This window comes from Streptomyces sp. NPDC048751, from assembly GCF_043198595.1.
Classification (GTDB): domain Bacteria; phylum Actinomycetota; class Actinomycetes; order Streptomycetales; family Streptomycetaceae; genus Streptomyces.
The window spans coordinates 115343-172227 of sequence record NZ_JBICUX010000017.1 but is presented as its reverse complement, the minus strand read 5'-3'; the positions used below and the strand labels follow the sequence as shown (position 1 = coordinate 172227).

Below are 56885 nucleotides of genomic sequence, written 5' to 3'. Positions count from 1 at the left end.
CAGCCCGTTGGGTATCAGTCAGTGACAGCGGCGGAATCTTCGGACCCGGACGACTCATACCGAACCAACGACGAATCTCCGACTCAGGTCACTAGAGCGCCGCCGCCAGCTCGGTGCCCTGCTTGATCGCGCGCTTGGCGTCCAGTTCGGCGGCCACGTCGGCGCCGCCGATGAGGTGCACGCTGCGTCCGGCGGCGAGCAGTTCCTCGTACAGGCCCCGGCGCGGCTCCTGCCCGGTGCAGAGCACGATGGTGTCGACCTCCAGGACGGTGGACTCCTCACCGACGGTGATGTGCAGTCCCGCGTCGTCGATTCGGTCGTAGCGCACGCCCGGGACCATGGTCACCCCGCGGTGCTTGAGCTCGGTGCGGTGGATCCAGCCGGTGGTCTTGCCGAGGCCGGCGCCGACCTTGGTGGTCTTGCGCTGGAGCAGGTGGACGGTGCGCGGCGGGGCGGGCCGCTCTGGGGCGGCGAGGCCGCCGGGCGCACGGTAGTCGGTGTCGACGCCCCAGTGGCGGAAGTACGTCGCCGGGTCCTCGCTCGCCTTGTCGCCGACGTCGGTCAGGTACTCGGCGACGTCGAAGCCGATGCCGCCCGCGCCGAGGATGGCGACCCGGTCGCCGACGGGGGCGCCGTCGCGCAGGACGTCCAGGTAGCCGAGCACGCGGGGGTGGTCGACGCCGGGGATGTCGGGGGTGCGGGGGGTGACGCCGGTGGCGACGACGACCTCGTCGTAGCCGGAGAGGTCGGTGGCGGTGACGGGCGTGTCGAGTCGTACGGCCACGCCGTGGGCGTCGAGCTGGTGGCGGAAGTAGCGCAGGGTCTCGTCGAACTCCTGCTTGCCGGGGACCTTGCGGGCGACGTTGAGCTGGCCGCCGATCTCGCTCGCGGCGTCGAAGAGCGTGACGTCGTGGCCGCGTTCGGCCGCGCTCACGGAGCAGGCGAGGCCCGCGGGGCCCGCGCCGACGACCGCGACGCGCTTGCGCAGCCGGGTCGGGGAGAGGACCAGCTCCGTCTCGTGGCAGGCGCGCGGGTTGACCAGGCAGGAGGTGATCCGGCCGCTGAAGGTGTGGTCGAGGCAGGCCTGGTTGCAGCCGATGCAGGTGTTGATGGCGTCGGGGGTGCCGGCGGCGGCCTTGTTGACGAAGTCGGGGTCGGCGAGCATCGGGCGGGCCATCGACACCATGTCCGCACAGCCCTCGGCGAGCAACTCCTCGGCGACTTCGGGGGTGTTGATGCGGTTGGTCGTGACGAGCGGGACGGACACCGCGCCCATGAGCCGCTTGGTGACCCAGGTGTAGGCGCCGCGCGGCACGGAGGTCGCGATGGTGGGGATGCGGGCCTCGTGCCAGCCGATGCCGGTGTTGATGATCGTCGCCCCGGCGGCCTCGACGGCCTTCGCGAGGGTGACGACCTCCTCCAGCGAGGAGCCGCCGGGCACCAGGTCCAGCATGGACAGCCGGTAGATGACGATGAAGTCCTCGCCGACCGCCTCGCGCACCCGCCGGACGATCTCGACGGGGAAGCGCATGCGGTTCTCGTACGTTCCGCCCCAGCGGTCGGTGCGGTGGTTGGTCTGCGCGGCGATGAACTCGTTGATGAGGTAGCCCTCGGAGCCCATGATCTCCACGCCGTCGTAGCCGGCCTGCCGGGCGAGTCGGGCGGCGCGGGCATAGTCGTCGATGGTGCGCTCGACGTCGGCGTCGGTGAGCTCGCGGGGCACGAAGGGGCTGATGGGGGCCTGGATCGGGCTCGGGGCGACCAGGTCGCGGTGGTAGGCGTAGCGGCCGAAGTGGAGGATCTGCATCGCGATGCGGCCGCCCTCGCGGTGCACGGCGTCAGTGATCTGCCGGTGCTGCTCGGCCTCCGCGTCGGTGGTGAGCTTGGCGCCGCCCTCGCCCGGGCGCCCCTCGTCGTTGGGGGCGATGCCGCCGGTGACGATCAGTCCCACTCCCCCGCGGGCCCGGGCGGCGTAGAACTCCGCCATCCGCTCGAAGCCGCGTTCGGCCTCTTCCAGGCCTACGTGCATCGAGCCCATCAGGACGCGGTTGGGCAGCGTGGTGAAGCCCAGCTCGAGCGGGCTCAGCAGGTGGGGGTAGCGGCTCATGGGGCCCTCCGTGCGGTGTGCGTGCCCTCTTTTTGTAGAGGACCCGCACACGGTTGTGCAACTAGTTGCACTAAGTTTTTTGCAACTAGTTGCACAACGGCCGGTGGGGCCGGGTTGTCAGCGGCTCGCCAACCGGATGTGCAACTCCCTCTCCTGGTCGCCGGAGGCCGTGGTCAGGTCCTCCACCGAGAACAGGTCGTCCAGGGTGGTGCGGAACCGCTCAATGGCCCAGTAGCCGCCCTGTACGTCCGCGGTGACGGAGGCATGCAGGTGGGCGGGGCGGGCTCCCTCGTGCGCGTCGGACACGTCGAACGTGCCGAGCCACACCATGGGTCGCGTCTCGTGCAGTTGCTCCGGTACGTCCTCGGCGCACCGGTCGGACGAGAAGCACGCGCACAGGGTGTCGAACACGACCCGCGCGTCCTCCTTGGTGCAATCGCTGATCGCGACGGAGACGGATTCCTCGTGCGGACGGTCGCTGTCCATTTCGTGAACGCTCCTCTCATGGCGGGACTGCGGTACCGCGAGTTCCCCGCGAAACCGCACTCCACCCCGGGAAACTTGGGGAAACCCCGGGAAAGTGCCACCTTCCAGGAGAGCATCGTCGACGGCGCCGCACACGCCGGGCGGCGCCGCCCGCGCCTCAGCCCCGCGTGAAGCGGTACGTCTTGCTGTCCGTCAGGACGCAGAAGCCGGGCGAGACGACGATCACGCGCAGCGCCCCCGTGCGGCGGTCGTAGTCGATGCCCTCCGCCTCGAAGGTGCCCGAGCAGGAGCTGCGCAGGGGCAGCTGGCGCAGCGCGGTGACATGGCCGGCCACGTCCGACGTGCCGTTCGGCGCGGCCGACAGGTCGACCTGGAGCAGCGGCTTGGTGATGCCGAACAGGGTGCCCGCGGGGTCGTCGGAGGAGCACAGCAGCCGGGTCGCGTCGACGAAGTCGCAGCCCTGCACGTCCCGCACGGCGTGGTCGAGGCGGACGGTGGAGACCTGCGGCAGGTCCGCCGACGGCGAGGTGCCCGGATTCACGCCCGGGGTCGGGAAGACCAGCAGCCGGCTCATGGTGCCCCATTCGCCGGCCAGCATCCACTGTCCGTCCGGCGACACCGCGACCCACGAGTTGTTCAGCGCCTCTCCCGGGCCCAGCGTGTGGACGTACTCGGACCAGCCGCCGCCCGGTGCCTGCACCCGGAACATCTTGGTGGTCCCCGAGTCCCGCTGGTACGGCTCGACGTAGTGGCCGTCGTAGGAGGCGTCGGGGTCGCCGACGTGGTTCCAGCCGCGGGTGCTGACGCCGAGGGGGACGGTGCCGATGCCCGTGTACCGGTTGGCGCTGCCGGCGGGGACCTCGACCGACGTCAGGCCCTGGCTCTCGGTGAGCGGGTCGGCGCGGTCCGAACCGACCTCGGTCCAGGTGTCGGCCGCGGCGGCGGGCGGGGCGGCCGACAGCACGGCGGCGGTGGCGAGGGCGACCAGGCCGGTCAGGATCAGATGACAGCGGTGCCGCGCGGCGCGCAGGGGCATGAACCGACTCCTCGGTTGGGGGGGTGGGAGGTGATCGGCGGACAGTCTGGCGCCCCAAGATGGTCATGTACAGACCAAAGAAGAAAACGCGGGGTGTCGACGGGACGCCGGGCACCCTCTCGGGGGATGGTGGAGTCCGGGGGTGTTTTTGAAAGTCCCGCCCAGCACCCCCTGGCCCGTCGGCGTGGGAGATGAGGTTGAGCGCGGTGCAACGTGGGGAGTCGGCACGGGGAACTGGCGTGCCTCGCGGACGGCGGAGGCGATGCGTGCGATGAGTACAGCCGGGTCGCCGGTGTCCGAGGGCGGTGCACCGGATCGCGGGCCCGTGCGGCCGAGCGGGTTGCTCGACCTGCTGAACGTGGCCTCGGTGCTGCTGGACGCCCAGGGGCACATCGTGCTGTGGAGCCCGCAGGCCGAGGAGTTGTTCGGTTACCCGGCCGAGGAGGCGCTCGGCCGGTACGCGGCCGACGTCATGGTCCACGAGCAGCACCACGACCTCGCCGTCAAACTGTTCGCCGACGTCATGGCCACCGGCGAGGGCTGGGCGGGCGCCTTCCCCATCCGCCGCAAGGACGGCAGCACGCGCCTGGTGGAGTTCCGCAACCAGCGGCTCCTGGACGGACAGGGGCAGGTCTACGCGCTGGGGCTCGCGACCGACCGCTCGACCCTGCGGCGGCTGGAGCGTGACGTCGCGCTGTCGACGCGGATGATCGACCAGTCGCCGATCGGGCTCGCCGTCCTGGACACCGACCTGCGGTACGTCTCCGTCAACCCGGCCCTGGAGGACATCAACGGCCTCCCGGCCGACGAGCACGTGGGCCGCACACCCCGGGAGCTGCTGCCGCTGCTGGACGTGGACACCTTCGAGTCGGGGGCGGACGAGGTGCTGCGCACCGGTCGGCCGCTCGTCGACCTGTCCGTCGTCGGCCGCACCCCGGCCGATCCGGACGAGGACCACGCCTGGTCGCTCTCGCTCTACCGCCTGGAGGACACGGCGGGCACCGTGCTGGGGGTGGCCGCGTCCATCGTGGACGTCACCGACCAGCACCGGGCGGGCGTCGAGGCCGAGGCCGCACGGCGGCGCCTGGCGGTGATCGCCGACGCCTCCGCCCGCATCGGCACCACGCTGGACCTGGACCGCACCGCCCGCGAACTGGTCGACGTGGCCGTGCCCGAGCTCGCCGACATCGCCGCCGTGGACCTGCTCGACGCGGTCGTCGGCGGCCGGCGCAGCGGGCTCGGCCCCGCCGAACCGGCGGTGATCCGCGCGCTCGCCGTCCAGGCGGACCGCTCGCCGGACGGGCTCGAGGCGGCCGACCCGCCCGGGCAGGTGGCCCGCTACGGGCCCGACCGGCTGGTCACGCAGTGCGTGCGCACGGGACGGCCCGTCCTGGTGGAGCGGGTGACGGACGAGGACCTGGCGCGCATCGCCCGTTCACCGGAGGCGGCCGGGCTCCTGGCGCGCGCGGGCGTCCACTCGTACCTCGCCGTGCCGCTGATCGCGCGGGGCGAGGTGCTCGGCGCCCTCGACCTCAAACGGGCCGGGAATCCCCTGCCGTTCGGCCGGGACGACCTGCTGCTGGCCAAGGAACTGGCCGCCCGCGCGGCCGTGCAGATAGACAACGCCCGCTGGTACCAGAACGCCCGCGACACCGCCCTCACCCTGCAGCGCAGCCTGCTGCCGAGCCACCCCTCGGTGACGGGTGGCCTCGAGGTCGCCTCCCGCTACCAGCCCGCGGGGGCCACCACCGAGGTCGGCGGCGACTGGTTCGACGTGATCCCGCTGGAGGGCGGCAAGACCGCGCTCGTCGTCGGTGACGTGATGGGCAGCGGCATCAGTGCCGCCGCCACGATGGGCCGGCTGCGCACCGCCACCAACACGCTCGCCTCCCTCGACCTCGACCCCGCCGTCCTCCTCGAACACCTCGACCGGATCACCCAGAGCCTCGACCACTCCATCGCCACCTGCCTCTACGCCGTCCACGACCCCGGACTCCGGCGGTGCAGGATCGCCAACGCCGGGCACCTGCCGCCGGCCCGGATCCGGACGGGCCGTTCGCCGGAGCTGCTCGACCTGCCCACCGGAGTGCCGCTCGGCGTGGGCGGCGTGGCGTTCTCCACCACCACCGTCGACTTCGCGCCCGGCGACCAACTCGTGCTGTACACCGACGGTCTGGTCGAGACCCGCAGGCACTCCCTGGACGAGCGCCTGGACCAGTTGCTGACGCTGCTCGACGACCCCGCGCGGCCGTTGGAGGACGTCTGCGACCTGCTGCTGCGCACGCTGCACCATCCCGACAACCACGATGACGTGGCCCTGCTGATCGCTCGGGCGCGCACGTAGATTCACAGGTTTTCATTACCGGTTGTTTACCGAAGGCATTCCACAATCACAGCAGGGTGGGCACCTCGATCGAAGGAGTGAGCCGTGACGCAGGATCATGATCGGGAGATCACCGAGGGCGGCGCACCGGGCGAGTGGGAGGTCCTCGCGGGCCCCGGCGGACCGGAGCGGGAGCGCTCGTCCCCGCGTGAGCTGTGGCAGCGCCGGTCCGTCCGCGCGCGGACGGTGATCGCGGCCACGGCCGTCGCCGTCCTGGCGGTGGGCGGCACCGTCGCCTACGCCGCGAGCTCGGGCGGTGCGGACGGCGGAGCCGCACCGGCGGCCGCGTCCGCCTCGGCGTCGCACTCCCCCGAAACGCCCCGTGGCCACCCCGGTGGCCACCCCGGTGGCGGCCCTTGGGCAGCGCTCGGCGGCGACGCCGTGCACGGCGAGGCGACCGTGAAGGACCGCGACACCGGCGAGTGGGTCGTACGGATCTGGCAGCGGGGCACTCTCGAGAAGGTGGACGGCGACCAGGTCACCGTCAAGAGCGACGACGGCACCTCGTGGACGTGGAAGGTGAGCAAGGGCGTCACGGACCGGCGCGACGGCACGTCGGACTCGGTGAAGATGGGCGAGACCGCCCTCCTCGTCGGCGAGCGCGACGACGACGGCACCCGCACCGCCGTCCGCGTCCGCGCGGGCTCCGACGACAAGGGCCCGGGCGGCTGGCGTGGCAAGCGGGGGCACGGGCCGTGGGGCCACAGCGACCGCACCCCCTCCCCGCAGCCGTCGGACAGGTCGGACAGCGGCGCGACGACCTGATGACGCCTGTGACAGCTAGGGCCTGGTGCCGATCACGACGTGGGCGTACAGCTCCTCGGACATCGTCAGTTCGGTGGTCAGGCCGGCGCGGGTGAAGGCGTCGAGAGCTCCCGGCGCCTGACGCTCGCTCGTCTCGACCAGCAGCACTCCCCCGGGTGCCAGCCACCGCGGAGCCCCGGCGGCGACCCGGCGCAGCACGTCGAGCCCGTCGGCGCCGCCGTCGAGGGCGGTCAGCGGCTCGTGATCGCGGGCCTCCGAGGGAAGCAGGGCGACCTCGCCGCTCGGGACGTACGGCACGTTGGCGGCGAGAATGTCGATCCGTCCCCGCAGTCGGCCGGGAAGCGCCTCGAACAGGTCACCTGTGTGCACCCGGCCCCCCTGACCGGCGACGTTGCGCCGGGCGCAGCGCACAGCGGCCGGGTCGATGTCGGCGGCGTGCAGCTCGACCGGGCCGAGAGCGGCGGCGAGGGCCGCGCCGACCGCGCCGGAGCCGCAGCACAGGTCGACGACGACGCGGGCGTGGGGCGCGCGGGCGAGGGCCTGGTCGACGAGGAACTCGGTGCGACGGCGGGGCACGAAGACACCTGGTTCCACTTGGACACGCAGCCCGTGGAACTCGGCCCACCCGACGACGTGTTCAAGGGGCAGGCCCGCCGCCCGGCGCTCCACCATGGCGGTGAGCTCGTCCGGCGTACGGGCGGTGGTGAGGATCAACTCGGCCTCGTCCTCGGCGAAGACGCAGCCCGCGGCACGCAGCGCGGCCACGACGGAGTCACAGGACGGGGCGGGGGTAAGTGGAGGCATGGAAAGCCGAGAGCCTTTCGAGAGCCGAAGGGCGCTCTCGCGGTCGCCTACGGGCGGCGGTCCACGCCACCTCGAGGTGAGAGCACCCGACCTGACACAGCGGTAATGGGTCCCACCTCCTCGACTCCGCACGGCTGGGTCCGTCCACAGCCGGGCGCTCACCCTATCGTGGAGCGCCCCTCCGGACCCGCCAAGTTGTACTATGCAACCATGAGTGGACAGGAGGTCAGGTGACCGCAGCCGACGCCGTCGAGACCATCCAGCGCGAGATGACGAGCTTCGCCCGCCGAGCCCGGGCCACGGCGGGCCGTATGCACCCCGAGCTCTCCCTCGTCTCGTACACCCTGCTCGCCCACCTGGAGGAGAGCGACGGCACCCGCGCCACCGACCTGGCCGCCCACTACGGCCTCGACAAGTCCACCGTCAGCCGCCAGGTGACCGCCCTGGAACGCGCCGCCCTGATCGAACGCCGCGTCGACCCCGACGACCACCGCGTCCAGCTCCTCCACCTCACCGCCGCCGGCCGCCACATCCTCGCCCAGGTGACGGAGAGCCGCCGCACCGCCTTCCGCGAGCGGCTGGCGGACTGGCCGGAGGAGGATCTGGAGAGGTTCGCGGCGTATCTGGTGCGGTACAACGCCTGGTCTGAGCCGGAGGGCTGAACCGGCCGCCTGATCCGCGGCAGCCTCCGGTTCACTCCCACTTTCGCCATTTGCCGTTTTCGCAGGGGTCTGGCTGGCTACCATCATGGCGGGCCACAGGGGTGCACCCGTCGTGTGTCGCCACGGCCCTGCAACCGGGGGGTGGCCATGAAACGGTCGGTCGTGTTCGTGCACGGCACCGGCGTACGCCGGCAGTCGTACAACGCGACCTTCGCGACGGTGCAAGCCGAGTTCCGCTCGATCCGGCCCGACTGGGACGTACGAGGATGCCTCTGGGGACCGGCGGAGGGCGCGAGGTTCACCCACGGCGGGGCCTCGGTTCCCGGCTACGCCAAGTCCGGCGGGGGCAGCAAGGAGGACGCTGCGGACGCCGCCGTCGCCGAGTGGGAAGTGCTCTACAACGACCCGGGGTACGAGCTCCGGCTGCTCGGCCTGCGCCCCGCGCCGAAAACGGGCGCCATCCGCGGCATCCCGCCCTCCAAGCGGTTCCTCACCACGGTCCAGGAGTACCGGCCGTCGGAGGAACTGCTGGCCCGACTGGACCGGCACGGACTGCGCGCCGACTTCGCCACGGCACTGGCCGAGGTGGCGGCCTCACCGGAGGTGCGTGACGCGGCCACCACCGTCGACCAGAACGGGTACGAGCACCGGCACACGGCGGCGAGGGCCGTCGTGGCGGGCACGCTCGCCACCGCGCAGTCCCGCGGCGCCGACACCCTCGCCGGTCCTGCCCGTGACGCCCTGCTCGCCGCTCTCAGCACAGAGCTGTCGGGCGGCAGCCGAGCGCTGACGGGCAAGGTGGGAAAGGCGGTGAAGACGTCCGCGCTGCGGTCGGCCACCCGGTGGACCGTGGACCGGCGTGGCGCGTTGAGCGACGGCGCGCTGGCGATGGTGGGCGACATCCTCCGCTACCAGGCACGCGGCGACGGCATCCGGCAACTGATCCGGCGCACCATCGAGCACACTCCGGGCGACCGGATCACCCTGCTGGCCCACAGCCTGGGCGGGGTCGCCTGCGTGGACCTGCTGGCCATGGAGCCCCTCGACCGCGTCGACCAGCTGATCACCGTGGGCTCCCAGGCTCCGTTCCTCTACGAGTGCGGAGCACTGACCGCGTTCGAACATCCGGACCCGCTTCCGGCGCACTTCCCGGCCGGGTGGCTGAACATCCACGATCCCTGGGACCTCCTCTCCTACAGCGCGGCGGAGGTCTTCGCCAAGCGCGCCTTCGACGTGGAGGTGTCCAACAACGGACAGCCGTTCCCTTACTCCCACAGCGCGTACTGGTCCAACGCCGAGGTATGGGACGCCATCCACGCATGGCTGGACTGAACCGCGGCGATCCCGACGCGATCCACGCGGTCATCGTCGGACTGGAAAAGTATCCGAAGGCCATCGAGATGACCCTGGCCGGGGCGGCCGGCAACGCCGTGCGCTTCGCGCGCTGGCTGCGCGAAGGGGGCGTACCGAAGGAGAACATCACGCTGCTGCTCTCCGTACTGGACGAGAACGAGGCGGCCGTCGCGAGCGAGGCCAAGGACGCGGACCTGGCCTGGCGGCGCGTCGGGACGGCCGACGACATCCGCACGGTCTTCGTCGAGGAACTGGCGTCCGTTCCCGGTGAACTCCTCTACGTCTACTGGGGCGGCCACGGGATCATGGGGAGGAACGGCGCGGAGCGGCTGCTCTTCACGCCGGACGCGTGGGCCGCCGACCTGCGCTGCGTCGCTGTCGAGGACCTGCGTCTCCACCTCATCCGCGACGACCTGCCCGGCTTCACCCAGCAGGTCTTCTTCATCGACGCCTGCGCCGCGTTCGAGGAGCAGTACCAACTGGACCAGCCTCCCGTACCCGTCCCGTTCCCCCGGCACGGGCGCGGGGAGGTGGAACAGTTCGTGCTGTACGCGGCCCGCGACGGCCAGGAGGCCGAGCAGGACCTCACGGCAGGTACGGGGCTCTTCACCAGCACGGTCCTGGACTGGCTGGAGGACCGGGCACCGCACCTGCGCCCGGATCTCACGTTGCTCGAACAGCACGTGCGGACGTGGTTCGAGGACCGCTACGCGAACGGGAGCCCGTCGACGCAGACGCCGACGGCCTACCATTACCGCGCCCTCGACAACGGCGCGCAGTTCGACACGACCTTCGCCCGCGTGGACGCAGCGGCCCTCGGGCAGGTCCGCGACACGCTGTGCAGGCATCTCAAGGACGACACCACCTGTCTCGAGTACGTGGACCGGCTCGTCGACGCCTGTGGCCCGTTACCGCCCGCCGTCAGGGACCCCATGAGCTGGTTCGCACGGGCCCTGTTGCACAAGCCCCGGGCGATGGCCGGCTTCGTCGAGGCTCTGACCAATGACGGGGCGAAGGAAAAGGTCATACAGGCGTTCCTCACCCTCGCTCTGCGCCACGGATCTCCCGGTCTGCTGTCGCCACGGGAGTACGCGGATCTGCGGGCCCTGCTCGCGCAGTGGCCCGCCCCTCTGCCACCGGCCGTGGTCAACACGCTGACCCAGGCCTCGGCGTCACGTTGCGGCGTGCAGGTGACGGCGGACGGGGCGCCGGCGCTCAGCCTGCCGCAGCTCATGGACCACATCGAGCGACTGGAGGAATTCCCCGGCGGGCGCAGTCAGGTGACGAAGGGGTTCAAGGTCCCCGCGGTCGTGGCGTTCACTCAATACCTCGTCTCCCACACCGGCACGACGAGGGTGTCCTACGCCCGGCGGAAACTGCTGGAGCAATGGGGCGACCGGGTAGCCGCGCGACTGCGGGTGGAGGCGGCCGAACTGGCCCGGGTCAAGGCGGAGGCCGCCGAGTGGGACGAGGCCCTCCACGCATCCCGCGCCCCCGCGCGCGTCGTCGTGCAGGTCTACCCCGAGGGCACGGGCGACATCTTCACCTGCGTGGTCTGGATCGACGCCGGCACCGGAGAGCTCTCCCGGTACGCCCACCCGGACAACGGAGTGCCCCTCAGTTCCGCGCAGGCCGTGGGTCTCATCGGACGGGCGGCACGCTCGCTCACCGAGCACGACGGCACCGAGCCGGTGGTGGAGATCGTGCTGCAGCACGACGACATCCTGGAGATCCCCGTGCAGGCGTGGGACGGCGCCGGCGGTCCCGCGGACGGGCCCGTGTTGCTCGGTGTCGAACAACAGATCACGCTGCGCTGTGCGCCCATGGCGTCCGTCGACAAGGAGGACTACCGCCGGTTCTGGCTGAAGAAACGGTGGTCGCGTCGTCTCCTGCCTGACGTCGTCTACCTCGACGAATCGCACACCGTCGAGGACCCCCGGGCGATGCGCGCCTACGCCACGCTGCGCACCAGCTCCGACGCGGCCCGGGTGGTGGTGCGCACCGGCCGAAGAGCGGGCGCCCTCCTCGTGCGGACGGCTCTCGCCCTGGGCTACCCCGTCGTCATCTGGGACACCGAGGACTCACGCGCCCTCACCGGCGGCGAATTCGCCCAGCTCCAACCGGAGGGCGCGTTGCACGAGCTGCCCGAACGGGTGCGGTCGTACTGGGCGCAGTCCCACCACGACCGCGTACGTCATCCCCTGCGGCCCGCCCTGCTCCTCGAAGACCACGACCGGGCGCTGCCCCCCGTGCTGTCCCTGACCCGAGAGTCCGCCTCCGAAGAAGAAGCGAGTTGCTGATGACTGGCCCGACCGGCACGGCCGCCGAGAAGCCCGAGTGGAGGATCTTCCAGGGTGACGGCAGGAAACGCACCGCCGAGATCCCGCCCGCTCCGCCCTGGCGTTGCTTCGAGGGCGACGGGGTGGGCGAGGTCCGCGCCGAGGGAGCGGGAGAGCCTGATGAGTCCGGGTACGTGATCGGCGACGCCGAGGTCGACGTGATCAACGCGGCCCTGCATCTACGGCGGCCGCTCCTCGTCACCGGTCACCCCGGCGTCGGGAAGACCTCACTGGCTGAGGCCATCGCCCACGAACTCGACCTGGGCGACGTGCTGCGCTGGCCGATCAACAGCCGCTCCGCGCTGCAGGACGCGCTCTACCGCTACGACGCCATCGGCCGCCTCCAGGAGGGCAGTCTGGCGAACGCCGAGGCGAAGAAAGCGCCGGACATCGGCAACTATGTGCGCCTGGGCCCCCTGGGCACGGCTCTCGTCCCGTCCGTCCGGCCCCGGGTACTGCTCGTCGACGAACTCGACAAGGGGGACGTAGACCTGCCGAACGACCTGCTCACGGTGTTCGAGGAGGGCTGCTTCGAGATTCCCGAGCTGTCCCGACTGCCCGAATCGCAGCCGGAGGTCGAGGTGTTCACGGCGGACCGGGGCAGGCGGGCCACGGTACGCCGCGGGTTCGTCCGCTGCTCGCAGTTTCCGGTCGTGGTGATCACGAGCAACGGCGAGCGCGACTTCCCGCCGGCCTTCCGACGTCGCTGTCTCCCGCTCCACCTGGACGATCCCCGCAAGGACCGGCTCCGTAAGATCATCGCGACGCATCTGGACGCGGACATGGCGGCGGCCGCGGACGATCTGATCGACACGTTCCTGGAGCAGCGCGAGCTCAAGGAACTCTCCACGGACCAGCTGCTCAACGCCGTCTTCCTGCGCGCCGGCGGAGCCCGACTCGCCCCCGACGGCCTTCTGCGGACCGTACTGCACCAGCTGAATCCCGGGGGGTGAACCGTGTCCGGGGAGCTGCGGCGCATCCTGGAGGCAGCCGGGCTGGATCTCAGCGTCGGGGAACTGCTGGACGCCCTGTGGCTGGCCACGAGGATGCCTCGCGGGACGGACGCGCCACTGGCACGTCGTCTGCGGGACGGCGCGGATGCGGAGGCGGCGGAGGGGCCACGGCCGGTCGCCCCTTCGGCCGTGCCGCCCGAGCCCGCGACCGGCACTGGCGGCACCTCCTCGGAAACCCTCGACGATCCCGGCGTCCGCCCCCGGTCGGCGACCGCCACCACGAGCCCCCAGGCCCCTGCGCCGGTCACCGGCGCTCCGTCCGCCAAGGCACCGCCCGGTGGGCCCGTGCGGCTGCCCGGGGGCAAGGTCCTGGGCAGTGAACTCGCCCTGGGCCGGGCCCTGCGCCCGCTCAAGCGCCGCGTCGCCGGCACCACCCGCACCGTCCTCGACGAGGACGCCACGGCCGCCGCGCAGGCCGACACCGGGATCCCGAACGTGGTGCTGCGTCCCCTGCCGGAACCCTGGCTGCGGCTCGCCCTCGTCATCGACAGCGAGATCTCCATGGTGCTCTGGGAGCGCCACTGCCGTGAACTGCAAGCCGTGCTGGAACACAGCGGTGCCTTCCGGCAGATCGAGATCCACCAGCTCGGGTACGGGACCCGGACGGAACCCCGCCGCACGAACGGGCCCGGCGTGTTCCTCGTGAGGCCGTGGAGCGGCAGCAGGGCCAACTCCCTGCCCACGAGCGCGCTGAACGACCCCTCGGGACGCACCCTGATCATGGTGATCACGGACGGTGCGGCACCCGCCTGGCGGGACGGGCGGATGCGGGCCGCACTGGAACAGTGGGGCAAGGTCGGGCCCACCTCGGTGTTCCACGTCCTGCCGCGCCACCTCTGGCCCGGCACCGGTGCAGCCGCCGACACCTGGCACGTCACCATGCCGCGTCCCGGCTCCCGCAACGCCGACTGGCACGTCACCGATCCCGTCCTGCCGCCGGACATGTCGTCCTTCGACCGGGTCCCGGTGCCCGTGGTCGAGCTGACGCCGAGCGGGCTGCGCGCGTGGGCGACCGCGCTCACGACGGTGGGGCTGCCCGTCCCTCTGCGCCTGTGGGAGCCGCGTACCTCGGCCACTCCCGCGGCCACCGCATCGCCCGCCGACGCCCGCACGTTCACCAGAACGGCATCACCCACCGCCGTACGACTGGCCGCCCACCTCGCGGCCGTGGCGCCGGTGACCGTTCCGGTGATGCGGCTCGTCCAGTCCTGCCTGCCCGGGCGCACCAGCACCGCGGCCCTGGCGGAGATCTTCCTGGGCGGACTGCTCCGGCCCGTGGCGGCGCCGCCCAAGGGGCCGATGAAGTACCGCCTGTTCGACTTCACCACGGAGGCGAAGGACCAACTGCTCGACACGGTTCCGCTGAAGGAGCTGGTCGCTTCGAGTCAGCGGGTGGGAGAGCGTGTGGAGCAACTGGTGGGGAGGTCGCCGGACTTCCCGGCCTGGCTGCTCGGTCCTGGGGCGGTGGGAGGGGCCGAGGGGGTGCCCCAGCCGTTTGCCCGGCTGGGGACGGCGATGCGAACTCGGCTGGGGCTGGACGAGCTCGAGGAGTTCTGGGACGAGGAGGAGGACGAGAGCGAGGACGAGGACGAGCCGGATGTGGCGCGGGAGCGCAGGAAGCCTGTGCCGTCGAGTCCTGCGGTGGTCATTCTGACCGCGTTGGCTGTCGAGTACGACGCCGTTCGCGCTCACCTCACCGATCCGGAGGAGTTGGTCCACGCGGACGGAACGCGGGTCGAACGCGGTCGGATCGACGGAGCGCCCTGGACGGTCGCGATCGCGGAGCTGGACGGAGGGGCCGAAAGAGCGGCCGCTGTCGCCACACGGATCGCCTCCTGGCTCCGTCCGGAGGCGCTGATCTTCGTCGGCGTCGCGGGTAGTTTGCGCGGGAGCGTCGGTCTCGGTGACGTCGTGGTGGGCACCAAGGTGTACGACCTCCACGGCGGCAGGGAGACACCCGAGGGGTTCGTGGTGCGTCCACGGGCATGGCTCAGTTCCCACAGCCTGGTGGACGCGGCCCGTTCCGCCGTACGGGACGTGGCCGATGTACGAGTCCACTTCGAGCCGCTAGCCGCCAGTGACGTTCTCCTGGCTGATGCCAGGCAGGACGGTGTCCGGCGCCTCCGCGAGCTTTCCAACGACGCCGTGGCGATCGAGATGGAGGGTTCGGGCGCCGCCCGCGCGGGTCATCTGAACGGGGTGTTGGACGCCCTCGTGATCCGCGGCATCAGCGACCTCGCCTACACGGACAAGCGGGCGGACAACGCCTCGGCCGCGCTGTCGCGCGCGGCCGCACAGGCCGCATCCGTGGCGATGGCCGTCCTGCGGAAGCACCGGCCGCGTGACGAGGAACCCCTGCCGCGTGCCTTGACCAGCCTGCCCCTGCCGCCTCCGCCTTTGGTCGGCCGCGAAGCAGAGCTGGACCTGCTCCTGCACGCCCTCGAACCCACTGGCCACGACGCTCGGCAGCTCGTGTCCGTCACCGCGGTCTCCGGCCTCGGTGGGATCGGGAAGACCGCACTGGCCACGGCAGCGGCGCACGCGGCTCTCGACAGGGGGTGGTTTCCCGGCGGAGTGCTCTTCGTCGACCTGCGCGGCCACGACGAGACTCCCGTCCCGGCCGGCCAGGCTCTTCTGTCGCTGCTGCGGGCCCTCGGTATCCCTTCGGACCACCTGCCCCCCACGGTCGAAGAGCGGGCGGCACTGTACCGCTCGGTGCTGGCGGTGCGGGACCCCATGCTGATCCTGGCCGACAACGCGTCGTCCTCCGAGCAGATCCGCCCCCTCGTCCCCAACGACAACCGGCACCGCCTCCTGGTTACATCACGCTCTTTGCTGCCCCAACTCGGGGCTCGCTTGGTCCGTTTGGGTCAGCTCTCGCACGTTGCGGCGGTCGCGCTGCTCGACCGGGCGCTCAGGGTGGCCGACCCGTCCGACAGCCGAATCACCGACGACTACGCGGTGGCCGGGCAGCTCGCGGCCCTCTGTGGTCATCTGCCGTTGGCGCTGCAGATCGCGGTGGCGCGACTCGCGGCGGACCCGGGACGGCCGGTGGCGTCGTTCGTGGCGGCACTCGCCACCTCCCGCGATCGGCTGTCCTTCCTCGACGACGGCGACCGCAGCCTCCGCGCCGCGTTCGACGCCTCCTACCGGCGGCTGCCCCCCGATCAGGCCCGTCTGCTGCGCTTGCTCGCGCTCGCTCCGGCTCCCGAGGTGGGCCCCGAGGTCGCCGCGGCGCTGTTCGGCCGTGCCGACTCTCCGGATCGGGTCCTGGAATCCCTGGCACGCGTGCATCTCATCGAGCGGGTGGGCGGGGCGTGGCGTGTGCCCGCCCTCGTGCGCGAGTACGGGTCGAGCCTGGTGGCGGCCGACCCCGGTCTGACCGAGGAGGGTGAAGCGGCGCGAGAGCGGGTGCTGGAATCGTATTGCGGGTGTGCGGAGGCGGCCGACGACCGACTTCGATGGCGGCCGGGGCTTTCGGATCCGGGTCGGTTCGCCACGAGGGCCGAGGCTCTCGCATGGTTGGACGCGGAGAGGGCCGGTCTGGTGACGGCCGTGCAGTGGGCGCGGCAGCAGCGCTTCGCCGACGCGGCGATGCGGCTCGCCGGGTCCCTGACGGAGTACCTGTCGTGGCGGCGGCACTACGACGACTGGCTGGCCGTGGCCACGGCCGCCCGGGACGCGACCTACCGTGGTGGCGACCACTCCATGGAGGCCGCCGCACTGAACAACCTCGGCCGAGCCCTGCATGAGGCTGGGCACGTGGACGAGGCCATCGACGCCCTCACCCGAGCACGCGACCTCTACGGATCCATCGCCGATGCCCGCGGCGAAGCCGCCGCGCGGACCAACCTCGGCCACGCCCTGCGCAAGGCGGGACGTCATGACGAGGCGATCGCCGCCCTCACGGGGGTACGCGAGATCCACCGAGTCCTCGGAGAACCCCGCGGCGAGGCACTCGCGTGCAACGGTCTTGGCCTAGCCCTGAGTGCGTCAGGTCGTGCGGACGCGGCTGTCGACGCCCTGACCAGTGCCCGCGACCTCTTCGCGGCCGTCGGCGACCGCCACGCCCAGGGCGTCACCTTGATCCACCTCGGGCAGGCCCTGGACATGGCGCACCACACGACGGAAGCGATCGCCGCGTACAGCGCCGCCACGGACCTCCTCCGAGAGTCCGAGGACTGGTATCGGGCGGGCCGGAGTCTGCGCAGCCTGGCCCTCCTGCACGCGGCCTTGGAAGCCCCCTCCCAAGCCCGCACCGCGTGGCTCCGGGCCGCCGACGCCTACGACCGGGCCGGCGCCCCTGCCGAGGCCGCGGAGGCCCGCAGCCACGCCGAGCAGACCACCTGAGAGACGCCCGCTAAGACACCGCCACCACCCGCCCCTCCCCCAGCCGCTCCGGTGCCCGTGCCGCCAGGAACGCGGTCGTGCGGCGCAGGCGGAACCCGAGGGACTCGTACAGGCGGATGGCGCCGGTGTTCTGGGCGCCGGTGTGGAGGAAGGGGGTCTCGGCACGTTCACGGATCCCGTGGGCCACCGCCAGGATCAGGCGCGTGGCCAGGCCCTCCCCCCGGAAGGACGGATCCGTGCAGACCGCGCTGATCTCGGTCCAGCCCGGCGGGTGGAGGCGTTCGCCGGCCATGGCGATCAGGGTGCCGTCGCGCCGGATGCCCAGGTAGGTGCCGAGTTCGATGGTGCGGGGCAGGAAGGGGCCGGGCTGGGTGCGGGCGACCAGGTCGAGCATCTCGGGGACGTCGGCGGGGCCGAGCCGGATCGCCTCCGGGTCCGGCGCGGCGGCCAGGCCGTCGTCCACGAACTGCGCGCCTTCGATGCGGGAGGTGATCTCCCAGCCGTCGGGGACCTCCCCGCCGAAGCCCGGCAGCGGCACCTCGGCGCCGGGTCCGGCGAGTGCCGCGAGGTCCGCCCAGTCGTCCGCGTCCGGCTCGTCGGGCAGGGCGAGCCACGGAGAAACGTCGAGGGGGTAGCGCAGGACCCGGCCGCGCCGCTCGGCGAAGTGGGCGTGCGGGCCGGTGAGGGCGGCGAGGGCCGGGTTGTCGAGGATGTGCGGCTGGGCGGGCGCGGGCTTGCTCATGTCGCGGCCCCGCTCTCGACCTCGGTGTCCTGACCGTCGTACTCCGTGACAACGTGCGCCTGTGGCATCGTTCGCGTTCTCCTTCGCTGTCGCCGTCCGGCCGGTCGTAGGCTCCACCGGCTCGGCACCAGGAGCCAAGAACGCCAGTTCGGCGGCTATTCCCGGGGCGCGAGGGTGTTCATACGGCCTTCATGAGCGAGGGGCGGGCGGCGGTCCGGGCACTCCTGACATGCACGTACGGTGGAACGCATGCACGTCACCCGAGGCTTCACCGGCCGCCCCCGCGTCACCAACGCCGGGCTGCCGCCCGGTCAGTACGACACCGGCGACGACTGGCCGGTCCTGTCCGCCGAGGTCACGCCCGACCTCGCGCCCGCGGAGTGGACGTTCCGGGTGGACGGGCTGGTGGAGCGGCCGCGCACCTGGGACTGGGACGAGGCGCACGCGCTGCCCGCGTCGGAGTACGCAGGTGACATCCACTGTGTGACGGGCTGGTCGAAGTTCGGGGTGCGGTTCGGGGGCGTGTCCCTGGACGCCGTCTGGGAGGCCGTGCGGCCGCATCCGTCCGCGACGCACGCCGTGGCCTACTCGCACACCGGGTACACCGCCAACCTCCCCCTGGCGGACCTGACCGGCAGGCGGGCCTGGATCGCCTTCACGTACGAGGGGAAGCCGCTCGACCCCGAGCACGGCGGCCCGGCGCGGCTGCTGGTGCCGCACCTGTACTTCTGGAAGAGCGCCAAGTGGATCGCGGGCATCCGGATCCTCGACCACGACGAGCCGGGGTTCTGGGAGCAGAACGGCTACCACGCCCGCGGCAATCCCTGGGAGGAGCAGCGGTACTCCGGTGACTGAGACCACCATGCCCCCGGCCTTCACTCCCCCGACGCGGTTCGCGGTGCCCGGGCGGATCCCGGTGAGCGACCGGGCCGCCGCCGAGTGGCAGACGGCCACGCTCACCGAGGTCCGCCGCGAGACCCCGCGCGCTTCCACCTTCCGGTTCGCCGTGCCCGCCTGGGCCGGGCACCTGCCCGGACAGCACCTGATGCTGCGGCTGACCGCCGAGGACGGGTACGTGGCCCAGCGGCACTACTCGCTCGCGTCCGCGCCCGACGACTCCGGGCACATCGAGCTCACCCTGGACCACGTCGACGGCGGCGAGGTCTCCGGCTGGTTCCACACGGTGGCCCGGGTCGGGGACCGGGTCGAGGTGCGCGGCCCGCTGAGCGGGTTCTTCGCCTGGCCCGGCGACCGGGCCGCCCTGCTGATCGGCGCGGGCTCCGGCGTCGTACCGCTGATGGCGATGGTGCGGCACCACCGGGCGCGGGAGCTGTCCGTGCCGCTGCGGCTGCTGGTGTCCGCGCGCGGCCCCGAGGACCTGATCTACGCGGCCGAGTACGGCGCGGAGACCACGCCCGTGTTCACGCGGAACGCGCCGGAGGGGGTGCCGGTGGGGCGGCTCGCCGCCGCCCATGTGGCACCGTTGCTGGCCGAGGAGCCGCCCGGTGGCTGGGAGGCCTACGTGTGCGGCTCCAACGCCTTCGCCGAGCACGCCTCGCGGTTGCTGGTGGAGGCGGGCCAGCCCGTGGAGCGGATCAGGATCGAGCGGTTCGGCTGAGGAACTCCCCGGCGCATTATCAGGCGAAAAACCCGACTCTTCCTGTTTGTGCATGTTGGGTGAAGGATGTCATGTGAGCGGGGTACGACATCCATGTGGGCACTCGTACGCGTGACGGCGAGGAGGTCGACATGCGAACCCGGGTGCACGGCGCAGGCCGGCGTCCCAACCCTCTGCGACGCCGGTGCGACGTCGTGGAGAGGTGGACGGTGCTGATCGTGGCCGTCCTGCTGCTGGTGGGTGCGCCGCTGGCAGGTACGGTGGTCGGCTGGTGGGCTCATGACGAGGCACGGACGGTCGCCGCGCAGCAGCGCGCGGACCGGCACCGGGTGCGTGCCGAGGTCGTCGGCAGGACGCCGGACAGGCTGCCCTCGGTGGAGGGCGGCGGGGAGCAGTCGTACCGAGTGACGGTGCGCTGGACGGAGCCCGGGGAGCGGCCGCACACGACGAAGGCGACCGTGCCGGCGGGGACACGGACCGGTGACAGGGTCGACGTGTGGTTCGACGCCCGGGGCCGCAGTGTCGATCCGCCGCTGGGAGAGTCCGCGGTCTGGCAGCACACCCTGGCCATGGGCACCGTCGCCGCGGGCGGTGCCGCCGCCGTGATCCTGCTCGGGCACCTGGTCGTCCGCCGCGTCGCGATGCGGCACCGTCTGGACGAGTGGGAACGCGAGTGGGCCCGCACGGAGCCGGAGTGGACGCGCCGCCGCACCTGAGGCCCACCGAGATCCGACCACCCGTGACGGCCGCCAGGCCGTCTGGTCAGTGGTCCGACCACCCACGTACCGTGTGATCATCCGCACGCTCTCTTCACCACGCTCTTCACAAAGGCGGTTGTTGATGGCCCTGTTCGATCTCCCCCTCGACGAGCTCCGCGAGTACCGCAGCAAGTCCGCCGAACCGGCGGATTTCGACGCATTCTGGTCCAAGACGCTCCAGGAGGCCCGCGAGCACGATCTGGACGCCCGCTTCGAACCCGTCGACACGGGCCTGAGCACCGTGCGGGTCTTCGACGTGACGTTCGCCGGGTACGGCGGTCACCCGGTCAAGGGCTGGCTCAAGCTGCCCGCGGGGGCCGAGGAGCCGCTGCCGCTGGTCGTGGAGTTCATCGGGTACGGCGGCGGACGCGGCCTGCCGCACGAGAACCTGCTGTGGGCGTCGACCGGCCGGGCCCACTTCGTGATGGACACCCGGGGCCAGGGCAGCGGTTGGGGTGGCGGAGGCGCCACGGCGGATCCGGTGGGCGCCGGGGTGTCCTACCCGGGCTTCATGACCCGTGGCATCGAGGCGCCCGAGCAGTACTACTACCGCCGGGTCTTCACCGACGCGGTACGGGCGGTCGAGGCGGCCCGGTCGCACCCGCTGACGGATTCCGCGCGGACGGTGGCGATCGGCGGCAGCCAGGGCGGCGGCATCACCCTCGCGGTCGGCGGTCTGGTCCCGGACCTGGTCGCGATCGCGCCGGACGTGCCGTTCCTGTGCGACTTCCCGCGCTCGGCGACGATGACGGACCGTCACCCGTACCGTGAGATCGGCCTGTTCCTCAAGACGCACCGGGGCCGCAAGGAGGACGCCCTGCGCACCCTCTCCTACTTCGACGGCGTCCACTTCGCCGCGCGCGGCCGGGCGCCGGCTCTCTTCTCGGCGGCGCTTGAGGACCAGACCTGCCCGCCGTCGACCGTGTTCGCCGCGTTCAACGCCTGGGCGCACGACGACAAGGCCATCGAGGTGTACGAGTTCAACGACCACGAGGGCGGCGGCCCCTTCCACGAGGAGGCCAAGGTGCGCTGGCTGCGGTCGTACGCCTGACAGGTACCGGAGTGGCCGGTGACCTTCCCCGCCGTCCGACCAGTCGGTATGTTCGGGGGCGTCCGGGTCGCGCTGTCGCGGCCAGGCTCCCGGCGGACGACGGAGGGCACATGTCACAACCGCAGCCACAGGTCCACGGCCACTGCGACGCTCACTTCGCCTCGGTGCGCACGGCGTTCGAGGAGAACTTCCGCGAGCGGGGCGAGCTGGGCGCCGCCCTCGCGGTCACCATGGACGGCGTGACCGTCGTCGACCTGTGGGGTGGCTGGGCCGACTCCGCCCGCACCCGGCCGTGGGAGCACGACACGCTGGTCAATGTGTGGTCGACGTCGAAGGGCCCGGTGGCGCTGTGCGCACACCTCCTCGCCGACCGGGGCCTGCTCGACCTCGACGCGCCGGTGGCCGCGTACTGGCCGGAGTTCGCCGCGGCGGGCAAGGAGAAGGTCCTCGTACGGCATCTGCTGTCGCACCGCTCCGGCCTGTCCGGGCTGCGTGAGCAGCACTCGCTCGACCAGCTCTACGACTGGGAGCTGACGACCGCCCGGCTCGCGGCGACGGAGCCCTGGTGGGAGCCGGGGACGCGGTCCGGGTACCACGCGCTGACGTACGGCTTCCTGGTCGGGGAGGTCGTACGGCGGGTGTCGGGGCTGCTGCCGGGTGCCTTCCTGGAGCGGGAGGTGACCGGGCCGCTCGGGATCGACTTCACCGTCGGGCTGCCGGAGAAGGAGGCAGGGCGGGCCGCCGAGCTGGTGCATCCGCCGGCCACGTCGAGCAGTGAACAAGCCGCGGCCTTCAGTCAGTTGACGCCGACCGCGATCGCCGCGCTGGCCAATCCGGTGGTCGGCGCGAGTCAGGCCAACACGCCCGAGTGGCGGGCCGCGGAGATCCCCGCGGCGAACGGCCACGGCACCGCGCGCGCCGTCGCGGCACTGTACGGGATCTTCGCGGGCCGCGGGTCGTACGCCGGCCACCGGCTCCTCTCCCCGGAGGCGGCCGAACGGGTGCGCGAGGGGCAGGGCGGCTGCCGTGACCTGGTGCTGGGCGCCGGGTTCGGGCACGACACGGAGATCGGGCTCGGCCTGTGGCTGAGCGGGCCGAACGGCTCGTACGGGCCCAACCCACGGGCTTTCGGCCACGACGGTTTCGGTGGTTCCTGCGGTCTGGCCGACCCCGAGGCGGGGGTGTCGCTGGGGTATGTGATGAACCGGATGGGTCCTCGCATCGCCGACGACCCACGGAAGATGGCGCTGGTGGAGGCCCTTTACGGCGCGTTGTAGCGGGACCGGCGCGCCACGACCATCCGGACGCGTGGGCTTCCGTCGCCCCTCGTCCCGAACTCGGGCAGGGCGTGCAGGTCCACGCGGAACCCGGCGCGCTCCAACTCCCGCCGTACGTCGCCGAGTCGGAAGGCGCGGTAGTACATGACGAACGGCGGCCGCCAGAGCGCGTTGCGCACCCGCATCACCGCGTCGAAGCCGAGCAGCATCCAGAACGCCGGGGACGAGGGGCGGGGCGGGGCGAGGACCGGGAAGGCGAAGGTGCCACCGGGACGCAGCACGGAGTGGACCTGGTCGAAGAGGCCGGGGAGTTCGCGCGGGAGGAAGTGCCCGAACGCCCCGAAACTCACGACGAGGTCGAAGGCGGGCCGGAACGGCAGGGCACGGGCGTCCGCGCGCACCCACGCCACGCGCGTGCCCGCTGCCTCGGCGTGCCGCCTCGCGACGTCGAGCATCCCGGCGCTGAAATCGACCCCGGTCACACTGCCTCGGCACACCCGCGCCAGCACGTCCGTCCCGGCGCCCGTGCCGCAGCACAGGTCGAGTCCGTCGGCGTACGGTCCCGTCCGCTCCAGCGCCGAGGCGACGGCGGTGAGCACCGCGTCGGGCGTACGGAAGGGTGTGTGGTCGAACTTGGGGGCGAGCAGGTCGTAGCCGTGCTGCACGGACGACAGCGCCTGGACCGCGAGTTCGCGCAGGGTGGGGCCTTCGGGGCTGAACATCCGTGTCACCCCTGGGTCACGCGCTGCTCGAGGACGGTGCGTACGCGCTCGCACCAGCGCAGGTTCTCCTCCTCGAAGGAGATGCCGGCCAGGAGCGTCAGGTACGGCCCGACGCGGTCGGCCTCGCTCAGGTACTCCTCCTCGGTGCGGCCGTCGAGAAGACGTTCACGCACCCGGCGGTAGCGGTCGAGCTTGCCTTGGGCCCAGGTCATGCGTTCCTCGATGAGTGCGTGGGTCGTGCGCGGGTCCCCGCCGTCCATCGCCTGGACCTTGATCATGAGTTCGTCGCGGATGGCGGTGGGCCGGCGCGGCGGCGCCTCGGCGAAGCCCCGCAGGTCCTCCCGGCCGGTCTCGGTCAGAGTGAACATCCGCTTGTTGGGCCGCCGTTCCTGCTGCACGACCCGGGCCTCGATCAGCCCGTCCTGCGCGAGGCGCTCCAGTTCGCGGTAGAGCTGCTGGGGCGTCGCGGGCCAGAAGTTGGCCAGGGACACGTCGAAGAGCTTCGAGAGCTCGTATCCCGAGGCCTCGCCCTCCAGCAGGGCGGCGAGGACGGCGTACTTGAGGGACATGTGGACACCGTAACAGCGGGTGATTATTCTCTTTGACACCTACTCAATTAATTGACCACGAGGTGATCCGATGCGCGCGTTCCGTGAGGCGGTCGAGGCGGGCGATCTCGACGCCGTGGAGGCGCTGCTGGCCGAGGACGTCGTCTTCTCCAGCCCCGTCGTCTTCAAGCCGTACCCGGGCAAGGCGATCACCACGGCGATCCTGCGCGCGGTCTCGGAGGTCTTCGAGGACTTCCGGTACGACCGGGAGCTCACCGGCGCCGACGGCCTCGACCACGCGCTGGTGTTCACCGCGCGGGTCGGCGACCGCGAGCTGAGCGGCTGCGACTTCATCCATGTCGACGAGAACGGCCTGATCGACGAACTCACGGTCATGGTCCGCCCGTTGTCGGGCGCACAGGCCCTGGCGGCGGCCATGGGCGCCCGGTTCGAGGAGATCGCGAAGGACGCGGAGGCGCGGTCCGCCGTGAATTCGTGAGCGCGGGTTCACAACGGCTGGAGTACAGGGGCAGACGGCAGGGCGGGCACAGGCCCGCCCTCTCCGGCGAGCGCCGGGAATACGAAAGACCCGGGCGATGTTGACCGCATCAGAACGGCCCGTGTCGTAGAACAGCGTGTCGTACAACAGCGGCAGGTGTTACGCTGCTGCCAGCACTCGTGCACGCCCCGTCGTGGGCGCCGGTGCCGACTTTTCTCAGTCCGCTGAACCGCACACCGATTCCGGTCTGTCCGTTCAGCTCTCCACACACCTCGTGAGCAGTGCTTTTCCGCCGTACCCGAGGTGATGTTCTCCGCCGCCCGGAGCCTGTGCGACACGGCTCCCCTCGCGGCTTCTCCCCCTTCCCTCGCATGTCTCATGCCGCCCGTCCTGGAAAGGACCACCGTTCATGACCACCACACTCGAACCCCCTCCCGTACAGCAGCAGGCCCAGCCCCAGACCCAGCCGGTGACCGGTGTCCTCGACATCGACGGCAGCGGGAAGGGGCACCTGCGTGCCGCGCACTGCCTGCCCACGCCCGCCGACCCGCAGGTCTCCCCCGCGCTGATCCGCCGCCACGGCCTCCGCAAGGGCGACCTGGTCGACGGCGTGCGCGGCGGCCGGAACTCCGTGACCGAGGTCGAGCTCGTCAACGGTCGCGCGCCCGAAGAGCTGCGCGGCCGCCGACACTTCCGCGACCTCACACCGCTGCACCCCCGCGAGCGGATCCGCCTGGAACACCCCGCGTCCGGGCTGACCGGACGGGTCGCCGACCTGATCGCACCGGTCGGCAAGGGGCAGCGCGGGCTCATCGTGGCGCCGCCCAAGACCGGCAAGACCGTGCTGCTCCAGCAGCTCGCGGCGGCGATCGCCGGCAACCACCCCGAGTGCCGGCTGATGGTGGTGCTGCTCGACGAACGCCCCGAAGAGGTCACCGACATGCGGCGCTCCGTGCGCGGCGAGGTCTACGCCTCGACCTTCGACCGGGCGCCCAAGGAGCACATCGCGCTCGCCGAACTCGTCGTGGAGCGGGCCAAGCGGCTCGTCGAGGCCGGCGAGGACGTCGTCGTCCTCCTCGACTCGCTCACCCGGCTGTGCCGGGCCCACAACAACGCGGCCTCGTCCAGCGGCCGCACCCTCAGCGGCGGTGTCGACGCGGCCGCGCTGCACGGCCCCAAGCGGTTCTTCGGCGCCGCCCGTCTCGCCGAGGAGGGCGGCTCCCTCACCATCCTGGCCACCGCCCTCGTCGAGACCGGCTCCCGCGCCGACGACTACTACTTCGAGGAGCTCAAGAGCACCGGCAACATGGAGCTCCGCCTGGACCGCGAACTCGCCTCGCGCCGGGTGTTCCCGGCCGTCGACATCAACCCCTCCGGCACCCGCCGCGAGGAACTCCTCCTCCCCCCGGCCGAGTTGACCGCCGTCCGCGGACTGCGCCGGGCCCTGCAGACCCGTGACGGACACGCCAACGTGGAGACGCTGCTGGAGCGGATGCGGCAGACCCCGGACAACGCGACCTTCCTGCGCCGGATCCAGCCCACCCTGCCGGGAGCCTAGTGCCGGGCCGGTAGTGTCGTTGATCGTGAACCGACGACGACAGAAGAAACTGACGAAGCGTCTCGTCTTCGCCGCGATGCTCGGCAGGAGCGCGGAGGTCCGCGCGCTGCTGCGGGCCGGGGCCGATCCGCGGATGCCCGACGTCGAGGGCACCACCCCCCTCTACGCGGCCTCGGTGCACGGTGCCGCCGACATCGTCCGCCATCTGCTGGCGGCCGGCGCCCCGCCGGACGCCGAGAGCGGACACGGCTCGGAAGGCACTCCGCTGTGCGCGGCGGCCTGCTGGGGCCACACCGAGGCGGTGCGCGCGCTCCTCGATCACGGCGCCGACCCGAACCTCCGCGAGGACCACGGCACCGGTCTGACCCCGCTGGACTGGGCGGAGAAAGGGCCTTACCCCGAGACGACGGCGCTGCTGCTCGCGGCGGGGGCCCGTCCGCGCGAAGAAGCCACCTGACCCGTCCGCGCGCACGCACCGCCACATGCGGCATCCGGGTGCTCGCGCGCGGCGTTCGGCGCGGTCGGCGCGGTGCCGGAGAGGTCCGTTTCTACGTTGATCATATGACTATCGGATTCTCATCCCGGGTGGCCGCGTCGACCTGCGCGGTCTGCGCGGCGGGTGTCCTGGCCCTCACCCCCGTCGCGGCGGCCGCACCGAGCGGAACCGACCCCGGAGCGCCGGACCGGCCGAGGACCGCGGTCCCGCACCCCAGCCTGCTCCAGCGCCACGGCACACTGGTCCGGCCGCACCCGGGGGCGCCCAGGGTCCCGGAAATCTCCGCGCTGTCGTGGCTCGTGGCCGACGCCCACACCGGCGCCGTGCTCGCCGCGCACGACGCACACCGCAGGTTGCCGCCCGCCAGCACGCTGAAGACGCTCTTCGCCCTCACGGTGCTGCCGGTCCTCCCCGGCGGCGTCCGGCACCTGGTCAGCACGGAGGAGTTGGCGGGCGTCGGGCCCGGCAGCTCCCTCGTCGGTGTCGCCGAGGGACACGCCTACCGGGTCGACGACCTGTGGCACGGGGTGTTCCTGAACTCCGGCAACGACGCCGTGCACGTCCTGGCCGCGCTCAACGGCGGCTGGCGTGCGACGGCCGCCAGGATGCAGTCAAAGGCCCGCTCCCTGGGCGCCCGCGACACCCATGTCCTCTCCCCCGACGGCTACGACACCCCGGGCCAGGTGTCGTCGGCCTACGACCTCGCCGTGTTCGGACGGGCGGGCCTGCGCAACCCGGACTTCGCCCGGTACTGCGGCACGGTCCAGGCCGGTTTCCCGGACCGGCGCGGCGGGACGCACCCGATCCTCAACACCAACCGCCTGCTGACCGGGGCCGACGGAGTCGAGCGGTACCCGGGGCTGATCGGCATCAAGAACGGCTACACCAGCGAAGCGGGCAACACGCTCGTCGCTGCGGCACAGCGCGGCGGGCGCACGCTGGTGGTGACGGTGATGAACCCTCAGGCGGGTGGCGGGTTCGCCGTGTACGAGGAGGCGCGCGCGCTGCTCGACTGGGGGTTCGCGGCCTGGGGGCGGGTCGATCCGGTGGGGTCGTTGGACGCGCTGCGGGTCAAGCCGAGACAGGGACCCGTCACGCTGCCCGTCGCGGCGGCGGTCACTCCGGAGGGAGGACCCGGCTGGTCGGAGGCGGCGGCGATCGCAGGTGCCGCCGCTCTGGGCGCGGCCGCGGTGGCAGTGGCGTTGCGGCTCATGGGGGTGCGCACACTGGACAGCTGACCGATCGGCAGACCCAGCAGGAGGCCGAGGGTGATCCAGGTGTAGGCGCTGCCGCCGAGGAAGCCGTCGATGCCGGACGCGTCGTCGAACCACAGCCACACCACGCTGCTGCACATCACCGCGTACAGCGCGCCCGTGACCCGTGGGTGTCCGGCACGCAGGAGTACCGCGAAGCTCGGCAGCAGCCACACCAGGTGGTGCACCCAGGTGATGGGACTGACCAGGCAGGCCGTCAGCCCGGTGAGGGCGAAGGCGACCTGCCAGTCCCCCACCACCACCGCCCGACGCGCCCGCCACACCCACACGCCCAGCACCAACAGCACGGTCGCCGCCCAGACTTCGCGGCTCGGCTCACCGAGGCGGGCCAGGACGCCCTGCAACGACTGGTTCGAGACGTAGTCGAGGCGGCCCACCCGGTCGGTGTCCCACAGCGCCTGCGTCCAGTAGTAGCGGGACGCGTCCGAGGCCACCCAGGCCGCGAGCCCCGTCGCCGCGGCGGCGACGGCCGTCGCGACACCCGCGGCGCGCCATCTGCGCGCCACCAGCAGCAGGCCGATGAACAGCGCGGGCGTCAGCTTGATCGCGGCCGCCAGACCGATGCCGACGCCCGCCCAGCGGCCGCGTCCGGTGGCCAGCAGCCACCCGTCGACCAGGACCAAGGCGAGCAGCAGGACGTTGACCTGCCCGAAGCTGAAGGTGTCGCGGAGCGGTTCGAACAGGGCGAGGGCGCACAGGGCCAGGGCGCAGCCGTACCAGCCGTGCCGTCGCCACGCCCGTCCGGTCAGGAGGCGCACCACCAGGGCGAGCGCGGCCAGGTTGAGCAGCAGGGCGACCGCGATGGCCGTGTGCAGCCCGACCAGCGCCATCGGCAGCATCGCGACGGCCGCGAACGGCGGGTAGGTGAAGCCGTAAGTGGTGCCGGGCACCTGGTAGTCGTAGATCCGCCCGCCGTGGTGGATCCAGCTGTCGACCGTGCCGTAGTAGACGCGCAGGTCGAACCAGTCGCGCAGCAGGGGCACGGTCGCGGTGAAGACGGTGACCGCGGTGGCGAGGGCCAGCACGAGGAGGAGCCGGCCGCGGTCGGTACGGGGCCCTGTCACGCCGTAGGTCCTCGTCGTGCCGTACGTCCTGGTCATGCCGTGCGTCCTTCCAGGGCCGGGGCCTGTGCCGCCTGGTGGGCCTGCCACAGGACGACCACGGCGAGCACTCCGCCGGAGACGGCCAGCACCAGTTGGCCGGTGTCCGCCGGGCCGCCGCTCGGCAGGACGGCGAGGGCCAGCACTCCGGTCAGGGCGGCCGTGCGGTGCCGTGTCGAGGTGTTCGGGGCGGCGGCGGCGATGAGGAACAGGCCCCACAGCGCGTACCAGGGGCGGATCGCCGGTCCGAAGGCGGCCACCGCGGCCAGGCTCAGGCCCAGCGCGTACACGGGGCGCCCGCGGCCGCGCCACCATATGGCGAGGACGAGGGCCCCGGTGACCGCGAGCCCGAGGACGTGCCAGGCCGGGACGGCGAGCGGTGCCAGATCGCTGCCGAGCCGCTCAAGAAGTGCGCCGGTGGCCCGGCCCAGGAGGCTGGTGAGCGCCCAGTTGTGCGGGGAGACCGGGGTGTCCAGGGCGCCTATCCAGCCGTACCCCGTGCCCGCGAGCGCCGTGGCGGCCACCGTGGTCGCGGCGGACGCGGCCGCCGTCGACAGGACGGCCCGGGCCGGACGGTGACCGGCACGCATCCGCAGCATCACGACGGCGACGAGGCCGAGCGCGGCGGGCGCCTTGACCAGTGCGGCGAGCGTGACGAGGACGGCCCCGAGGATCGGCCACCTGCCGAGCGCGGCGACGAGCCCCGCGCCCAGCAGGCCGAGCATGATGGCGTCGTTGTGGGCGCCCGCCACCAGGTGCAGCAGGACCAGCGGGTTGAGCGCGCCCAGCCACAGCGCGGCGGCCGGGTCGGCGCCGCTGTGCCGGGCGAGCCGGGGCAGGGCGGCCGCCATCAGGGCCACGCCGAGCAGGGCCACCAGGCGCATGCCGAGGAGTCCGGCGGGGAGTTCGCCGTGGGTGAGACCGGTCAGCGCGGAGGCGAGGGCGAGGAACACCGGGCCGTAGGGGGCCGCGGTGTGCTGCCACAGTGGGGCGACCTCTTCGGCGAGGGGGCCGCCGAGCATGGCGGGCCCGTGCGCGTAGACGTCGATGTGCGCGTCCACCATGGCGCCCTGGGCGAGGTAGCTGTAGACGTCCCTGCTGAACAGGGGCGGCGCGATCAGCAGCGGGGTCGCCCAGACGGCGAGGACCAGCAGCAGGGCTCGGGGGGCCGGCGGGTCGGCGCTGCGCACCAGGCGGCCGAGCAGCAGCCAGGCCGCTATGAGCAGGACGACGCCGAAGTACACGCCGACCAGGCCGAGGGCGGCATGGGGCGAGGACGGGGCCAGCAGTTCCCGGGCGGGTAGGGCACCGGCCGTCTCACCGCCCAGCGCGAGGAAGGCGGTACCGGCCAGGCCCAGCACCTGGCAGCGGCGGAGATCGACGGGAAAAGCCATGGCCAACACTCGGTCAGCGTGGCAACGCGGGGTGGCCGGAAGGCGACGCTCCCCTCTCGGGACGGCGGCGCCTGTGTAACCGGCGAGTGATGGGCATGACCGAGCCGGGCCTGTTCGTCGGGTGGTACGCCGTACGACCTCGGTGCTCAGAACACCGACAGCCCGGTCAGGGTCGTGAAGCGGTCCAGCGCCGCCACCCCCGCCACCGAGTTGCCCCGCTCGTCCAGCCCCGGGCTCCACACGCACAGCGTGCACCGGCCGGGTACGACGGCGATGATGCCACCGCCGACACCGCTCTTGCCGGGCAGCCCGACGCGGTAGGCGAACTCGCCCGCCGCGTCGTACGTCCCGCACGTCAGCATGACCGCGTTGATCTGCTTGGCCTGGCTGCGGCTGAGCAGCCGGGTGCCGTCGGCGCGGATGCCGTGCCGGGCCAGGAAGGTGGTGGCCAGGGCGAGGTCGGCGCAGGAGGCGGTGATCGAGCACTGGCGGAAGTACTGGTCGAGCAGTTCGGGCACCGGATTGCCGATGTTGCCGTAGGACGCCATGAAATGCGCCAGGGCCGCGTTGCGGTCGCCGTGCCCGGCCTCGGAGGCGGCGACTTCCTTGTCGAAGGACAGCTCGGCGTTGCCGCTCTCGGCTCGCAGGAACCGCAGCAGTTCGCCGGCCGCGTCGCCGGTACGGCTGTGGAGGCGGTCGGTGACGACCAGCGCGCCCGCGTTGATGAACGGGTTGCGCGGGATGCCGTTCTCGTACTCCAGCTGCACCAGGGAGTTGAAGGGATTGCCGGAGGGCTCCCGTCCCACGTGTTCCCAGAGTTCGGCGCCCTCGCGGGCCAGGTCGAGGGCGAGGGTGAAGACCTTGGTGATCGACTGCGTGGAGAACGGCTCCCGCCAGTCCCCCACGCCGTACACCGTGCCGTCCGGCTCGGCGACGGCCATGCCGAAGCTGCGCGGGTCGCGGGAGGCGAGCGCCGGGATGTAGTCGGCGGGCCTGCCGCGCCCAGGGGTGCCTTCGATCTCCGAGAGGATGCGGTCGAGGACCGGCTGGAACTGCGAGGACATGATCGGCATCATGCCGCACGCCCGACCGAGGGCGGTCCCCGGGTGCCGGGCGCTCCGCCCTCGTCGTGCCGTCCAATCAGGCATGTCTTGCGCGGATCTCCGCGTGCTGGCCCGTCGGTCGCGGACCCGCGCGTCAGGGTGAAGGTCCGCGGTCCCCGTGAGGCGGGGTCCGTTCGGTCTTCGAGCAGACAGGAGCGATGTTGCGCCAGCGGAACGAACGCACCGGAGCCACCGACTCGGTGCGGCGAGACGACAGGAGCAGGGCCGCGACGGTCGCCGGTCTGTCGCGGCGGACCGCGGTGGGCATGTGCGCCACGGCGGTGCTGCTGGCCGGATGCAGCATGCCCACCCCGCACGTCCCCGTGCGGGAGAACGCGCAGGGCGGATGGAACTTCTACCTCAGTCCGCGGGGTGACGACAGCGATGACGGCCGGACCCCGCAGACCGCCTGGCGCACCCTCCGGCGCGCCGACGCCGTGCGGTTCAAGCCGGGCGACCGACTGCGGCTCCAGGGCGGCGCGCAGTTCAAGGGGACGTTGAGCATCGGCCAGGGAGACGCCGGCGACCCCCGCAAGCCCGTGGTGATCGAGTCCTACGGCAAGGGCCGCGCCATTATCCTGGCCGGCGGGACGCGCGCGATCGAGGTGCACAACACGAGCGGCGTCGCCCTGCGTGACCTGGTCGTCGTGGGCGACGCGGCGGCCTACCGGAGGCACGAGGGCATCGCCTTCATCAGCGATCTGCCCGGTGACCGGAAGCTGCCGTACCTGCGGGTCTCGGGCGTCGAGGTGAAGGGCTTCCGCAACGGCATCCGGCTGCACGGCGGCGCGCAGGCGTCGGGCTTCCGGGACGTGGTGATCAGCGACAGCGCGCTGCACACCAACCAGGACGCGGGGCTCGTGGCCGACGGCCCCGCCTTCGACGCGGACGCGCCCGCCTACGCGCACGAGGACGTGACCGTGTCGAGGGTGACGGCGTACCAGAACATCGGCGACCCGAAGGCGTCCCACCGCAACACCGGCAGCGGCATCGTCCTGGGCAGCGTCCGGCGCGGCCTGGTCGAGCGGTCCGTGGCCCACGACAACGGGGAGTTCTCCTCGCCGGGCGCGTTGGAGGGTCCCGAGGGCATCTGGACGTACGACTCGACGCGGATGACGTTCCAGAAGAACGTCTCCTACGGCAACCACACCGGCTCCCAGGTGGACGGCGGCGGGTTCGGCCTGGACAACAACGTGTCCCACTCGGTGATGCAGTACAACCTGGCCTACGGCAACGACGGGGCCGGCTTCCTGGCCTACTCCGGGGTCGCGAACGGGGCCCACACGGACAACACGATCCGGTACAACATCAGCCACAACGACAGCCGCAGGCTCCAGGACTACGGCGGCATCGTCGCGTTCGGGGCGCGGGTGACGAACCTCGCGATCTACCACAACACGGTGCTGACCACGGCCGACGGTCCCGTCCGCGCGCCCGCCCTGCGGCTCCAGCAGAGCCTGGGCGACGTCACCGTACGCAACAACGTGTTCGTGACGGACGGCCCGCCCGTGGTGGAGTCCCAGGGCGCCTTCGTCCCCTCGGACGTGCTGTTGCAGGGCAACGACTACCACAGTTCGCAGGGCTGGAGCCTGCTGTGGGGGGATCGCGCGTTCACCGATCTGGACGCCTGGCGTCAGGCGACGGGGCAGGAGACGCTGGGCCCGCGCGCCACCGGCACCGACGTCGACCCCTGCCTCACCCGGGTCCCGCTGCCCACGGCCGGCCCGAACCTGTACGGCACCGGTCCGACGCGCGGCGCATTGGCCTCCCGGTGCGCCGGCACGCTGACCGGTGCCGCCGTGAACCTGCGGGACCTGGGCGTGAACCCGGGGCCCGTGGACTACTTCGGGGCGCCGCTGACCGGGTCCCCCGGTGTGGGGGCCGTGCAGGTGGGACCGACGGCCTGAGGGATCGTCACCCGCAGGGCGTCGCCCGGGCCGGGCTGCGGCACGTGCACGGGGCGGCCCAGGGCCCGGACGTACCAGCCCGCCGCCCTCCAGGCCGCCGGGTCCAGGGCGTTGCGCGCGTCCAGCAGGCGTGGCGCCCGGACCACCTCGGACAGCTTCGCCGGGTCGAGGTCGCGGTACTGGCGCCACTCGGTCAGGTGCAGCACCACGTCGGCGTCCCGGCACGCCTCCATGACGTCCGTGCAGTACGCCGGCCCGGGCAGCGCGGCCCGCGCGTTGTCGAGGCCCTCCGGGTCGTGGACGAAGGCGTCGGCGCCTTCGGCGACGATCTCCGCCGTGACGGCGAGCGCCGGTGAGTCGCGCACGTCGTCGCTGTCGGGCTTGAAGGTGGCACCCAGCACCGCGACCCGCCGCCCGGCGAACGAACCGCCCAGGAGGTGACGGGCGAGGTCGACGGTCCGCCGGCGCTGACGGTGGTTGATCTGGTCGATCTGGCGCAGGAAGGACACCGCCTCCCCGACCTGGAGTTCCTCGGCCCGGGCGAGGAAGGCGCGGATGTCCTTGGGCAGACAGCCGCCGCCGAACCCGAGGCCGGCGGAGAGGAACCGGCGCCCGATGCGCACGTCGTGGCCGAGGGCGTCGGCGAGGGTCACGACGTCGGCACCGGCGGCGTCGCAGACCTCCGCCATGGCGTTGATGAAGGAGATCTTCGTCGCCAGGAAGGAGTTGGCGGCGACCTTCACCAGTTCCGCGGTGGCGGAGTCGGTGCTGACGTAGGCGACACCGGCGCGCAGCATCGAGTCGTAGACGTTGCGCAGCAGCTGGTCGGCGCGGGGTGAGGTGACGCCCACGACGAGCCGGTCGGGGCGCAGGGTGTCGTGGACCGCGTAGCCCTCGCGCAGGAACTCAGGGTTCCAGGCGACCTCGGCGTCGACGCCGGGGCGCAGTTGCGCCGCGACTCTGCGGCTCAGTGCGCGGGTGGTGCCGACCGGCACGGTCGACTTGCCGACGATGAGGCTGTCGCGGGTGAGCAGCGGTGCCAGGCCGTCGACGACGGCCTCGACGTGACTCAGGTCGGCGGCGAGGGAGTCGGGGCGCTGTGGGGTGCCCACGCACAAGAAGTGCACGTCGGCGAAGTCGGCGGCCTCCTGCAGGGAGGTGGTGAAGCGCAGCCTGCCGTTGCGGATGTTCCTGGTGAGGATCTCCGGCAGGCCCGGTTCGAAGAAGGGCGCCCGGCCCGCCGCGAGCGCCTCGATCTTCCTGGTGTCCGTGTCGACACCGAGGACGTCGTGTCCGATGTCCGCCATGCACGCGGCGTGCACGGCTCCGAGGTAGCCCGTACCGATGACGGTCAACCGCATGAAGGTACTCCTGTCCTGGGGCCGGCGAGATCGACGGGATCAGCGGGCGTAGCCGTGGGGATTGAGTTCCTGGAACCGCCAGGCGTCCCGGCACATGGCGGCAAGGTCGCGTGTGGTGCTCCAGTTCCAGGCCGCGGCCACCGCGCCGGCGTCGGCGACGAGTTCGGCGACGTCGCCGGGTCTGCGGTCGACGACCTGGTAGGGGATGTCGCGGCCGCTCGCCTCGCCGAAGGCGGCGACCAGTTCGAGCACCGAGGTGCCGGTGCCCGTGCCGAGGTTGAACACCCGCATGCCGGTGCGGTCGTCCAGGTGCTCGACGGCCGCGCGGTGTCCTTCGGCGACGTCCATGACGTGGATGTAGTCCCGGACTCCGGTGCCGTCGGGCGTGGGGTAGTCGTCGCCGAAGACGCTGAGCCGCTCGCGTCGGCCGTGGGCGACCTGGGCGACGTAGGGCATGAGGTTGTTGGGGACGCCCTGCGGGTCCTCGCCGAGCAGGCCGCTGGGGTGGGCTCCGACGGGGTTGAAGTAGCGCAGGGCCAGGGCCTTCATGTCCGTCAGGTGGGCGCAGACGTCCTGCAGGATCCGCTCGCACATCAGCTTGGTGTACGCGTAGGGGTTGGTGGGCGCGACGGGGCTCAGCTCGGTCAGGGGCACGGTCTGCGCGTCGCCGTAGACGGAGCAGGACGAGGAGAAGACCAGCCGGTGGACGCCGTGTTCGCGCATGACGGAGAGCAGGGCGCAGGTGCCGCCGACGTTGGTGTCGTAGTACTCGATGGGCAGCGCCACCGACTCTCCGACCGCTTTGTGGGCCGCGAAGTGGATGACCGAGTCCACCTCGTGGGCGGCGAACACCTCGGCGAGGGCCCGCCGGTCGCGTACGTCGACCTGGTAGGCGGCGGCGAGGGGGCGTCCCGCGGTCTTGGCGATGCGGTCCAGGGCGTGGGGAGAGCTGTTGACGTGGTTGTCGACGACGACGACTTCGTAGCCGTGGGTGAGTAGTTCGACGCAGGTGTGGCTGCCGATGAAGCCGGCGCCACCGGTCACCAGGACCGTCTCGGGCATCGGGTACCTCGTCCTTGTCGTTGCAGGGTCAGGGGTCCGGCGGGCACGTGGCGTCAACCCATGAGGAACCCGCGCAGGTACGTGGGGAACAGCAGCAGCGCCCAGGTCAGCGGTACGAGGGCGACAAGGCCCGCGGTCAGCGGCAGGGCGGCGGTGCGCAGGGCCCGGTGCACTCCGACGCCCGCCGACCTCGCGGTCTCCCGGATGTGCAGCACGCCGACGGCGAGGGTCACCAGTGCGTAGGAGAGGGAGCCGAGGATGCACAGGAACACGTAGCCGATCGCGGGGCCGGTGAGTTCGCCGACCACGGCCGCGGCGGCGAGCACGACGGTGATCAGGAGGTAGGGCAGCATCAGGCGCAGCGGCAGGGGCTCCATGCCGTCGCGGACCTTGGGCGTCACCTTGAAGACGACCTTCTTCGGCCGTACCCGCTGCACCAGCGCGGCCGCGGCTCCCCAGGCCACGTACGGCCAGCGGGTCAGTCCGAACAGCCAGCCCTCCCAGCTCAGCAGCGGGGCGTCGACGGGCCGCAGCAGGCCGCGTCGGCGCAGCAGCAGAGTGAGCAGGACCAGGAAGAACGACATGGCCCAGAAGTGCAGCAGGAAGGCTGCGTAGTTGACGTTGATCCACGGGTGACCGGTGACCGCGGCGACCGGTGGCAGCACCAGGCCGGCGGTGGTGGTCAGCGCGAGCAGCGGATAGTAGGAGAGGGCGAACGCGAACCGGAGCCGCAGTCGGCCGGGCATGCGGCGCAGGTGCTTGGGGAGCATGCCCAGCAGCATGAACACCAGGCTGCGCGACCACTGGAACTCCTGCGTCACCATGGCGGCGAAGGTGAGGGGGCCGTCGCCGTGCGCCTCCGCGTCGATGGCGAACGCCCCGTGCCAGCCGGCCGAGTTCAGCAGGAACGTCGTCGAGAAGTCCTCGGCCAGTTCGGGGCCGAGACCGCCGATGTCCTGGAGGGCGCGGGTCCGCACAGCGTAGTGGGAGCCGATGCACAGCGGTGCCAGACCGTCGGAGTGGCCGAGCTGCATGGGCCCGTGGAAGGTGGCCTCGCGGTGCAGCCGTCCGCGTGCCGACCACGAGGTGTGGGCGTTGGCGTCGCACACGCTGGGGGCGGCGACGTAGCCGACGGCCGGATCCGCGAACGGCCGGACCACTTCCGACAGGTAGCGGGGGTGGGGCACGTGGTCGACGTCGAGCTGGGCGACGACGTCGTAGTCGCTGTAGCCCCAGTGGTCGTAGAAGTGCGCGAGGTTGCCCTCCTTGCACCGGGTGCGACGGGGCCAGGCGTCACGGTGGTACGAGGGGACACCGCGTCGGCAGGAGACGTTGACGGCGTTGGTCTCGCACCAGTACAGGATCTCCTCTGTCGGGTCCTCGTCGCACAGCCACACGTCGTAGGGGTGCGGGAAGTCCTGGCGCAGCATCGCGGTGAGGGTGGCGCGGGCGACGGCCCAGGGCTCGGACGGGGCCCGGGTCACCACGAAGGCGGTGCGCAGCCCGGGCACGTCGACGGCCGGGTTGAAGGTGCGCAGCCGCACCATCACGACGACGAAGTACAGGGGCAGCACCGACAGGTACAGCAGGAGTGCGCTGTTGACCGCGAAGCCAGCCCAGCCGACCCGGTGCTCGGGGCGCAGCCACCACTCCCAGAAGACGACCAGGGCGGCCCACCAGCACACCGCGAGCAGGGACACCTTCATCCGGTCGAGGCGTCCGAGGCGGGGGATCCAGGAGGCGGGGCGGGGCGTGAGGGCTCTGCGTGGCTTGCCGAAGACCGGTCCGTCGGCCGGCATGTCGACGACGTTGCCCGCCGAGAGGATCCACAGGTGGGTTCTCAGCAACGCGTCGTCGGTGCGCGGCGGTCGTCGGCCGGCGTCGAGGGCTGTGCCGCGCGCGGGACCGTGGTCCGTCCGGGTCACGACGCGGCGGGGGTCGCGCCGACCGGCCAGGGCTCGGCGGTGACGACGCCGTGCTGTTGTCCGCCCCGGATCGCGCTGAGCGCGGCGGTGACGTCGTCGGGGCGGGCGGCGAACCACTCCACGGTGCGGCGCAGCCCGTCCTCGATGTCGACCTCGGGGCTCCAGCCCAGGCGTTCCCAGGCCCGGGTGATCACCGGTCGGCGTCGGGTGGGGTCGTCGACGGGCAGCGAATGGAACTGGATCCCGGCCTGTGATCCCGTCAGGTCCAGGACCATTTCGGCGAGTTGCAGAACCGTCAGTTCCACGGGATTTCCCAGATTCACCGGCCCGGGTTCGTCGTGGTCGAGCATGGCGACGATTCCGCGCACCAGGTCGTCGACGTAGCAGAAGCTGCGGGTCTGCTTTCCGTCGCCGTAGACGGTCAGTGGTTCTCCGGCGAGTGCCTGGACGACGAAGCTGGAGACGACCCGGCCGTCGTGCGGGCGCATGCGCGGACCATAGGTGTTGAAGATCCGCATGATTCCGGTGTTCGTTCCGCGGTTCGTCCGGTAGGCCTGGGTCAGCGCCTCGGAGAACCTTTTCGCCTCGTCGTAGACCGAGCGCGGGCCGACGGGGTTCACATGGCCCCAGTACGTCTCGTCCTGCGGGTGCACTTCGGGGTCTCCGTACACCTCACTGGTGGAGGCGAGGACGAAGCGGGCGTCGTGGCGGGCCGCGAGGCGCAGCGCGTTCTCCGTGCCGCGACTGCCCACGGCGAGCGTCTGGAGTGGACGTGCGAGGTAGTCGGGGGGCGAGGCGGGGCTGGCCAGGTGGGCCACCGCGTCGACGGTGCCGGACACCGCGACCGACCGGCTGACGTCACCGCGGGCGAGTTCGAAGGCGGGATTTCCGAGAAAGCGGGCGATGTTGGCGGGATCGCCGGTCGAGAAGTCGTCGAGGCAGACGACTTCGTCACCGCGCCGCAGAAGTGCTTCGCACAGATGCGAGCCGAGAAAACCGCCGCCACCTGTCACGACCACACGCATGAATTCTCCTGGATTCACCGAAGGATTCCATCGCTCCGCCCGGCTCAGGGTGTAGGGGAAGATGTTCACCAGGACAGGAGACGGAGACGGTCCGTTGTCGAGGACCGCGAATTCAGCATATGAGCGTTGATATCACTTTCCGGAGAATGGCGAGGCGGGCTGCGCCGATCGGCCGGTATCTCCGGGGAATGCCGCCTCGCACGATCCCGCCGTCGCTGGGCTGTGACGGTCGCACCGGGTCGGTGACGCTTCATCCCTGGGTGTGACGGCACCCCGCGTGTCGGGTCCGGTGCGGGACACCGGACAGCCGCCGCACGCGGGGTGCCGTTCGTTCACACGCCCGCGTCAGAGCGGCTGGGGCGTGCCGCTGCCCGCGAGCACCTCGGGGCGCAGCAGGTCCGCGAGGCGCTCGGCCGGCAGCAGGCCCTTCTCCAGGACGAGTTCGGCGACGCCCCGGCCGGTGACGAGGGCCTCCTTGGCGATGTCGGTGGCGGCCGTGTACCCGATGTGCGGGTTGAGGGCCGTGACCAGGCCGATGGAGTTCTCCACGCTCGCGCGCAGCGCCTCGGTGTTGGCGGTGATCCCGTCGACGCAGCGCTCGGCGAGGGTGAGGCAGGCGGCGCGCAGGTGGGTGATGGACTCCGACAGGGAGTGCAGGATGATCGGCTCGAAGGCGTTGAGCTGGAGCTGTCCCGCCTCGGCGGCCATGGTGATGGCGACGTCGTTGCCGATCACCTCGAAGGCGACCTGGTTGACGACCTCGGGGATCACCGGGTTGACCTTGCCGGGCATGATGGACGAACCGGCCTGCACCGGCGGCAGGTTGATCTCCCCCAGGCCGGCACGCGGCCCGGAGGACAGCAGCCGCAGGTCGTTGCAGCTCTTCGACAGCTTGACCGCGATGCGCTTGAGCACGCCGGACATCTGCACGAACGCCCCGCAGTCCTGGGTCGCCTCGACCAGGTTCGCGGCGGTGACCAGCTGGAGCCCGGTGATCTCGGCGAGGTGACGACGTGCCGACTCGGCGTACCCGGCGGGGGCGTTCAGGCCGGTGCCGATCGCGGTGGCGCCCAGGTTGATCTCGTGGATCAGCTCGACGGCCTCGGCGAGGCGGCTGCGGTCCTCGTCCAGCATCACGGCGTACGCCGAGAACTCCTGACCGAGCGTCATCGGTACCGCGTCCTGGAGCTGGGTGCGGCCCATCTTGAGCACGTCGCGGAACTCGACGGCCTTGCGCGCGAAGGCGTCCTGGAGGACCGCCATCGCCTTGAGCAGGCCGCGCACCGCGAACACCGTCGCGATCTTGACAGCGGTCGGGTAGACGTCGTTGGTGGACTGGCCGAGGTTGACGTCCTCGTTGGGGTGCAGGTACTGGTACTCGCCCTTGGCGTGGCCCAGCAGTTCCAGCGCCCGGTTGGCGACGACCTCGTTGGCGTTCATGTTGGTCGAGGTGCCCGCGCCGCCCTGGACGACGTCGACCACGAACTGGTCGTGCAGCTTGCCGTCGCGTATCTCGCGGCAGGCCTCGACGATCGCGGCGGCCTTCTCCGGGGCCAGCAGACCGAGTTCCTCGTTGGCGAGGGCGGCGGCCTCCTTGACGGCGGCGAGGGCGTCGATCAGGTGCGGATAGGTGGAGATCGGGGTGCCGGTGATGGGGAAGTTCTCCGTGGCGCGCAGGGTGTGCACGCCCCAGTACGCGTCGGCGGGGACCTCGCGGTCGCCGAGCAGGTCGTGTTCGCTTCGGGTGGCGGCGGCGGTCATGGGTGAGCGGGTCCTCTTCTTTGAGGTGGTTGACCTGGGGTGAGGGGATCAGGCGTAGGTGGCGGAGGCGACCGGGTCGAGCGCGCGCACCGGCCGGACGCTGCCGACCGGTTCGCCGCCGCCGAGCAGGGGCTCCCCCGCGAACTCGCCGAGCAGGTCCGGGTCGACCCCGGCGCGGGCGAGCGCGGCGGCGGTGACGGGTATGCGCGCCCGGTTCGCCCCGTCGGCGATCTTCACGGCGACGGCCCTGCCGTCCGGGAGCGCGGCGACCTCCACGCCCTCGAAGCCGTCCTTGGCGAGCAGACCGGGTACCGCCCGCATCAGCGCGGCGACGTCGCGGCCGGTGCCGGAGGCCATCTCGGCGTGCTCGCGCATCGCGCCGGCGACCCGCGCCTCGGGGGTGCCGGCCGGGGCGGTGGTGATGCGGGCGGCGGCCCGGGCGAGACCGTGCAGGGAGACGGAGAACAGGGGCGCGCCGCAGCCGTCGACGGTGACGCGGGCGATGTGCTGTCCCGTCAGGTCCTCGACGATCTCCGCGATGGCCCGCTGGAGCGGGTGCGCGGGGTCGAGATAGCCCTCCAGGGACCAGCCGTTGAGCTTGCAGGTGTACAGCATCGCCGCGTGCTTCCCGGAGCAGTTCTGGGCGAGCCGTGAGGGCAGCCGGCCCTCACGGACCCAGGCGTCCCGCACGACCGGGTCGAACGGCAGGTCGGTGACGTTGCGCAGGTCGTCCTCGGTGACGTCGGCGAGTTCGAGGATGCGCCGGGTGCCGGCGAGGTGGCGTTCCTCGCCGGAGTGGCTGGCGGCGGCGAGTGACAGCAGTTCCCCGTCGAGCGGCAGCCCGGCCCGTACCATGGCGACGGCCTGGACCGGCTTGAGCGCCGAGCGTGGATAGCACGCGACCTCGACGTCGCCCAGTTGGAACTGGACCTCGCCGTCGGCGCCGAGGACGACGACGGAACCGTAGTGGATGCCCTCGATCACCCCGCCGCGTACGAGGTGGGCGACGGGAGCGTGGAGGGGTTCTCGGACGGCGGGTGCGTCGGCGAGGGAACTGCTGTACATCACTGCCTGTTCACTGTTGGTGGGCGTCGGCCGGCGCCGGGGTCAGGCGTCGGCCTTGGACGAGGTGCGCGCCGTGCGGGCACGGATGCCGTACCAGCCCGCGACCAGCGCCGCGACGATCAGCGGCAGGCACAGCACGGTGGTGCGTCCCGCGCCGCCGTCGGCGTACATCAGGACCAGGACGGAGGCGAGGAACGCCAACGTCACGACTTCGGTCCACGGGGAGCCCGGCAGTCGGTAGCCGGGGCGGGTCAGCTCGCCCTGCTGGGTCTTTCGCCAGAAGAGCAGGTGACAGATCATGATCATGCCCCAGGTGGCAAGGATACCGATCGCCGCGAAGTTGAGCACGATCTCGAAGGCCTCGGCGGGCACGACGTAGTTGAGGCCGACGCCGAGGACGCAGATGCCGCTGGTCAGCAGGATGCCGCCGTACGGGACGTGACTGCGGCTCATGACCGCGGTGAACTTCGGGGCGGAGCCGGACATCGCCATGGAGCGCAGGATGCGGCCGGTGGAGTACAGACCGGAGTTGAGCGAGGACATGGCCGCGGTGAGCACGACCAGGTTCATCACGCCGCCCGCCGCGGGGATGCCGATGTTGGACAGGACGGTCACGAAGGGGCTCTCGCCGGCCGTGTACTTGTTCCAGGGCAGCAGCATCGACAGCAGGACGACCGAGCCGACGTAGAACACGCCCACGCGCCACATGATCGAGTTGATCGCCTTCGGCATGATCTTCTCGGGGTTCTCGGTCTCACCGGCCGCGACGCCGACCAGTTCGACGGAGGCGTACGCGAAGACGACACCCTGGACGATCAGCAGCATGGGCAGCAGACCGTTGGGGAAGACGCCGCCGTTGTCGGTGATCAGGGACGGGCCGGGGGTGGCGCCGTCGACCGGGTGCTGGGTGACCAGCAGGAAGATGCCGATGCACATGAAGACGACGAGTGCGCCGACCTTGACGATGGCAAACCAGAACTCCAGTTCGCCGAAGATCTTCACCGAGATGAGGTTCACGGTGAGGACGACGGCCAGCGCGATCAGCGCGATCACCCACTGCGGTATGTCGGAGAACATCCCCCAGTAGTGGGTGTAGGTGGCGACGGCGGTGATGTCGGCGATACCGGTGGTGGCCCAGTTGAGGAAGTACATCCAACCGGCCGTGTACGCGCCCTTCTCGCCGAGGAACTCACGGGCGTACGACACGAAGGCACCGGAGGACGGCCGGTACAGGACGAGTTCGCCGAGAGCGCGCACGACGAGGAAGGCGAAGACGCCGCAGACCGCGTAGGCGATGAACAGGGAGGGCCCGGCGTCGGCGAGCCGGCCGCCCGCGCCGAGGAAGAGGCCGGTGCCGATGGCTCCGCCGATGGCGATCATGTTGACGTGCCGGGACTTCAGGGACTTGCTGTAGCCCGCGTCGCCCGCGTCGACATGAGGGGAGGGGCGCGTCTCGTCTTTGAGGAACTGCTCGCTCACGCCTCGGTTCCGCCTTCCGTGGGGATGTCCGTGCGCGGGGAGCGCACGATGTCGGTGAGGGTGGTCTCGACGCGGTCGAGGTGGTGGGACATGGCCTCCACCGCGTCGTGTTCGGAACCGTCCATCAGGGCCTCGACGATGGCCCGGTGCTCGCGGTTGGACTGCTCGCGCCGTCCGCCCAGCTCGTTGAGGAAGGCCGACTGACGCGCCAGTGCGTCACGGATCTCCTCGATGACCCGGCGGAAGACCGGGTTCTGGGCGGCCTCGGCCACGGCGAGGTGGAAGAGGGTGTCCATCGCGACCCACGCGGTGGTGTCCGTCTCCCGCTCCATGCGGTCGAGGAGATGAGCCAGGTGGTCCAGGTTCTCCGGGGTGCGGCGCCTGGCCGCGTACCCGGCGACCGGGATCTCGACGTGGCGGCGCACCTCCAGCAGGTCGCTCGCCGCGTAGTCGCCGAAGGTGGGGTCCTCGACGGCACTCGCGACGACGAAGGTGCCCTTGCCGGTCCTGGAGACCGTCAGGCCCATGGTCTGCAGGGCGCGCAGGGCTTCCCGCAACACGGGCCGGGACACCTCGAGGGTCCGGCAGAGCTCCGCCTCGGAGGGGAGCTTGTCGCCGATGGCGTACTCGCCGCGCTCGATGGCGCCGCGAAGGTGGGTGAGCACCGCTTCCATCGCGCTGACGCGCCGCGGGCCCCGACCAGCTGTCTGGCTGTCTGACAGGTTCACGGGAGAGATACTCCGGGTGACGTGAGGGCGGTGTCAAGGGCGTCGAATGGGGAAATTCAGCGGGCGCTGAGGGCTGCCCCGTAATCCCTGGTGGATCAGCGTGCGGCGTCAGATGCGGTGCATCGCAAGGCGGAGGGACGTCCGCATACTGGATGTATGCGGACGTTCCGACAACGCGGCGAGGTGCCGTAGCTGTCGTCGCACGCCCGCCAGGGGTTACGGGACAGCCCTCAGGTCTGAAACAGGACTTCCCGCCCGCTGACGGTGAACTGCGTCAGCTGCTCAGGGAGCCCGTGGCCAGCAGTCCGAAGAGCAGGACGCCCACGACGAGGCGGTAGACCACGAACGCGTTGAAGGAGTGCTTGGCGACGAACTTCAGCAGCCAGGCGATGGAGGCGTAGGCCACGACGAAGGAGACCACCGTGCCGACCGCCAGAGGCGCCGCGCCCACGCCCGTGCCCAGGGCGTCCTTGAGTTCGAACAGGCCCGCGCCGGTGAGGGCGGGGATGCCGAGGAAGAAGGAGAGGCGGGTGGCGGCGACCCGGTCGAGGTCGAGGATGAGGGCGGTGGACATGGTCGCGCCCGAGCGGGAGAAGCCGGGGAAGAGCAGGGCGAGGATCTGGGAGCTCCCCACCAGCATCGCGTCCTTGAGGGTGGTGTCGTCCTCGCCGCGCTTGTGGCGGCCCATCTGGTCGGCCGCCCACATCACCGCGCTGCCGACGATCAGCGAGCCCGCGACCACCCAGAGGGAGGCCAGGGGCCCCTCGATGAGCGGCTTGGCGGCCAGGCCGACGACGACGATCGGGATCGTCGCATAGATCACCCACCAGGCGAACTTGTAGTCGTGGTGGTAGCGCTCCTCCCGGTTGGCGAGGCCGCGGCCCCAGGCGGAGACGATCCGCACGATGTCCTTGAAGAAGTACACGAGCACCGCGGCGATCGCGCCCACCTGGATGACGGCCGAGAATCCGACGACGGCGGCGTCGTCGACCTCGATGCCCATCAGCCCCTCGGTGATCTTCAGATGTCCGGTGGAGGAGACCGGGAGGAACTCGGTCACCCCCTCGACGGCTCCTAGGATGACGGCCTGACCGACGGAGATGGCGCTCATGGGATCCAGTTCTGGAGGATGGTCGACAGTGCTGTGGGCACTCACAAGTGCCGGAGGCACTCCTATCAGGCGCGGGTGTGCCGTGCCGACCTACGACCAGAGGGCCTGCGCGACCCCGACTCCGGCGAACGCCGCCCCGAGGCCCACCACGATGCTCGCGACGACGTTGGCGGCAGCATAGAGACCCGCGCCGGTCTCGGTCAGCCGCAGCGTCTCGTAGGAGAACGTGGAGTACGTCGTCAGGGCCCCGCACAGACCGGTGCCGAGGAAAAGCTGCAGGTGGGAACCGGCGACACCGGCCGAGACGGCCCCGGTCAGCAGGCCGAGGACCAAGCAGCCGCTGACGTTGACCACGAAGGTGCCCCAGGGGAACACCGAGTCGTGCCGGGACTGCACGGCACGGTCGGTGAGATAGCGGAGGGGGGCGCCGACCATTCCGCCGACGACGACCAGCAGCCAGTTCACAACGACTTCTTACCTTTCTTGCCCGGGTTGTCGTCTTTGCCCTCGCGGCCGACGTACCGGATGACCTCGCAGTCGTCGAGGATCACCAACCCCTCGGTGACCAGTTCGTCGAGCTGGGGCAGGAAGGCGCGTACGCGCTCCTCCGCGTCGACGATCACGATCGCCACCGGCAGGTCCTCGCTCAGGGACAGCAGGCGTGAGGTGTGGATGAGGGAGGACGCGCCGTAGCCCTCGATGCCCCGGAAGACGCTGGCGCCGGCGAGTCCGGCCGCGTGGGCCCGGTGGACGATCTCGCTGTAGAGGGGCTTGTGGTGCCAGGTGTCGTTCTCGCCCACGAACACGGTCACGCGCAGGGCGCTGCCGGTCAGCCTCGTCATCGCTGCCTCCGGATCAGGACGCGACGCGTCGCCGTCGCCGCCAGCCACACCGCCGCGAGCGCCGCGAGAAGGGTCGCGGCGAGATAGGCGAGGGCCGTGCCCGGACGGCCCGTGTCCAGCAGTTTCTGGGAATCGACGGCGTACGTCGAGAAGGTGGTGAAGCCGCCCAGCACGCCCGTGCCGAAGAAGGGGCGCAGCAGCCGGTGGGGGGTGGTCATCGCCTCGGTGACCACCACGAGGAACACGCCGATCACGGCACAGCCGACGACGTTGACCCAGAAGATCGTCCAGGGGAACCCACCGGTGCGCGTGGGCCACCAGAGGGCGGCCGCGTACCGGGCCGTGGCGCCGATCGCGCCGCCGACCGCGATCACCGCGACGACGGGGAGCTGCCCGCGCCGGGCCGACCGCCGCGGGACGGGGGTGCGGACGCTCTCGGTGTCCGGGACTGTCATGTCGTACGTCTCCTGCCTCGGCCCCACCACCGCTTCCGGGGTGATCACGGCCGGTCAACAGGTTACGCCGGGCTCACCCCGCGGCGGGGGCCTCGCAGACCGCGACGCCGCGCTCCCACAGGCTCCCGAGGACCAGGTGGCCGTCGGTCTCGCAGACGCTGGTGACCATGCGGAAACCGGAGCGGCGGCGGGTCAGGTGGTGGACGACCCGGCCGTCGTCGTCGAACGCCATCACACCGATGGTGCCGGTGGGGCGGAAGGGGGCCCGGACGGCGGCACGGGCGGCGGTCCGGCGTACGGCGGGCGGGGTGCGGTGGAGCAGGTCGAGCGGTGGGACGCGCGGTCCTGCCAGCGCCACCCAGACCGGTCCGTCCCGTCCGTCGCGCCACACGTTGTCCGGCATGCCCGGCAGGTTCTCCACGAAGGGCTCGCTCCGGCCGGCCTTCGGGCCGGTGAGCCAGTGGCGGGTGAGCCGGTACGCGGCCGTCTCGGCGACGATCACGAAGGAGCCGTCGGAGCTCGGGGCGAGCCCGTTGGCGAAGTGCAGGCCTTCCAGGAGGACCTCGGGTGTGGTGCTGCCCGGGGCCAGGCGCAGCAGCCGACCGGTGCCGGTGTGTTCCACCAGGTCGCCGATCCACTGGTCGAGGGGGTAGCGCCGGCTGGAGACGGTGAGGCACACGCTGTCGTCGGGCAGGGCGATCACGTTGCTGCAGAACCGCAGCCGCTCCCCCGCCACCGTGTCGGTGAGGACGTGGACGGTGCCGTCGTCGAGGCCGATCCGCAGCAGTCCGCGCTCGGCGTCGCACACCAGCAGGGTCTCGTCGTCGAGGAGTTCGAGGCCGAGCGGCCGGCCACCGGTCTCGGCGAGCGCCTCGACGCGGGCTCCCCCGGGATCGGTGAGTCCGTCGAGGCGCAGGATCCGTCCGTCCTCCACGCCGGTCAGCACGCGGCCCCGGCCGTCGGCGACGACGTCCTCGGGGCCGCGGCCGCCGATGTCGACATAGCTGCGGGGTACGAGGGTCTCGGGACGGTGCATGGGCGCCGGCCTTTCGGTGTCGGGGAGGGTCGGAGGGTCGTCCTCGCAGACGTACCCCCGTGGTCCGGCGCCTACCAGCCTTTGTCGAACATCCTGGCCACCTCGGCTATGCGCACCTCGTCCCGTCGGTAGTAGGCGCGGCGTCGGATCCGCCGGACGCGCAGCAGGCCGAGGTCCGCGAGCAGGGTGAGGTGGGTTTCGGCGACCTGGCGGCGAACGCCGAGCTTGGCCGCCACGGCGTTCGCGCCGACCCCGTCCTCGACGAGGTCGGCGTGTCGTTGCGGCGGGAAGTGCGCGACGGGGTCCTTGAGCCATTCCAGGATGTCCAGGCGACGCTCACCGACAGGAGTCCTCAGCATGTCGTTCCCCTCTGTCCGGGCCTCCTCGTACCGCGTCTTCCCACTGTTCCGCAGCGGAAGTCGCCGTGTCCGCCGATCCGCCACGTTTGTCCTGGACAGAACGTCTTTACGGGACAGGGCCGTTCGGCCCGTTCGGCCCCTTTCCCCGGAAACACGGGCGAGGGCCCGGCCGGTGACGCCCGGCCGGGCCCCTGGCGGAGGATTCAGCGGTGGCTGAACCACGACATCGACGAGAGCGCCTTGTCGTCGTAGCCGAACAGGGCCTGGTTCTCCCAGCCGTTGCCGGAGGAGGCGTCGGTCGGGTCCCAGCCGTTGCCGGTGACCGCGGTCCAGGTCGCCTCCCAGTAGAAGACGCCGAGGCCCCGGCCGTTCGGCACGGCCTCCACGATGTTCGCCACCGTGTTCATCCAGGCGGTCTGCCCGGCCACGGTCGCCGGGTAGCCGGTGACGAGCTCACCGGTGGTGTCGATCTGGTTGGTGAGCGAGTCGTCGCTGTCCAGGCGGAACGGGTAGGCCGTCTCGGCGACGAAGACGGGCTTGCCGTAGCGGGCGGCCGCGTCGTCCAGCGTGGTCTGGAAGTCGGAGAGCGGACCGTGCCAGTAGCCGTAGTACGACAGGCCGATCGCGTCGAACTTGACGCCGTTGGAGACGGCGCTGTCGAACCACCACCGGGTGCCCGCCAGGTCGCCGCCCTTGGCCAGGTGCAGGGCGACGGTGGTGGACGAGTTGACCGCCTTGACCGCGTCGTAGCCGGAGTTGAGCAGACCTGCGAGCTGCGACCAGTTGGAGGTGGATCCCTCGTTCCACAGCATGCCGCCGTTGATCTCGTTGCCCACCTGGACCATGTCGGCGGTGGTGCCCTGTGCCTTCAACGCGTTCAACACGTCGTACGTGTGGTTGTACACGTCTGTCTTGAGTTGACTGTACGAGTGTCCCGCCCAGGCCGCCGGCTTGGTCTGCTTGCCCGGGTCGGCCCAGTTGTCCGAGTAGTGGAAGTCGACCAGCAGCTTCATGCCGGCCGCCTTGATGCGCTTGGCCGCCGCGAGCACGCGCGTTTTGTTGTTGTAGCCGTCGGCGGGGTTCACCCAGACCTTCAGGCGCGCGTAGTTCATGCCGGCGTTCTTGAGGATGGTGACCGCGTCACCGGTGGCGCCGGAGCTGTTCTTGTAGACGCCGCCCTTGGCCTCGCTCTTGGGGAGCGAGGAGATGTCGGCACCCTTGATCGACAGTCCACTCGTGCCGGACGTGAAGGTCAGGTCGTCAACATTGATCCAGTTGCCGGCGTTCGCGTCACTGTTGACGCTGATGGTGCATTGGTTTCCGGTGACATTGACCGGCACGACGATACGGATCCATCCGCTCGTCGACACGGGCAGATCGGTCCGCTGTTCCGTGCCGCCGCAGTTCTTCAGCGCTATGTAGGCGGACTTCTGACCGCCGCTGGAGCGGACCCAGGCGGTGAGCTTGTAGGCGCCGTTGGTGAGCCCCGACAGGTACTGGTACGTCTCCACCTTGTACGCGGTGGACGCCCAGTGGGACAGGCGGTAGCTCCCGCCGTGGCCGCCGGACTCCGAGAACGAGGCGCCGGTGTCCCCGTACTCGGACCAGCCGCCGGGCGTGGCCGTGCCGGCGCCGTCGGCTTCGAAGCCGCCGTTCGTGAGCGTGCTCGCGGCCTGGGCGGTCTGTGCCGGCAGCGCGGTCAGGGCCAGCCCCGCGGCGAGCGGGAGCAGCAGGGCCCGGAGGGTGCGTCTGGGATGGAACATCGTCGTCCGTCGTCCCTTCGACGTGATCAGGATGGGTGTTCCCTCGTGGAACGAGGTGCCCCTCCGCCCGCGGCTCGCGGCTCGCACGGGCGGAGGGGAGTCGGCTCAGCCGTCGAGTCGGACGACGCGGACGGCCCCCGCCGGGACCGCGAGGCGGCCGGCGGCGCGTTCGCCGGTGAGCAGCTCGGTGCCGGGGGCGTCGAGCGGCACCTTGGCGTCGGTGGCGGTGTGGTTGATCGCGAACAGGTAGCTGCCCGACTCGCCCGTGCGGCGGACCACCTCGACGTCGCGGGGCAGGTCGGCGCGCGGGGTGAGGCTCGCGTCGTCGGCGGCCCAGCCGAGGAGGGCGTCGAGGCCCTCGGCGCCCAGCCGGGTGGAGACGTACCAGGCGGTGCCCTTGCCGAGGCGGTGCCGGGTGACGGCCGGGTGTCCCGCGGTGAGGCCGTCGGCGTACGTCCAGACGGTCTCGGCGCCGCGCGGCACCACGAACTCCGTCCACACGTCGCCGGCGAGTTCGGAGCCGTCGGGCCCGGTGACGCGCACCCGCTCGCCCGGGAGGAGGGGTGAGAACTCCTCCACGGCGAGGCCGAGGACGTCGCGCAGAGCTCCCGGGTAGGCGCCCGCGTGGACGGCGTCGTGCTCGTCGACGATGCCGGAGAAGTACGACACGACGAGGGTGCCGCCGCTCTCGACGTACGCCCGGAGGTTGTCGCCGGCCGCCTGCGTCATCAGGTACAGGGCGGGAACGACGACAAGGGGATACCTCGACAAGTCGGCTTCGGGGTGGGCGAAGTCGACGGTGAGGTGGCGGTCGTAGAGCGCCTCGTAGAAGGCGTCGGCGCGCTCGCGCGGGTCGTGGTCCTCGCTGGGGCGCCACTGGAGGTTCTGCGCCCACCAGGAGTGCCAGTCCCACAGGAGGGCCACGTCGGCCTCGGTTCGGGTGGAACGGATCGGGCTCAGGGAGTCCAGTGAGGCGCCGAGTTCGACGACCTCGCGCCACACACGGGTGTCGGTGCCGCCGTGCGGCAGCATCGCGGAGTGGAACTTCTCGGCGCCGCGCCGCGACTGGCGCCACTGGAAGAACAGGGCGCCGTCGGAGCCGCGGGCCACGTGACCGAGGGAGTTGCGGGCCATCTGGCCGGGGGCCTTGGCCGGGTTGCGGGGCTGCCAGTTGACGCCCGAGGTGGAGTGCTCCAGGAGCAGCCAGGGGGCGCCGCCGGCGACGGAGCGGGTGAGGTCGGCGGCCATCGCGAGGTTGACGTGGGTGCGGCGGCCGTCGGTGATCAGGTAGTGGTCGTTGGTGACGATGTCGACCTCGCGGCCCCAGGCCCAGTAGTCGACGGAGTCGCACTGGCTGAGGGCCGTCATGAAGTTGGTGGTGACCGGCACGCCGGGCGAGAGGCGGTGCAGGATGTCCCGCTCCGCCACGAAGTTCTCGCGCATGGTGGTGTCGGCGAAGCGCTTGTAGTCGAGGGCCTGGCCGGGGTTGCCGACGGTGGGGGTGCGGCGCGGCGGGTTGATCTCGTCGAAGTCCCGGTAGCGCTGGCCCCAGAAGGCGGTGCCCCAGGCGTCGTTGACCGCGTCGACCGTGCCGTACGCGGTGCGCAGCCAGCGGCGGAAGTGGGCGGCGCAGGAGTCGCAGTAGCAGGCCGAGACGGGAACGCCGTACTCGTTGTGCACGTGCCACATGGCCAGGGCCGGGTGGTCGCCGTAGCGCTCGGCGAGCTTGGTGGTGATGGTCGCGGCGGCGGCGCGGTAGTCGGCGTTGCTGTGGCAGATGGCGCCGCGGCTGCCGAACTCGTAGCGCGTGCCGTCCTCGGTCACGGGCAGCGCTTCGGGGTGCGCGCGGTAGAACCAGACGGGCGGGGTGACCGTGGGGGTGCCCAGGTCGACGCGGATGCCGTTGTCGTGGAGCAGGTCGATGATCCGGTCGAGCCAGCCGAAGTCGTACTCCCCCGGTGAGGGTTCCAGCAGGGCCCAGGAGAAGATGCCGACGCTCACCAGGGTGACGCCGGCCTCCCGCATCAGCCGCACGTCCTCGTGCCAGACGCTTTCCGGCCACTGCTCGGGGTTGTAGTCCCCACCGAAGGCGAGCCTGGTGAGGCCCCTGGGGGTGGTCTCCGGCATGGATGTCTCCCGTTTGGTCGATCATGTGGGAACGTGCACACACTGCGGTGTCGGTGTGAGCCCAACATAACCGCACAGCAACAACCATTGACAAGTGTCCGGGATGTTTCTCTACTGTGAACGCTCACAGAAGCACGGCAGGTTCTCGCAGCAGGCGGGAGCCCAGGTCAGGGGAGTAGTTCCATGCCGAACACGAAGCGCCGTCGGCTCTTCAAGGTCGCCGCGTCAGCCGTCGCCGTCACGCTCGGCGCCACCGCCCTCGCCGCGTGCGGCTCGGAGGACAAGGACAGTGCGGCCGAGTCCGGGCCCGTCTCACTCACGTACTGGACGTGGACGCCCGGCATGGACAAGGTCGTGGACCTGTGGAACAAGGGGCCGGGGAAGAAGGACCAGATCACGGTCACGGTGAAGAAGCAGGCGTCCGGCGACACGCTGGTCACCAAGATCCTCACCGCGCACAAGGCCGGCAAGGCGCCGGACCTGGTGCAGGCGGAGTACCAGGCGCTGCCGACGCTGGTCAGCAATGACGCGCTGGCGGACATAGCGAAGAACGTCGGGGACGCGAAGGACAAGTTCGCCGAGGGCGTCTGGCAGCAGACGACGCTGGGCACGGACGCGGTGTACGCGGTGCCGCAGGACATCGGCCCAATGATGTTCTACTACCGCGAGGACCTGTTCAAGCAGTACAAGCTGACGGTCCCGACGACCTGGGAGCAGTTCGCCGAGACGGCGAGAGCGCTGAAGAAGGTGGCTCCCGACAAGGACCTCACCACGTTCTCCGCCAACGACTCCGGTCTCTTCGCGGGCCTCGCCCAGCAGGCCGGCGCCAAGTGGTGGACGACCTCCGGCGACAAGTGGAAGGTCGGCATCGACGACGCCGCGACCGAGCAGGTCGCGAAGTTCTGGGGCGGCCTCGTCAAGGAGGGCGCCATCGACAACCAGCCGATGTACACCCCGGCCTGGAACAAGGCGCTCAACACGGGCAAGCAGATCGCCTGGGTCAGCGCGGTGTGGGCGCCGGGCACGCTGTCCACGGCGGCCCCCGACACCAAGGGCAAGTGGGCGATGGCCCCGCTCCCCCAGTGGTCGGACACGAGGAACGTCACCGGCAGCTGGGGCGGTTCCTCCACCGCCGTCACCACGGACTCCGACCACAAGCAGGCCGCCGCGAAGTTCGCCGCCTGGCTGAACACCGACGGCGACGCCCTCAACGCGCTCGCGAAGGAGGGCGGTATCTACCCGGCCTCTTCGTCCGCCCAGCTCAGCGGCGCCTTCACCACTCCCCCGGACTACTTCTCCAACCAGCCCGACTTCTACGGCCGGGCCGCGAAGATCGCCAAGACCACCGCGCCGTCCGCGTGGGGACCGAACGTGAACGTCGCCTATACCTCCTTCAAGGACGCCTTCGGCGCTGCCGCAAAGAACAAGTCGGACTTCACCGCCGCCCTGAAGACCATGCAGGAGGCCACGGTCACCGACATGAAGAAGCAGGGCTTCGAGGTCTCCGAGTGACCAGCGCACGCCGGAAGCCGTACGGGGTCAAGGGAGCCCCGTACGCCTTCCTCTTCCCCGCAACGATCCTCTTCTCGCTCTTCTTCGCGCTGCCCATCGGCTACGCGATCTGGCTCAGCTTCCGCAAGGTGAAGGTCTCCGGGCTCGGCCTGGGATCGGGTGCCCGCCGGGAGGTCTGGGCCGGTGTGGAGAACTACACCGACGCCCTCACCGACAGCGAACTCGTGGACGGCGCGTTGCGCGTGCTCGGCTACGGCTGCATCGTCGTCCCGGTGATGCTGGGCGTGGCGCTGCTGTTCGCGCTGATGCTCGACTCCGACAAGGTGCGGCTCGCCCCGTTCACCCGGCTCGCGATCTTCCTGCCGTACGCCATCCCCGGCGTCGTGGCGGCGCTGCTGTGGGGCTTCCTGTACCTGCCGGACGTCAGCCCGTTCTACTTCGTGCTCGACAAGCTGGGCCTGCCGCAGCCGGACCTGCTGGACGGCGGTCCGCTGTACCTCGCCCTGTCGAACATCGCGGTCTGGGGCGGCACCGGCTTCAACATGATCGTCATCTACACCTCGTTGCAGGCCATTCCGGCCGAGGTGTACGAGGCGGCGAAGCTGGACGGCGCGACGCCGTTGCAGATCGCGCTGCGGATCAAGATCCCGATGGTGGCGCCCTCGCTGGTGCTGACCTTCTTCTTCTCGATCATCGCGACGCTCCAGGTGTTCAACGAGCCGACCACCCTCAAGCCGCTCACCAACTCCGTGTCCACGACGTGGAGTCCGCTGATGAAGGTGTACCGGGACGCGTTCGGCACGGGTGACATCTACCAGGCGGCCGCCGAGGCCGTGATCATCGCCCTCGCCACGCTGGTGCTGTCGTTCGGCTTCCTGCGGGCCGCGAACCGGCGGAACAAGCGGGACGTCAGTCAAGGAGGGGCAGGATGAGTTCTCTTGCGGTCAGCAAGACCACCCCGGTGGCGGGCACCACACCCGGCACCGCCCGTCGGCCGCCGCTGCGGCGCCGTGTCGCTCTGGTTCCGACCGTCACCCTTCTCCTCGGCGCGCTCTACTGCCTGCTGCCGGTGGCCTGGGTCGTGATCGCGTCCACCAAGTCCGGCAGTGAGCTGTTCTCCACGTTCACGTTCCTGCCGGGCACCGGCTTCACGGACAACCTCAGGGATCTCAACGCCTACCGCGACGGCATCTACTGGCAGTGGATGGGCAACTCCGCCCTCTACGCGGTGCTCGGCGCCCTGCTGTCGACGTGTGTCTCGGCGTTCAGCGGCTACGCGCTGGCGATGTACCGCTTCCGCGGCCGGGAGGCGATCTTCAACGTGCTGCTGGCCGGCGTGCTGATGCCGCCGGTGATCCTCGCCGTACCGCAGTACCTTCTGCTGGCGAAGGCGGACCTCACGGACTCGTACCTGTCCGTGCTGCTGCCGCAGATCCTCTCGCCGTACGGCGTCTACCTGGCCCGTATCTACGCGGCCGCCGCCGTCCCCGCCGACGTGGTGGAGGCCGGGCGGATGGACGGGGCGAGCGAGTGGCGGATCTTCACCCGGATCGCGCTGCCGATGATGGTGCCCGGCCTTGTGACGGTGTTCCTGTTCCAGTTCGTGGCGGTGTGGAACAACTTCCTGTTGCCGTACATCATGCTCAGCGACGACGAGAGGTTCCCGATCACGCTGGGCCTGTTCACGCTTCTCGAACAGGGTGCCAACACCCCGGCCCTCTACACCCTGGTGATCACGGGTGCGTTCCTCGCGGTGATCCCGCTGGTCGCCCTGTTCCTGGTCATCCAGCGGTTCTGGAGCCTGGATCTGCTCTCCGGGGCCGTAAAGTCATGACCATGAGCAATGCGGGGGCCCGGCGAAAACCGCCGACGATCCACGACGTGGCGCGCGAGGCAGGTGTCTCACGGGGCACCGTCTCGCGGGTGCTCAACGGCGGTCACTACGTCAGCCCCACCGCGCAGGAAGCGGTGAACGCCGCGATCAAGAGGACGGGTTACGTCGTCAACCGGCACGCCCGCTCGCTGATCACCGGGCGCTCGGACTCCATCGGCTTCCTGCTGACCGAGCCCCAGGAGCGGTTCTTCGAGGACCCGAACTTCAATGTGCTGCTGAGCGGGTGCACCCAGGCGCTGGCGGCGCACGACATCCCGCTGTTGCTGATGCTGGCGGGCACGAAGGACGAGCGGCGGCGCATCACGCGGTACATCACGGCCGGTCACGTCGACGGGGTGCTGCTGGTCTCCAGCCACTCCGGGGACAAGGTGGCGGAGGAACTGCGCGAGGCGGGAGTGCCGCTCGTCCAGTGCGGCAAGCCCATGGGTCCCGGTTCGAAGGTGAGCTATGTGGCCGCCGACGACCGGGACGGCGCCCGTGACATGGTGCGCCACCTGCTGTCGGTGGGCCGCCGCCGTGTCGGGATGGTGAGCGGACCACTGGACACCCCGGGTGGCGTCGACCGCCTCGCCGGCTACAAGGAGGTGCTCACGGAGGCGGGCGTCGAGATCGACGAGCGGCTCATCGCCTCCGGCGACTACAGCCGGGCCAGCGGCGAGGCGGGCACCGAACGGCTGCTGGCGCAGGCCCCGGACATGGACGCCGTGTTCGTCGCCTCCGACCTGATGGCCCAGGGCGCCCTGACCGCGCTGCGCCGGGCGGGCCGCCGGGTTCCCGAGGACGTGTCGGTGGGCGGCTTCGACGACTCCAGCGCGGCGACGGAGGCCACCCCGGCCCTGACCACGATCCGCCAGCCCTACGACCGCATCAGCGCCGAGATGGTACGGGTGCTGCTGGCACAGATCGGGGGCGAGGATCCGGCGGCGGTGATTCTGCCTACGGAGTTGGTGAAGCGGGACTCGACATGACGGGGGCGGCTCTGTCGCGCTGCGGCGGTGGGGGCGACTGCGTCGGGCTGCGGAACCGAGCGGGGGGCCGGTCCGACGTGCTGCGACAGCGGTGATGTCCCTCCCCGGGCCTTCGTCCGAGGATCCGTTCGCGGTGAAGCCGAAGGAGGCCCGGCACGAGATGACGCCGCATGCTGCCTCGCCTGTGTCTTGACCTGCGGTTGCCACTGTTCCTCGGTGGTCTCCGTCAGGGCCGCTTGGAGGCGCTGTGAGGCTCCTTTCATCTGGGCTCACGCCGGTTTCGGCGCGGGACGGGTGAAGATGGCGCGCTCCTCGCGCTGCAGGGCATCGAGGACCCTCCGACCGCGTCGGCCTCCGGGTCGGGCAATGAATCTTGGGCAATGAACCGCAGGGCCTCCGCCTGCCGGGCATCGGCCGTGCTGACGGGCCGACGGGATGCGCGGCAGCAGGGTGTCCGGCAGCGCCGGCGTTCGGCCCGCGTCTGATGAGTGGTCGGGACGCGTGGGCGGTGGCGCAAGTGACGCGGCGGTGTAACCATTCGAACATCGTCCAAGTGCGCTTTGTGCCGGGGGGGGTTGAGAGTGCAGGCGTTGGCTGATGACGATCCGCGGCAGGTGGGTGACTACCAGCTGTTACGCCGCCTGGGTGAGGGCGGCATGGGCCGTGTGTATCTCGGGCGGTCGCCGACCGGTCAGATGATCGCGGTCAAGATGGTGAAAGCGGAGTGGGCCAACGCTCCGGGCTTCCGCAAACGGTTCGAGCGCGAGGTCCGTGCGTCGCAGGCGGTCTCCGGGCCGGGCACGGTGCGGGTGCTGACCAGCGACCCGACCGCGCCCGTGCCCTGGCTGGCCTCCGAGTACGTCCCAGGGCCCTCCCTCGACGAGGCTGTGCGCCAACATGGGCCGCTGCCCGTATCCGCGTTGTGGCGGCTGCTGTCAGGGCTTGCCGAGGCCCTGGGCACGGTGCACGCCTGCGGGCTGATTCACCGCGACCTCAAGCCGGCGAACGTGCTGATGTCCTCCGACGGACCGCTGCTGATCGACTTCGGGATCGCCCGCGCCGCCGAG

47 protein-coding genes and 1 pseudogene (1 of these 48 cut by a window edge) are annotated in these 56885 nt (G+C 71.3%); 22 read left to right on the top strand and 26 right to left on the bottom strand.

Annotated features, from left to right (window positions below):
- Positions 1 to 91 precede the first annotated feature (91 nt).
- The 3 genes from ACGFNV_RS39465 to ACGFNV_RS39455 all read right to left on the bottom strand — a co-directional run bounded on the left by ACGFNV_RS39465 (position 92) and on the right by ACGFNV_RS39455 (position 3629).
- Positions 92 to 2107 carry an FAD-dependent oxidoreductase gene (locus tag ACGFNV_RS39465; protein ID WP_393629517.1) on the bottom strand — a complete coding sequence of 672 codons (2016 nt, stop codon included), beginning with the start codon at positions 2105 to 2107 and terminating at the stop codon, positions 92 to 94.
- A 117-nt stretch (positions 2108 to 2224) separates the two neighbouring features.
- Positions 2225 to 2593 carry a hypothetical protein gene (locus tag ACGFNV_RS39460; RefSeq protein ID WP_393629516.1) on the bottom strand — a complete coding sequence of 123 codons (369 nt, stop codon included), beginning with the start codon at positions 2591 to 2593 and terminating at the stop codon, positions 2225 to 2227.
- Positions 2594 to 2750: 157 nt separating this feature from the next.
- A complete protein-coding gene (locus ACGFNV_RS39455) occupies positions 2751 to 3629 on the bottom strand; it encodes a hypothetical protein (protein WP_393629515.1) in 879 nt (292 codons plus the stop codon).
- 271 nt (positions 3630 to 3900) lie between these two features.
- Between ACGFNV_RS39455 and ACGFNV_RS39450 the strand changes: the two genes are divergently transcribed.
- Together ACGFNV_RS39450 and ACGFNV_RS39445 are read left to right on the top strand one after the other, a co-directional pair.
- Positions 3901 to 5973, top strand: coding sequence for a SpoIIE family protein phosphatase (locus ACGFNV_RS39450; protein ID WP_393629513.1), 2073 nt, complete (start codon positions 3901 to 3903; stop codon positions 5971 to 5973).
- Positions 5974 to 6057: 84 nt separating this feature from the next.
- Positions 6058 to 6777 (top strand): hypothetical protein, encoded by a 720-nt coding sequence (locus ACGFNV_RS39445; RefSeq protein WP_393629511.1) that lies wholly within the window; start codon positions 6058 to 6060, stop codon positions 6775 to 6777.
- Between the two features lie 15 nt (positions 6778 to 6792).
- Here the strand turns inward: ACGFNV_RS39445 and ACGFNV_RS39440 are convergent, their stop codons facing one another.
- Entirely contained in the window at positions 6793 to 7581 is a 789-nt protein-coding gene (locus ACGFNV_RS39440; RefSeq protein WP_393629510.1) for a putative protein N(5)-glutamine methyltransferase, read from the bottom strand.
- 230 nt (positions 7582 to 7811) lie between these two features.
- Here ACGFNV_RS39440 and ACGFNV_RS39435 point away from each other — a divergent pair, with 230 nt between their 5' ends.
- The 5 genes from ACGFNV_RS39435 to ACGFNV_RS39415 all read left to right on the top strand — a co-directional run bounded on the left by ACGFNV_RS39435 (position 7812) and on the right by ACGFNV_RS39415 (position 17298).
- Entirely contained in the window at positions 7812 to 8243 is a 432-nt protein-coding gene (locus ACGFNV_RS39435) for a MarR family winged helix-turn-helix transcriptional regulator (RefSeq protein WP_393629508.1), read from the top strand.
- Between the two features lie 147 nt (positions 8244 to 8390).
- Positions 8391 to 9575, top strand: coding sequence for a hypothetical protein (locus ACGFNV_RS39430; RefSeq protein ID WP_393629506.1), 1185 nt, complete (start codon positions 8391 to 8393; stop codon positions 9573 to 9575).
- Complete coding sequence (locus ACGFNV_RS39425; protein ID WP_393629505.1) at positions 9563 to 11896, top strand: caspase family protein; 2334 nt, start codon at positions 9563 to 9565, stop codon at positions 11894 to 11896. The genes ACGFNV_RS39430 and ACGFNV_RS39425 overlap by 13 nt, the downstream gene beginning before the upstream one ends.
- A complete protein-coding gene (locus ACGFNV_RS39420; protein WP_393629503.1) occupies positions 11896 to 12888 on the top strand; it encodes an AAA family ATPase in 993 nt (330 codons plus the stop codon). The genes ACGFNV_RS39425 and ACGFNV_RS39420 overlap by 1 nt, the downstream gene beginning before the upstream one ends.
- 3 nt (positions 12889 to 12891) lie before the next feature.
- Positions 12892 to 17298, top strand: a complete 4407-nt coding sequence (locus ACGFNV_RS39415) for an SAV_2336 N-terminal domain-related protein (RefSeq protein ID WP_393629501.1) — start codon at positions 12892 to 12894, stop codon at positions 17296 to 17298.
- Between the two features lie 10 nt (positions 17299 to 17308).
- Here the strand turns inward: ACGFNV_RS39415 and ACGFNV_RS39410 are convergent, their stop codons facing one another.
- Positions 17309 to 18040, bottom strand: coding sequence for a GNAT family N-acetyltransferase (locus ACGFNV_RS39410; protein WP_393629499.1), 732 nt, complete (start codon positions 18038 to 18040; stop codon positions 17309 to 17311).
- Positions 18041 to 18289: 249 nt separating this feature from the next.
- Between ACGFNV_RS39410 and ACGFNV_RS39405 the strand changes: the two genes are divergently transcribed.
- The 5 genes from ACGFNV_RS39405 (at position 18290) to ACGFNV_RS39385 (ending at position 22744) form a co-directional block, all read left to right on the top strand.
- Positions 18290 to 18895: a sulfite oxidase-like oxidoreductase gene (locus ACGFNV_RS39405; protein WP_393629497.1), complete on the top strand. Its 606-nt coding sequence runs from the start codon at positions 18290 to 18292 to the stop codon at positions 18893 to 18895.
- 7 nt (positions 18896 to 18902) lie between these two features.
- Positions 18903 to 19658 (top strand): ferredoxin reductase, encoded by a 756-nt coding sequence (locus tag ACGFNV_RS39400; protein WP_393629527.1) that lies wholly within the window; start codon positions 18903 to 18905, stop codon positions 19656 to 19658.
- A gap of 131 nt (positions 19659 to 19789) precedes the next feature.
- Positions 19790 to 20374: a hypothetical protein gene (locus ACGFNV_RS39395; protein WP_393629495.1), complete on the top strand. Its 585-nt coding sequence runs from the start codon at positions 19790 to 19792 to the stop codon at positions 20372 to 20374.
- A 124-nt stretch (positions 20375 to 20498) separates the two neighbouring features.
- On the top strand, positions 20499 to 21467 hold the full coding sequence (locus ACGFNV_RS39390) for an acetylxylan esterase (RefSeq protein WP_393629493.1): 969 nt from the start codon (positions 20499 to 20501) through the stop codon (positions 21465 to 21467).
- A 110-nt stretch (positions 21468 to 21577) separates the two neighbouring features.
- Positions 21578 to 22744 carry a serine hydrolase domain-containing protein gene (locus ACGFNV_RS39385; protein WP_393629492.1) on the top strand — a complete coding sequence of 389 codons (1167 nt, stop codon included), beginning with the start codon at positions 21578 to 21580 and terminating at the stop codon, positions 22742 to 22744.
- On the opposite strand, the gene ACGFNV_RS39380 is transcribed toward ACGFNV_RS39385, so the two are convergent.
- Both ACGFNV_RS39380 and ACGFNV_RS39375 read right to left on the bottom strand, forming a co-directional pair.
- The gene (locus ACGFNV_RS39380) at positions 22729 to 23466 is read right to left on the bottom strand and encodes a class I SAM-dependent methyltransferase (protein WP_393629491.1); all 738 of its coding nucleotides are present in this window, start codon (positions 23464 to 23466) and stop codon (positions 22729 to 22731) included. The two genes, ACGFNV_RS39385 and ACGFNV_RS39380, sit on opposite strands and share 16 nt — an antisense overlap.
- Before the next feature lie 5 nt (positions 23467 to 23471).
- Positions 23472 to 24035 (bottom strand): PadR family transcriptional regulator, encoded by a 564-nt coding sequence (locus ACGFNV_RS39375; protein WP_393629489.1) that lies wholly within the window; start codon positions 24033 to 24035, stop codon positions 23472 to 23474.
- A gap of 70 nt (positions 24036 to 24105) precedes the next feature.
- Here ACGFNV_RS39375 and ACGFNV_RS39370 point away from each other — a divergent pair, with 70 nt between their 5' ends.
- The 4 genes and pseudogenes from ACGFNV_RS39370 to ACGFNV_RS39355 form a co-directional block, all read left to right on the top strand.
- On the top strand, positions 24106 to 24513 hold the full coding sequence (locus tag ACGFNV_RS39370) for a nuclear transport factor 2 family protein (protein ID WP_393629488.1): 408 nt from the start codon (positions 24106 to 24108) through the stop codon (positions 24511 to 24513).
- A 409-nt stretch (positions 24514 to 24922) separates the two neighbouring features.
- Positions 24923 to 26071, top strand: coding sequence for a transcription termination factor Rho (gene rho / locus ACGFNV_RS39365; protein ID WP_393629487.1), 1149 nt, complete (start codon positions 24923 to 24925; stop codon positions 26069 to 26071).
- Between the two features lie 25 nt (positions 26072 to 26096).
- Positions 26097 to 26528 (top strand): ankyrin repeat domain-containing protein, encoded by a 432-nt coding sequence (locus ACGFNV_RS39360; RefSeq protein WP_393629485.1) that lies wholly within the window; start codon positions 26097 to 26099, stop codon positions 26526 to 26528.
- 104 nt (positions 26529 to 26632) lie between these two features.
- Positions 26633 to 27469, top strand: a pseudogene (locus tag ACGFNV_RS39355) (D-alanyl-D-alanine carboxypeptidase family protein); the annotation flags it as partial.
- A gap of 59 nt (positions 27470 to 27528) precedes the next feature.
- On the opposite strand, the gene ACGFNV_RS39350 reads toward ACGFNV_RS39355, so the two are convergent.
- The 3 genes from ACGFNV_RS39350 to ACGFNV_RS39340 form a co-directional block, all read right to left on the bottom strand.
- A complete protein-coding gene (locus ACGFNV_RS39350) occupies positions 27529 to 28941 on the bottom strand; it encodes a glycosyltransferase family 87 protein (RefSeq protein ID WP_393629483.1) in 1413 nt (470 codons plus the stop codon).
- Positions 28938 to 30335, bottom strand: coding sequence for a polyprenol phosphomannose-dependent alpha 1,6 mannosyltransferase MptB (gene mptB / locus ACGFNV_RS39345; RefSeq protein WP_393629481.1), 1398 nt, complete (start codon positions 30333 to 30335; stop codon positions 28938 to 28940). Before mptB ends, ACGFNV_RS39350 begins: the two co-directional genes overlap by 4 nt.
- Positions 30336 to 30481: 146 nt before the next feature.
- Entirely contained in the window at positions 30482 to 31411 is a 930-nt protein-coding gene (locus ACGFNV_RS39340; protein ID WP_393629480.1) for a glutaminase, read from the bottom strand.
- A 185-nt stretch (positions 31412 to 31596) separates the two neighbouring features.
- Between ACGFNV_RS39340 and ACGFNV_RS39335 the strand changes: the two genes are divergently transcribed.
- Positions 31597 to 33345 carry a right-handed parallel beta-helix repeat-containing protein gene (locus ACGFNV_RS39335; RefSeq protein ID WP_393629478.1) on the top strand — a complete coding sequence of 583 codons (1749 nt, stop codon included), beginning with the start codon at positions 31597 to 31599 and terminating at the stop codon, positions 33343 to 33345.
- Here ACGFNV_RS39335 and ACGFNV_RS39330 read toward each other — a convergent pair.
- From ACGFNV_RS39330 to ACGFNV_RS39255, 16 genes are all read right to left on the bottom strand, one after another.
- On the bottom strand, positions 33279 to 34706 hold the full coding sequence (locus ACGFNV_RS39330; RefSeq protein WP_393629477.1) for a UDP-glucose dehydrogenase family protein: 1428 nt from the start codon (positions 34704 to 34706) through the stop codon (positions 33279 to 33281). The genes ACGFNV_RS39335 and ACGFNV_RS39330 overlap by 67 nt on opposite strands.
- A 39-nt stretch (positions 34707 to 34745) precedes the next feature.
- The gene (gene galE / locus ACGFNV_RS39325; RefSeq protein ID WP_393629476.1) at positions 34746 to 35768 is read right to left on the bottom strand and encodes a UDP-glucose 4-epimerase GalE; all 1023 of its coding nucleotides are present in this window, start codon (positions 35766 to 35768) and stop codon (positions 34746 to 34748) included.
- Positions 35769 to 35821: 53 nt separating this feature from the next.
- A complete protein-coding gene (locus ACGFNV_RS39320; RefSeq protein ID WP_393629474.1) occupies positions 35822 to 37693 on the bottom strand; it encodes a glycosyltransferase in 1872 nt (623 codons plus the stop codon).
- The gene (locus ACGFNV_RS39315; RefSeq protein WP_393629472.1) at positions 37690 to 38718 is read right to left on the bottom strand and encodes a UDP-glucuronic acid decarboxylase family protein; all 1029 of its coding nucleotides are present in this window, start codon (positions 38716 to 38718) and stop codon (positions 37690 to 37692) included. Before ACGFNV_RS39315 ends, ACGFNV_RS39320 begins: the two co-directional genes overlap by 4 nt.
- A gap of 345 nt (positions 38719 to 39063) precedes the next feature.
- Entirely contained in the window at positions 39064 to 40479 is a 1416-nt protein-coding gene (gene aspA / locus ACGFNV_RS39310) for an aspartate ammonia-lyase (RefSeq protein ID WP_393629470.1), read from the bottom strand.
- Between the two features lie 48 nt (positions 40480 to 40527).
- Positions 40528 to 41544 (bottom strand): asparaginase, encoded by a 1017-nt coding sequence (locus ACGFNV_RS39305; protein ID WP_393629468.1) that lies wholly within the window; start codon positions 41542 to 41544, stop codon positions 40528 to 40530.
- A 42-nt stretch (positions 41545 to 41586) separates the two neighbouring features.
- The gene (locus tag ACGFNV_RS39300; RefSeq protein ID WP_393629466.1) at positions 41587 to 43023 is read right to left on the bottom strand and encodes an amino acid permease; all 1437 of its coding nucleotides are present in this window, start codon (positions 43021 to 43023) and stop codon (positions 41587 to 41589) included.
- Positions 43020 to 43751 carry a FadR/GntR family transcriptional regulator gene (locus ACGFNV_RS39295; protein WP_393629465.1) on the bottom strand — a complete coding sequence of 244 codons (732 nt, stop codon included), beginning with the start codon at positions 43749 to 43751 and terminating at the stop codon, positions 43020 to 43022. The genes ACGFNV_RS39300 and ACGFNV_RS39295 overlap by 4 nt, the downstream gene beginning before the upstream one ends.
- Positions 43752 to 44025: 274 nt before the next feature.
- Entirely contained in the window at positions 44026 to 44862 is an 837-nt protein-coding gene (locus tag ACGFNV_RS39290; RefSeq protein ID WP_393629464.1) for an undecaprenyl-diphosphate phosphatase, read from the bottom strand.
- A gap of 90 nt (positions 44863 to 44952) precedes the next feature.
- On the bottom strand, positions 44953 to 45327 hold the full coding sequence (gene crcB, locus ACGFNV_RS39285; protein WP_393629462.1) for a fluoride efflux transporter CrcB: 375 nt from the start codon (positions 45325 to 45327) through the stop codon (positions 44953 to 44955).
- Positions 45324 to 45704, bottom strand: a complete 381-nt coding sequence (locus ACGFNV_RS39280; RefSeq protein WP_393629460.1) for a DUF190 domain-containing protein — start codon at positions 45702 to 45704, stop codon at positions 45324 to 45326. The genes crcB (ACGFNV_RS39285) and ACGFNV_RS39280 overlap by 4 nt, the downstream gene beginning before the upstream one ends.
- The gene (crcB, locus tag ACGFNV_RS39275; RefSeq protein WP_393629458.1) at positions 45701 to 46159 is read right to left on the bottom strand and encodes a fluoride efflux transporter CrcB; all 459 of its coding nucleotides are present in this window, start codon (positions 46157 to 46159) and stop codon (positions 45701 to 45703) included. The genes ACGFNV_RS39280 and crcB (ACGFNV_RS39275) overlap by 4 nt, the downstream gene beginning before the upstream one ends.
- Positions 46160 to 46232: 73 nt before the next feature.
- On the bottom strand, positions 46233 to 47195 hold the full coding sequence (locus ACGFNV_RS39270) for an SMP-30/gluconolactonase/LRE family protein (protein WP_393629456.1): 963 nt from the start codon (positions 47193 to 47195) through the stop codon (positions 46233 to 46235).
- A gap of 71 nt (positions 47196 to 47266) precedes the next feature.
- On the bottom strand, positions 47267 to 47554 hold the full coding sequence (locus ACGFNV_RS39265; RefSeq protein ID WP_393629455.1) for an ArsR family transcriptional regulator: 288 nt from the start codon (positions 47552 to 47554) through the stop codon (positions 47267 to 47269).
- 203 nt (positions 47555 to 47757) lie between these two features.
- Entirely contained in the window at positions 47758 to 49317 is a 1560-nt protein-coding gene (locus ACGFNV_RS39260; protein ID WP_393629453.1) for an arabinogalactan endo-beta-1,4-galactanase, read from the bottom strand.
- A gap of 105 nt (positions 49318 to 49422) precedes the next feature.
- Complete coding sequence (locus ACGFNV_RS39255; protein ID WP_393629451.1) at positions 49423 to 51444, bottom strand: beta-galactosidase; 2022 nt, start codon at positions 51442 to 51444, stop codon at positions 49423 to 49425.
- A gap of 183 nt (positions 51445 to 51627) precedes the next feature.
- Between ACGFNV_RS39255 and ACGFNV_RS39250 the strand changes: the two genes are divergently transcribed.
- The 5 genes from ACGFNV_RS39250 to ACGFNV_RS39230 form a co-directional block, all read left to right on the top strand.
- Positions 51628 to 52956 (top strand): ABC transporter substrate-binding protein, encoded by a 1329-nt coding sequence (locus tag ACGFNV_RS39250; protein WP_393629450.1) that lies wholly within the window; start codon positions 51628 to 51630, stop codon positions 52954 to 52956.
- A complete protein-coding gene (locus tag ACGFNV_RS39245; RefSeq protein WP_393629448.1) occupies positions 52953 to 53888 on the top strand; it encodes a carbohydrate ABC transporter permease in 936 nt (311 codons plus the stop codon). Before ACGFNV_RS39250 ends, ACGFNV_RS39245 begins: the two co-directional genes overlap by 4 nt.
- Positions 53885 to 54790 (top strand): carbohydrate ABC transporter permease, encoded by a 906-nt coding sequence (locus ACGFNV_RS39240; RefSeq protein ID WP_393629446.1) that lies wholly within the window; start codon positions 53885 to 53887, stop codon positions 54788 to 54790. The genes ACGFNV_RS39245 and ACGFNV_RS39240 overlap by 4 nt, the downstream gene beginning before the upstream one ends.
- Entirely contained in the window at positions 54787 to 55818 is a 1032-nt protein-coding gene (locus ACGFNV_RS39235; RefSeq protein WP_393629445.1) for a LacI family DNA-binding transcriptional regulator, read from the top strand. The genes ACGFNV_RS39240 and ACGFNV_RS39235 overlap by 4 nt, the downstream gene beginning before the upstream one ends.
- A 590-nt stretch (positions 55819 to 56408) precedes the next feature.
- On the top strand, positions 56409 to 56885 hold the start of the coding sequence (locus tag ACGFNV_RS39230; RefSeq protein ID WP_393629443.1) for a protein kinase. It continues 1416 nt past the right edge of the window; 477 of the gene's 1893 nt are visible here — the first part of the coding sequence; it begins with the start codon at positions 56409 to 56411; its stop codon lies beyond the right edge, outside the window.

What these genes read in the sequence shown, in the direction of transcription:
- ACGFNV_RS39260 (WP_393629453.1), bottom strand. Translation starts at nt 49,317, where the DNA reads ATGTTCCATCCCAGACGCACCCTCCGGGCCCTGCTGCTCCCGCTCGCC.
- ACGFNV_RS39385 (WP_393629492.1), top strand. Translation starts at nt 21,578, where the DNA reads ATGTCACAACCGCAGCCACAGGTCCACGGCCACTGCGACGCTCACTTC.
- ACGFNV_RS39450 (WP_393629513.1), top strand. Translation starts at nt 3,901, where the DNA reads ATGAGTACAGCCGGGTCGCCGGTGTCCGAGGGCGGTGCACCGGATCGC.
- ACGFNV_RS39240 (WP_393629446.1), top strand. Translation starts at nt 53,885, where the DNA reads ATGAGTTCTCTTGCGGTCAGCAAGACCACCCCGGTGGCGGGCACCACA.
- ACGFNV_RS39270 (WP_393629456.1), bottom strand. Translation starts at nt 47,195, where the DNA reads ATGCACCGTCCCGAGACCCTCGTACCCCGCAGCTATGTCGACATCGGC.
- ACGFNV_RS39380 (WP_393629491.1), bottom strand. Translation starts at nt 23,466, where the DNA reads ATGTTCAGCCCCGAAGGCCCCACCCTGCGCGAACTCGCGGTCCAGGCG.
- ACGFNV_RS39390 (WP_393629493.1), top strand. Translation starts at nt 20,499, where the DNA reads ATGGCCCTGTTCGATCTCCCCCTCGACGAGCTCCGCGAGTACCGCAGC.
- ACGFNV_RS39250 (WP_393629450.1), top strand. Translation starts at nt 51,628, where the DNA reads ATGCCGAACACGAAGCGCCGTCGGCTCTTCAAGGTCGCCGCGTCAGCC.
- ACGFNV_RS39460 (WP_393629516.1), bottom strand. Translation starts at nt 2,593, where the DNA reads ATGGACAGCGACCGTCCGCACGAGGAATCCGTCTCCGTCGCGATCAGC.
- ACGFNV_RS39340 (WP_393629480.1), bottom strand. Translation starts at nt 31,411, where the DNA reads ATGATGCCGATCATGTCCTCGCAGTTCCAGCCGGTCCTCGACCGCATC.
- ACGFNV_RS39395 (WP_393629495.1), top strand. Translation starts at nt 19,790, where the DNA reads ATGCGAACCCGGGTGCACGGCGCAGGCCGGCGTCCCAACCCTCTGCGA.
- ACGFNV_RS39440 (WP_393629510.1), bottom strand. Translation starts at nt 7,581, where the DNA reads ATGCCTCCACTTACCCCCGCCCCGTCCTGTGACTCCGTCGTGGCCGCG.
- ACGFNV_RS39400 (WP_393629527.1), top strand. Translation starts at nt 18,903, where the DNA reads ATGCCCCCGGCCTTCACTCCCCCGACGCGGTTCGCGGTGCCCGGGCGG.
- ACGFNV_RS39315 (WP_393629472.1), bottom strand. Translation starts at nt 38,718, where the DNA reads ATGCGTGTGGTCGTGACAGGTGGCGGCGGTTTTCTCGGCTCGCATCTG.
- ACGFNV_RS39425 (WP_393629505.1), top strand. Translation starts at nt 9,563, where the DNA reads ATGGCTGGACTGAACCGCGGCGATCCCGACGCGATCCACGCGGTCATC.
- ACGFNV_RS39370 (WP_393629488.1), top strand. Translation starts at nt 24,106, where the DNA reads ATGCGCGCGTTCCGTGAGGCGGTCGAGGCGGGCGATCTCGACGCCGTG.
- ACGFNV_RS39375 (WP_393629489.1), bottom strand. Translation starts at nt 24,035, where the DNA reads ATGTCCCTCAAGTACGCCGTCCTCGCCGCCCTGCTGGAGGGCGAGGCC.
- ACGFNV_RS39465 (WP_393629517.1), bottom strand. Translation starts at nt 2,107, where the DNA reads ATGAGCCGCTACCCCCACCTGCTGAGCCCGCTCGAGCTGGGCTTCACC.
- ACGFNV_RS39335 (WP_393629478.1), top strand. Translation starts at nt 31,597, where the DNA reads ATGTTGCGCCAGCGGAACGAACGCACCGGAGCCACCGACTCGGTGCGG.
- galE (WP_393629476.1), bottom strand. Translation starts at nt 35,768, where the DNA reads ATGCCCGAGACGGTCCTGGTGACCGGTGGCGCCGGCTTCATCGGCAGC.
- ACGFNV_RS39455 (WP_393629515.1), bottom strand. Translation starts at nt 3,629, where the DNA reads ATGCCCCTGCGCGCCGCGCGGCACCGCTGTCATCTGATCCTGACCGGC.
- ACGFNV_RS39350 (WP_393629483.1), bottom strand. Translation starts at nt 28,941, where the DNA reads ATGACCAGGACGTACGGCACGACGAGGACCTACGGCGTGACAGGGCCC.
- ACGFNV_RS39420 (WP_393629503.1), top strand. Translation starts at nt 11,896, where the DNA reads ATGACTGGCCCGACCGGCACGGCCGCCGAGAAGCCCGAGTGGAGGATC.
- aspA (WP_393629470.1), bottom strand. Translation starts at nt 40,479, where the DNA reads ATGACCGCCGCCGCCACCCGAAGCGAACACGACCTGCTCGGCGACCGC.
- rho (WP_393629487.1), top strand. Translation starts at nt 24,923, where the DNA reads ATGACCACCACACTCGAACCCCCTCCCGTACAGCAGCAGGCCCAGCCC.
- ACGFNV_RS39405 (WP_393629497.1), top strand. Translation starts at nt 18,290, where the DNA reads ATGCACGTCACCCGAGGCTTCACCGGCCGCCCCCGCGTCACCAACGCC.
- ACGFNV_RS39410 (WP_393629499.1), bottom strand. Translation starts at nt 18,040, where the DNA reads ATGAGCAAGCCCGCGCCCGCCCAGCCGCACATCCTCGACAACCCGGCC.
- crcB (WP_393629458.1), bottom strand. Translation starts at nt 46,159, where the DNA reads ATGACAGTCCCGGACACCGAGAGCGTCCGCACCCCCGTCCCGCGGCGG.
- ACGFNV_RS39255 (WP_393629451.1), bottom strand. Translation starts at nt 51,444, where the DNA reads ATGCCGGAGACCACCCCCAGGGGCCTCACCAGGCTCGCCTTCGGTGGG.
- ACGFNV_RS39305 (WP_393629468.1), bottom strand. Translation starts at nt 41,544, where the DNA reads ATGTACAGCAGTTCCCTCGCCGACGCACCCGCCGTCCGAGAACCCCTC.
- ACGFNV_RS39430 (WP_393629506.1), top strand. Translation starts at nt 8,391, where the DNA reads ATGAAACGGTCGGTCGTGTTCGTGCACGGCACCGGCGTACGCCGGCAG.
- ACGFNV_RS39330 (WP_393629477.1), bottom strand. Translation starts at nt 34,706, where the DNA reads ATGCGGTTGACCGTCATCGGTACGGGCTACCTCGGAGCCGTGCACGCC.
- ACGFNV_RS39290 (WP_393629464.1), bottom strand. Translation starts at nt 44,862, where the DNA reads ATGAGCGCCATCTCCGTCGGTCAGGCCGTCATCCTAGGAGCCGTCGAG.
- ACGFNV_RS39280 (WP_393629460.1), bottom strand. Translation starts at nt 45,704, where the DNA reads ATGACGAGGCTGACCGGCAGCGCCCTGCGCGTGACCGTGTTCGTGGGC.
- ACGFNV_RS39235 (WP_393629445.1), top strand. Translation starts at nt 54,787, where the DNA reads ATGACCATGAGCAATGCGGGGGCCCGGCGAAAACCGCCGACGATCCAC.
- ACGFNV_RS39265 (WP_393629455.1), bottom strand. Translation starts at nt 47,554, where the DNA reads ATGCTGAGGACTCCTGTCGGTGAGCGTCGCCTGGACATCCTGGAATGG.
- mptB (WP_393629481.1), bottom strand. Translation starts at nt 30,335, where the DNA reads ATGGCTTTTCCCGTCGATCTCCGCCGCTGCCAGGTGCTGGGCCTGGCC.